The sequence below is a fragment of the Desulfobacterales bacterium genome (genome assembly GCA_034520365.1).
Lineage (GTDB): Bacteria > Desulfobacterota > Desulfobacteria > Desulfobacterales > Desulfosalsimonadaceae > M55B175.
On the sequence record JAXHNP010000006.1, the window covers coordinates 1,357,501 to 1,415,171 of the forward strand.

Sequence of the window (57,671 nt, forward strand, 5' to 3'; positions counted from 1 at the left end):
TTACTACAGCTTGACATTGGATCTTGGAACAGCATGTGTAGGATAGGTGGGAGGCTATGAAGTTCCGACGCCAGTCGGGATGGAGCTGCCCTTGAAATACCACCTTTGTTGTCCTAGGGTTCTAATTCCGACCCGTGAAACCGGGCGGAAGACATTGTCTGGTGGGTAGTTTGACTGGGGCGGTCGCCTCCCAAAGAGTAACGGAGGCGCGCGAAGGTTCCCTCAGGCTGATTGGAAACCAGCCGTAGAGTGTAAAGGCATAAGGGAGCTTGACTGCGAGGGAGACGTTCCGAGCAGGTAGGAAACTAGGTCTTAGTGATCCGGCGGTCCCGCATGGAAGGGCCGTCGCTCAACGGATAAAAGGTACGCCGGGGATAACAGGCTTATCGCCCCCAAGAGTTCACATCGACGGGGCGGTTTGGCACCTCGATGTCGGCTCATCACATCCTGGGGCTGGAGCAGGTCCCAAGGGTTCGGCTGTTCGCCGATTAAAGTGGTACGTGAGCTGGGTTTAAAACGTCGTGAGACAGTTTGGTCCCTATCTTTCGCGGGCGCAGGATATTTGAGGGGAGCTGTTCCTAGTACGAGAGGACCGGAATGGACGAACCAATGGTGATCCAGTTGTCGCGCCAGCGGCATAGCTGGGTAGCTACGTTCGGTCGGGATAACCGCTGAAAGCATCTAAGCGGGAAGCCCCCCCCGAGATGAGATATCCCTTCCGGTGGAGACACCGGAACTGAAGGCCCCTTGAAGAAGACGAGGTAGATAGGCCGGGTGTGTAAGTGTGGCAACACATTGAGCTAACCGGTACTAATCGGCCGTGCGGCTTAGCCACAATCTTTTTCGGTCTGAACGTTTTGATGAGGCTACATTGCAAGGATTTATTTCGGTGGCGATGGCAAAGGGGACACACCCGTCACCATCCCGAACACGGAAGTTAAGCCCTTTAGCGCCGATGGTACTGCACGGGTAGCTGTGTGGGAGAGTAGGTCGCCGCCGAAATATTCTTTATATAAAAAGCCCCCGGGGAGTTATCCCCGGGGGCTTTTTTTTTCGTTTTCAATCAATTGTTCCTAACGTGTTCGTACGCGTACTCGTAATCGGTTTTGGATTTTTTCGAGTACGATTACGAGCACGAGTACCGTCCCGCTTACGCGGGACTGAGCACGAGCCTGAAACCTGAAACCTGAAACCCTTTTCCCTCAGTGCCTCAGGACCTCAGTGCCTTAAGCCCTCTTCATTTGTAAAAAGTTATTGCCAGTTGTATAAGAATGGTCTAAGGTAATTGATATTACATTTGTTTCTGAATGGTTATCTGAACAACAGCCAATAATATTATAGGTTTTTACAGCTTGCCGTGATCTTTCGGGGTTTAAAAGCGCAGTTAACCGTTAATCTCGCCTTTTTTCTGTTATTTGCCGTTTTATTGACCGATTTTGTTGTCATCCGGATCATCGAGGAAAAATTGCTCCAGGAGCGGATTCAGCAGTCGCGTGAATTTTTAAAGGAGATCGGCGGCGGGATTTTCGAAAAACATTCATCCGGCAAGATACCGGCCGGCGCCGTAAAGAATCCTTTGAATGCCGCCCATCCATGGATTGTTTTTGGCCTTTTTTTCACTGAACCCGGCGGAGAGATTCGGTTCGGCCGCATCCCGCCGGAAACGCTTCAGGATGTTGAGCAGGCCAATAAAGCAGCGTTTGCTTCCAGCGAAAACCAGCGGTTTTTTCTGGGCCATACCTGGGGGGTCTTCTGGAAGCAGGCTAAATACCTGGTAATCTCCGAGTCTTTTTCAGGATCTCAGTCCATAGGTGCGGCCACCCTTGTCGTGCGTCTGGATGATATTTATGCCCATCTGAGGCAATCCCAAAAGATCATATTCTATTACTGCCTGGCCAATCTTTTTATTCTGCTTTTTATCGGTATGCTGCGGATGAATCGAATTGTCATCAGACCCATCCGCCGGTTTATCCGGTTAACCGATGATTTGCGATCCACCGATCAATTTCCGGCCTATCCCGGAAAACGCAGTTCGGAATTCGGTCAGCTCTCCAATGCCATCCATCGCATGGCCCGGCGGATCGAAGAGGACAAGGAAAGAATTGAAAGTTCTTTGCATTCGCTGGAAAAGGTGCATGCGGATCTAAAGAATACACAGCAGGAGATGATCCGCGCGGAGAAGCTGGCCTCCATCGGGCGGCTGTCTGCAGGAATTGCCCACGAAATCGGCAATCCTGTCGGGGTTGTGCTCGGTTATCTCGGCCTGCTCAAACGTCAGCCGGCATTTAAGGAAAATCCCGCCGGTCAGGAATATATCGAGCGGGCGGAATCCGAGATCAACCGGATTAATACCATTATCCGCCAGCTTCTTGATTTTTCGCGAACCTCTGCCTCGGAAAGGCAGGTTGTTTTTGTGCATGCCCTGCTGAAGGATGTCCGTCAGATGTTCTCCCATCAGCCCTTGATGGGCAAAATCTCGCTTAAAACGGACCTATCAGCCGAAAATGATAAGGTCTATGCGGACTATCAGCAGTTGAGACAGGTGCTGATCAATTTACTTATCAATGCCGCGGATTCCATCTCCGTTTCAAGCAATTCGGATAACGGCGAAATATGGCTTCAGACCCGGGATATCCCGAAAACAGACGAGAATGCGGTGAATCAGTCGCCGAGCCTCGATCTTACGGTTTCCGATAATGGCACCGGCATCGCCCGGGAGGAGATCGATAATATTTTTGACCCGTTCTATACCACCAAGGAGCCGGGCAAAGGCACCGGCCTGGGGCTTTCGGTCAGCTATATGATTATTGAGCAGTTCGGCGGTGCCATCCGGGTTAACAGCATAGTGAATCAAGGCACCGCTTTGTCTATTTATTTGCCGGCGGCCACCACCTGATCTGTGCTAAAACAGGAACAACACACACAGCGCCTATGACAGAAGATAAAAACTATCAAATTCTTGTGGTGGATGACGAGGTCAACATGCGGCATATGCTGGAGGCCCTTTTGACCGAATCCGGTTACGCCGTGGATACCGCCTCAAATGGCGCCGATGCCTTGAACCGGGTCTCCGGCAAGGGCTATCAGTTTATTTTCTGCGACGTCCGGATGCCGGAGATGGACGGCATGACTTTCTTGCAGTCCGCCCAGAACATGCTTGAAAATACCAACGTGATCATGATGTCGGCTTATGGCACCATTGATACCGCAATTGAGGCGATGAAGCTGGGTGCCTATGATTATATCTCTAAACCGTTTAAAACCGATGAGATCCTGCTGGCTTTGAAAAAGGCGGAAGAGCGGGAGCGGTTAAAGTCCGAGAACACCCGGCTTAGGCAGCAGCTCAAGGCGGCTGAGGATAGCCTTAATTTCGGAGAAATGATCGGAAAAAGCAAGGCCATGCAGGAAGTGTTCAAACTCTCCGCCAAGGTCGCCCATTATGAAACCACGGTTTTGATAACCGGCGAGAGTGGCACCGGCAAAGAATTGGTGGCCCGGGGTATCCATTTTCATGGAAAAAGAAGTAAATATGATTTAATTCCGGTAAATTGTGGTGGAATACCTGAAGCGTTACTTGAAAGTGAGCTGTTCGGCTACAAAAAGGGGGCGTTTACCGGTGCGGACAAGGACACCAAGGGGCTTTTTGAGGCGGCTTCCGGCGGGACCATTTTTTTGGACGAGGTGGGCGATTTGCCCTTGTCGCTGCAGGTCAAACTGCTGCGGGTATTGCAGGATAATCAGATTCGGCCGGTGGGGGATACCAAGTCCAAAGAGATTGACGTCCGGGTGATAGCCGCCACATCCAGGAATCTGGCTGAAGAGGTTGCGGCCGGCAAGTTTCGCGAGGATTTGTTCTACCGGTTGAATGTCATGCCGATTCGGCTGCCGCCGCTGGTTGAGCGCTCAGAAGAAATTCCGCTGCTGTGCCGGCACTTCATCGACCGATACAATCGAAAATTCGGCAAATCCGTTGAGCACCTGTCATCCGCTGCCATGAATCTGTTTTTAGAGCACCGATGGCCGGGCAATGTAAGGGAGTTGGAAAATATTATTGAGCGGGCGGTGGTGCTTGCTGAAGGCTCGGTGATCGAGCCGGATCTGCTGCCGCCTGAGATCACCGGCAAGGCTAAAAGCTCAAGCATTGATGATATCTTTCAGGGCTATTCCTTAAAGGCGGGAAAGGTGATTCTTGAAAAAAATATGATTCAGCGGGCACTTGAAGCAACCGGCGGCAATCGCACTCAAGCGGCTAAACTGCTTGAAATCAGCCATCCGTCGCTGCTGCAGAAAATAAAAGCCTATGAGCTCTCTTCTTAATCGCAGCCGAAGCTCTTAGAACCTCTGCCGGCATCACCGGCAGGGCATATAAAAGCGGCGAATATTTCTTCGCCGCTTTCATTTTTACAGAGGAAACGGGTTAATTTTTTTGTCCCTGATTAATGGCTTCCCGCAATTTGCCGGAGCACTTAAAAGTGACGACATTGCGGGCATCCAGCAGCAGATCCTCCCCTGTCGCGGGGTTTCGGCCGCGGCGGGTGGATTTTTGCTTCACACAGAATTTGCCGAATCCGGAAACCAGCACATCTTCTTCGGATTCAAGGCTTCGCTTGATAATTTCAAGGAGATTTTCAACAATATCCACTGATTTTTTCTTTGTAAAGCCTAAGTCGTTTACCCGTTCCACAATATTATTCTTTGTCAGTGCCATTATGCCTCCTGGTCAGAGCTGGGTATCTTTGTTTGTTGATTCTCTTCTTTGCTCGCATCAGAATCATCTGCTTCCGTGCGCTCATTTGGTTCCGGATAATACTGTTTGACGACCCTCACAATTTTATCAATTCTGGATGCGATATTCTCTATTTCCGTTTTCAGTTGTGCTTCATCGGGCAGTCCCATTAAATTTATAACTTCCTGAAATAGCTTTTAATTATAATGAAAAAAACGAATATTATTAATATTATTAAAAATACCTGTAAGGCTCGGGGGTGTCAAGTCATTTTTTCAATTTATCAAAAGGGTTGGAACGTTTCCGCGCATCAAAACAGAGTTTCCGTTAACGGAAAATTTTTGACCTAAAAAAATATAGAAATTCACATTTTAAAAATTTGAAACGCTCAATTTAGGTTTGAATAAGGGTTGAGAAGTTTTTCCGGTTCAACTAAAAAGGGGGAGCCTTAAAACAGGCTCCCCTTTTAGCCGGCTTTTATGGAGCCGACGAGCGGACTTGAACCGCTGGCCTGCTGATTACGAATCAGCTGCTCTACCAACTGAGCTACGTCGGCCGAAATATCGGTTTTCAATTAACACGCTATTGACAGACCGTCAAGCGATTTTAAAATAACAGGCAACAGCGAAATTTCAGCAAATATCATGTTTAAGCCAATGTCTAACGCATATTTAAACCCTCTGAGTAAAAACATTCAAGCCGGCAGCCGACTGGCCTGCACCAATGCGTCCGGTACAGAGCGGGCCTTTATTACGGCGGAAATCGCCCGAACCATCTCCAGGCCGATTTGTATGGTCCTGCCGACGCGCAAAGCCTGCGATCGGATGGCCGCGGATATTCAGTTTTTTTTGGGCGCAGATAGCCGGGAAGTCTTTGTCTTTCCGCCATATAATATCCTGCCGTTCAAGCAAATCGCCTATCATAATGAAACCGCGGCCAAGCGCATTCATTTGCTGTACCGACTGGCTTCCGGTAACGCGGCATCGATGATTATCCTGCTGCCGGCTGAAACCCTGCTGCAGCGGCTGATTCCCAAATCCATACTAAATGACTATGCGGAACTGTTGATGGCCGGAGAAGAGATCGATCGGGACAGCCTGATTACGCATCTGCACGCCGGCGGCTACAATCATACTGCCCTGGTTGAGGAACCCGGGGAATATGCCGTCCGGGGCGGGATCATTGATATTTTTTCCCCTATGTATGCCGAGCCCCTGCGCATGGAATTGTTTGGCGATGTGGTTGATGACCTGCGGTTTTTTTCACCAGGCACCCAGCGAAAAACCGGAACCGCCGAGGAAGCTGTGATCCTGCCGGCCAGAGAGGCGGTGCTAAAGAAGCAATGGCTTGATGAAATGATTCAGCGGGTCCGGGACCATGGCCCGGATCTTGGGCTTTCCGGGGAACAGGTTAACCGGTTTATCAGCCGCATTCGCGCAGAAGGGGTGTTTAACGGACTGGAAAGTCTCTTGCCGCTCCTGTATTCAAGGCTTGATACGCTTTTTGCGTATGTACCGGAAAATGCCTTATGGATTCAAAGTGATGCCGGGGAGATTGAAAAAGCAGCCACTAATGCGGAAAATGTGGCTGCCAGAAACTATCTGCAGGCAAAAGAGGAAAATCGTCTGTGTGTGGACCCTGACCATCTTTATGACAGCTGGACCAAGGTGGCATCAAACCTGATCAATCGGGTTTGTCTGGATTATCAGGCCTTGCCCGCTGCTTCAACCGATTCGCCGGAAGCCGGCGTTTTTCCGGTAAATGCGTCGGATAATACCGATCTCACCGCCCGGCTGGCCAGTGGTCAAAAAGACGGGCATATGCTTCAACCCCTTACGGAATGGATTGAAACCCATCGTTCGGCCGGGTATCTGACGCTTTTGGTCTGCACTACAGAATCCCAGGCCAAAAGGCTCCAGGAACTGCTCGCCCCCTATGGGCTGTCGCCCCGGATTTCAGAAGCCGCCGACCTGTCGAGCCTGCAAAAAGGCCATGCCTATATTTATCCGGGCCAGTTGGGCGCCGGTTTTGTCTGGCCGGCGGCAGGGCTTGCCATTATTACGGAATCCGAAATATTCGGCGAGCGAATGGGGCGCCGTCGACGGAGAAAAGGCCGGGAAAAAGTCCAGACCGGACTTCTTGATTTTGGTGAGTTAAATATCGATGACCTGGTGGTCCATATTGAGCATGGCATCGGCCAATATAAAGGCTTAATCAAACTCTCGGTCGAGCGGATCACCAGCGATTTTCTGCAGATCCGCTACAAAGGCGGGGATAAGCTCTATCTGCCGGTGGATCGCATGGACATGGTCCAGAAGTATATGGGGGTTGAAGGCATTGAACCGGCCATTGACAAGCTGGGCGGCAAATCCTGGCAAAAGTCCAGGGCCAAGGCCAAGGAATCCGTTGAAAAAATCGCCAATGAACTTTTAGAACTCTATGCCGCCCGCCGGGCCAGAAATGGCTATGCATTCAGCCCGCCGGACACCTATTACAAGGATTTTGAGGCGGGTTTTCCCTATGAGGAGACCTCGGATCAGTTGAAAGCCATTGATGATGTGATAGCAGACATGGAGCATTCCAGGCCCATGGATCGGCTGATCTGCGGGGATGTCGGCTACGGAAAAACCGAAGTCGCCCTGCGGGCCGCCTTTAAAGCAGTCAATGAGGGAAAGCAGGTGGCCTTGCTGGTTCCCACCACTTTGCTGGCGGAGCAGCATTACGTGACCTTTTCCGAGCGCTTTGCCCGGTATCCGGTCAACATTGAGTGCCTGAGCCGATTCCGGTCCCGGAAAAAGCAGGCAGAGATTGTCAACCACCTGAAAAAGGGAACGGCGGATATCGTTATCGGCACCCACAGGCTCCTGCAGAAGGATATCGAGCTAAAGGATCTGGGCCTGATGGTAATTGATGAGGAGCAGCGTTTCGGGGTCACGCACAAGGAGAAGCTTAAAAAAATAAGAAGTACGGTGGATGTATTATCCATGACCGCCACCCCCATTCCCCGCACTTTGCACATGTCCTTGATGGGGGTTCGCGATATCAGCGTCATCCAGACGCCGCCCGAACTCCGGCGGCCGATCATCTCATATATATCCGAATTTGATCCCATGATCATCACCGAGGGCATCCGCAAGGAGCTAGAACGGGGCGGCCAGATTTTCTTTGTCCACAACAACATCAATACCATCTGGAACATGGCCAAATATCTCCAGGATCTGGTGCCGGAGGCGCGTTTGGGTGTGGCGCATGGGCGACTTGAGGAGGATGCGCTGGAGCGGGTGATGTATCAGTTTATGAGCAAGGAAATCGATATGCTGGTCTGTACCACGATTGTGGAGTCCGGCCTGGATATCCCAAACGCCAATACCATGCTTATCAACCGGGCCGACCGGTTCGGGCTGGCCCAGATCTATCAGCTGCGCGGCCGTGTGGGCCGCTCCAATGAGCAGGCCTATGCGTATATGTTTGTGCCCAAAGAAGCTGCACTGACCCGGGATGCGCAGAAACGGCTCAAGGTTTTAATGGAGCACAGCGATCTGGGCGCGGGATTTCAGATTGCCATGAATGATTTGAAAATCCGCGGCGGCGGCGCGGCGCTGGGGGTTGAGCAGTCCGGCCATATTGCCGCGGTCGGCTATGACATGTTCCTGCGTCTGCTGGAGGAATCCGTGAGCCGGCTGAAAGGCGAAGCCGTGGTGGAAAAGCTTGAGCCTGAGATCAATGTGCCCATGTCGGTCTATATTCCGGAAGCCTATGTGCCGGATATCGACCAGCGGATGTCAATCTATCGGCGGCTGGCCAAAATGAGCGAGTTAAAGGAGATCTCTGATATCAAGGCAGAGCTTGTGGATCGATACGGGCCGCTGCCGGAGCCGGCGCAGAATCTGCTTTTAAAAATTATGCTCCGGATTCTTGCCATTAAGGCCGGGGTGAAAAAACTGGATATAGCGGACAGCCTCATGGTGCTGGCCTTTTCTGAGACTCACCAGCAGCATCCGTTCGGCATACTGGAGATGATTGATAAATCCCCGGATCAATATGTGTTTACGCCGGAGCAGACGCTTAAAGTGCAGATGACCGCGGCGAATTCATCCCAGCTGATGGCCCGGGCCAAAAACACCTTGATGGAAATCGCAAGGCATGTTAATTACTAGTAATTTTAACCTAATTGAACCAGATCAGTTAAAGAGAGTATCTATGCAGACACCATCCCCCGTAAGACTCCTTTTTATCATCAGTTTCATTTTGCTTACGATGAATTTCGCCGCGTCCGCCACGGTTTCGGCCGCTGAAACCGTGGACCGCATTGTCGCCATCGTCAATGAGGACATTATCCGGCTTAAGGAACTCAACTCGGCTTTTGAGCCTCTGGCAGAGCAGATTTACGCCAAGGATTACGCGGAGTCCAAAGAACAGGAAATCCTGTATGAAAAGCGCATGGAGGTGTTAAACCAGCTGATCGATGAGGCTCTGGCGGATCAGGTGATCCAGCAGAAAGGCATCACCGTGTCATCCCAGGAAATCGATAGCGCCATTGAGCAGATCAAATCAATGAACTATTATACGGATGAGCAACTGCGGCAGTATTTGGATATGAACGGCATGGATATGGCGGATTACCGGGAAAAGATTCGCCAGCAGATCCTTCGGAGCAAGCTGGTCGACCGTGAGGTCAAGTCCAGCATCGTGATTACGGAATCCGACATCCGCGAATACTATGAGAACCATCCGGAAAAGTATCGGGGAAAATCGGAGTATCATCTGAAAAACATATTTATTCCGTATGAAGGGGATAAGAGCGGGAGTGCCCCGACTCCGGGCAGAGAGAAAATTTCCGACGCCATGGCTGCAATAAATGGGGGCCAGGCATTTGAAGAAGTGGCAAAGACATACTCCGAAGCCAGCAATGCCTCGGACGGTGGGGATCTGGGAAATTTTGCCCTGAGCGATTTGCAGGAAAGCCTGCAGCCGGTCATTAAAGACTTGGAACCCGGCCAGGCCTCGCCGGTTGTGGAAACCGAACGCGGATTCCAGATTTTTTATCTGGCGGATATCGTTCACCCGGAGGATAAGCCTCTCGAAGAGGTTGCCGGTGAGATTCGCAATCTTCTCTATGAGCAGGCCGTAGACAGGAAATTCAACGAATGGCTGGATTCGTTGCGGGCTGAGGCAAACATTAAAATTATCCGTTAACACCTTTTGGAATTGCGTTTTGCCGGGATATGGCATATGGTGGGGCTACTTTAAGCAACAAATTTCTATGATTTAGGGGCCAATATTGAATGAAAACCGCTTCAAATCTTGCTTGAGGCCGGTTTCCTTCGGCCGGTATATAAGGGCGATCCGGATCCGGAAAGGGATCAAGCTGCAGACGGTTGCCGATGATATCGGAATCAGTCTGCATCAGCTGTATTTAATTGAAACCGAGGATCATGATGAGCTTCCGAATGCGGATTTCGTCAAAGAGGTGCTCAGGTCCTATGCGAACTACATAGAGATTGACGCGGATGACCTGATTGATCGTTACGAAATCAACCGATCCGCTACTTTGCCGTCGCGCCGGTCCGGGAAAAGAAAAGAGCGCACCGGGGTGATGAGCATGCTTCCCCGGCTGTTTCTGGCGCTGGTTGTAGTCCTTGCAATGGGGGGGCTTTTGTCCGCATCTGTCTATTACGGCTGGCAGTCCCTGTTTGACCGGAATAATCAATCTGAAGCCACATCACCGCGTGAGGCATCTGCCGCGCCAAACCGGGGAGCCCATGTGTCGGACAGTCTCGTGCTGACCATTGATGCCACCGAAAAAACCTGGATCAAGATTAATATTGATGGCGAGGAGCCATTGGAATATCTCCTGCGGCCCAAGGATCATGTGGAGCTCGAAGCCGGCAGCCACTACCATATGCTTATCGGCAATGCCGGGGGGCTTGAGATGAAATTAAACGGAGAGCCCGTCAGGATCAACGGAAAGAGCGGTGAAGTGGTGACTCTGGAGCTGCCCCGTCCAAAAACGAATCGCATCAAAAATAATGCTGAGTGAACGCAACAAAATACTGATCGAGACCATTAAGCGGCTGCTGCGGCGCGGCTCCGAAGCCCGGCTGAAAAAAATTATCAGTAAGATCCATGCGGCGGATCTTTCCGCTGTTTTCCCCTCGCTTTCCGCCTATAACCAGCGAAACCTCTTTAAATTAATCGATGACCAGGAAAAGCGCGGCGTTATCCTGAGCGAACTCGACGAGGATATCATCCTCACGCTGATCGATGATCTAAGCGTTGATGAATTGGTCAAAATCCTCGAATACATGCCTTCTGATGACGGCGGCGCCCTGATTCGTCTGCTGTCCGCGGATAAGGCGGATGCGGTTATTGAACGGATGAAAAAAGAGGGTGCAGAGGACGTTGAAGGCCTTCTGCAGTATGAGGATGATACGGCCGGGGCCATAATGATCCCGGATTTCATCGCATTAAATGAGGAGATGACCGCCGGGGAAGTTATAGAACTGCTTCAGACGAAAGAATACAAAGATATTGAGATGCCCTTCTATATCTATGTGGTGGATGAGGGCAATCAGCTGGTGGGGGTCTGTTCGCTGCGGCAGCTGGTGGTTGTGCCGGCGGAGACGCCGCTTAAGCAATTTATGTCCACAGACGTGATTTCTGTGCGAACGGACATGGATCAGGAAGAGGTGGCAAAGATTGTGGCCCGTTACAATTTTCTGGCTGTGCCGGTCGTGAATGAAGATCAGCAGATGGTGGGGATTGTAACGGTTGATGACGTAATCGACGTATTCCGGGAAGAGGCCACAGAGGACATACTGAAAATGGCCGGTGTCGGCGAGGAGTTTGTAGAGACCAAATCCGTCCTCCGCAGCACGCGGATCCGGCTGCCCTGGTTGTTTGCAAGTTTTGTGGGCGGGATTATCGCGGTATTTATTATCGATCATTTTGAGCAAAGTTTAAAGGAAGTCGCCTACTTGGCCGCGTTTATACCGGTTATCATGGGCATGGGCGGAAATATCGGGATTCAATCCTCTACTATTGTCGTTCGCGGTATTGCCACCGGCCGCATTAATATCCGACATTTGTGGCAGGTGGTATCCAAGGAACTCATGGTGGGGCTGATTCTCGGGGGCGTGTATGGTCTGCTCCTGGCCACCCTGGCCCATCTTCATTACAACGCCGGGTGGGTTGCCATTTCCGTCGGTGCCGGAGTTGCCTCGTCAATGGCCCTTGCCGCGCTGGTGGGCTCGCTTTTGCCCATGATCTTCGCCCGGTTCGACGTTGATCCGGCGGTAGCCACCGGTCCGTTTGTCACCACATCCATTGATATTATAAGCGTTTTCTTCTATTTCCAGCTTGCCACGTTTTTTCTCGGTCTTTAGTTCATGTCAACCATATCCACTTCCGGTATTCTGCTCCGCCGAATTGAATACGGGGAGCATGACCTGATTGTCACCCTGCTGACCTTTGATTACGGCAAGGTCACCATGATGGCCAAATATGCCCGGAAAAGCAAAAAACGCTTCTCCGGGACGCTGGAGCTTTTCTCTGAGATGACACTTGTCGCTGCGCTGCCCCGAAAAGGAGGGCTTCCGGTGATCAAGGAGGCCGCGCTACAGCAGCCGTTTGCCAGCATCCGGGGACACCCTTTGAACACCGCGTATGCCAGTTACTGGACCGAATTGGTATTTGCCTGGCTGGAAGAGGGAAAGCCGCAGCAGAAGATCTATCAGCTGCTCAGATACAGCTTGACGGCCCTGGATACGGGCGAAAATCCCGGGGTCACCAGCATTGTGTTTCAACTCTATTTTTTGAGCTTCTCCGGCCTCTCCCCGGATTTAAGGCAGTGCAGCCGCTGCCGGAAGGATTTGGAAAAACTCCGGGGCGATCGGTTTGGTTTTGATCTTGCTAAGGGCGGGCTGGTATGTCAAGGATGTTTGTCGGATCAACCGATACGGCACCAGCTTTCCCGGGGAACTGTCAAGCAGCTCCTCTGGATTCAGGCAAGCCGTCCGGGAAATGCCGGCCGCCTTAAATTCACGGATTTGGCGGTTAAAGAGGGCTTGCCGTTTTTGGAGGCCTTTGTCCCCTATCATCTGGGCCGGGAGCCCAAGAGCCTGAAGTTTTTGAATCAAATGCGGACCTTTAAATTCTGAACCGGTAATGGCTGCATCCATTCAAGACATACTCGAAAATGAATCCATCCAGGCCTCCGCCCCCTGTCGGGTGGATATGGGGGGGACGCTTGATATCAGCAGTTTTTATTATCCTTTGGCCTATCTTGGCCCCTGCACGGTCAATATCGCGGTCAATCTGCAAACCGCCGTGCGGCTGAGCCCGCATCAGGAAGGGTATGTCCGGATTTCCTCCCGGGGGTTTGAAAGTGCTGAATACAGGCTGGATGAGCTGCCGTTTGCCCATCCCATGGGGCTGATGTTTGCCGTTGCCGCCTATTATCGCATAGACGGCATTCATATCCAAATTGATTCCGCATCTCCGCCCCAAAGCGCGCTGGGCGGTTCCTCGGTGGCGGCGGTGGCCATGATCGGTGCTTATCAGAAACTGTTTGCGAAGATGGGAAAGCAGGCCCTGCCAAAGGATCAAATAGCGCTTCTGGCGCATGCCATTGAACAGAGCATTGCCGGGGTCCCATGCGGGCTTCAGGACCAGCTGGCTGCGGTATACGGCGGTGTGCATGCCTGGTCCTGGGAAAGCCGGGCAGGGCGCCCGGTTTATGAGCAAAAACCGCTGGTCCCGGCGGCAACGCATTCATTGCTTGACAAATCCCTTCTGCTGGCCTATTGCGGAATACCTCACGTTTCAAAAGATATTAACAGCCGATGGGTTAACGGGTTTCTTGCCGGCCATACCCGCAGGGAATGGGTGGAAATTGCCGGGTGCACGAGAGAATTCGCCGGGGCCATTGAAAATTTGGATTATGATGCGGCTGTTTACTGGATGAATCGGGAGACAGATATTCGGTGTCAGCTCACCCCGGATGTGCTGGATGAGACCGGCGCCCGCCTGGTTGCTGCCGCACGGGAGACCGGGTGCGGGGCCAGATTCTGCGGCGCCGGGGGCGGCGGCTGCCTCTGGGCGATAGGGACTCCGGATAATATTCAGGCGCTGCGCGGCAAATGGTCTGATATTTTGGATGCTGTGCCGGATGGCCGGCTTTTGGACGCATCAATAGATGCGGACGGGTTGATGTAAAAGACTGCTTAACCGCATAATTATAAAATACAGGTGGTATCCATAGATGAAGTTTCAGGACGTGATCCTTTCTTTACAGAATTTCTGGGCGCAGAAAGGCTGTATTATTGAACAGCCTTATGATCTGGAAGTGGGGGCCGGTACCTTTCATCCGGCAACACTTTTAAAGGCCCTGGGGCCGGAACCCTGGAAAGTGGCTTATGTACAGCCGTCCCGGCGGCCCACGGACGGCAGGTACGGTGAAAACCCCTATCGGCTCCAGCATTATTATCAGTTCCAGGTGATTCTTAAACCTTCCCCGCTGGATGTGCAGACCCAGTTTCTGCAAAGTCTCAAAAAACTGGGCATCGATGCGCTGGAACACGATATCCGGTTTATTGAGGATGACTGGGAATCCCCGACCCTGGGTGCCGCCGGCCTGGGCTGGGAGGTTTGGCTGGACGGGATGGAGATCACCCAGTTCACCTATTTTCAGATGACCGGAAGCATTGAGGTGCATCCGGTGTCTGTGGAAATCACCTATGGCCTGGAGCGGATCTGCATGTACCTGCAGGGTGTGGACAATGTGTTTGACCTGAAATGGAATGATCGTTTGAATTACGGGGATATTCATCATCGGGAGGAGGTGGAGCAGTCCACGTATAATTTTGAAGCTGCGGATGTTGAGATGCTGTTTGACTTTTTCAGTAAATTTGAAGCCGAGTCCACCCGCATCATTGCGGATGATCTGGTGGTGCCGGCGTATGAATACTGCCTTAAATGTTCGCATGTCTTTAATCTTCTCGATGCCCGCGGCGCCATCAGCGTGACCGAGCGAACCGGCTATATCGCCCGAATTCGGCAGCTGGCCCGGAAGTGTTCCGAGGCATACATTCGTCAGCGCGAAGCCTTGGGGCATCCGTTGATGGGTTAGGTATTGGGTGTTGAATATTAGGTATTGGGTATTAGGTGTTAGGTGTTAGGGACAGACAATTTATACCTAAATTTAGGTTACATTAACATGAGGAAATAATGGCTCAGCTACTGGTTGAAATCGGAACCGAAGAACTCCCGGCCGGCTATATCGGGCCGGCCTTGAAAGCATTTTCTGGTAGTTTGCTTCAGTATCTGGATCAGCACCGGATTTCCCACGGAGAGGCTCGCGTGTTCGGCACCCCGCGGCGGCTTGCGGTCATGATCGATGATGTGGCGGACCGGCAGACGCCCCAGACCCAGGAACTCATGGGGCCGCCGGCAAAAGTGGCATTTGATGAAAGCGGCACGCCGACAGTAGCGGCGAAAAAGTTTGCCGAAAAAAACGGCGTCCCGCTCGACCGGCTCTTGGTCAGGGAGACGGAGAAGGGGCGATACGTGGTGGCACGAAAAACCGATCCGGCCCGGGCCACAAAAACGATGCTGAAAAACTCACTGGCCGGCCTTGTCCTGGCCATTCCGTTTCCAAAGACCATGCGGTGGTCGAATTTGAATATCTTATTCGCCCGACCCATTCACTCTTTGCTGGCTCTTCTTGGCGATCAGGTCATATCGTTTACAGTGGGCGAGATCAAAAGCAATCGCTATACCTTCGGGCACCGGTTTCTGTATCCCAAAAAAATCAAGCTCTCCGATGCCGCAGCGTATCTGCCGGCATTAAAAGATGCGTGGGTAATTACCGATATTAAAGCGCGCCGGGTCCAAATGGAACAGCAGATGGCGGAGGCGGTCAAACCGGTGGGCGGCTCCGTGCTGCCGGATGCGGAGCTGGTGGATATTGTCACGAACCTGATCGAATATCCGGCCACGGTTTTGGGCGCCTTTGATGAACGGTTTCTGGAGATTCCGCGTGAAGTCCTGATCACCGCCATGCGCGAGCACCAGCGCTATTTTGCGGTGGTGGATAAAGAGAATCGGGTCATGCCCTGTTTTCTGGCTGTCAACAATACCCTGGCCAAAGACATGGACCTGATCAAGCGCGGGCATGAACGGGTGCTTAAGGCCCGATTGGAGGATGCCCGGTTCTTTTTCAAAACGGACTTAAATGTCTCCCCTGACGACATGACCGAAAAGTTAAAGCACGTGCTGTTTCAGGCGGATCTGGGCTCTGTGTTTGACAAGGTGAGCCGGGTCAGAAGCGTTGCCGAAAAGATAGCCGGTCACCTGGCCCTGGCGCCGGAGACCGCAAAGCAGCTGGACCGGGCGGCCTGGTTATCCAAGGCCGACCTGGTCTCCCAGATGGTAAACGAATTTCCCAAACTCCAGGGGGTGATGGGCCGCATTTATGCCCGGGCCGCCGGTGAAGAAAAACTTTGCGCCCAGGCCATAGAAGAGCACTACCGGCCCGTATATTCCGGCGGCCAGCTTCCGGAAACCGTTCCCGGCAGTGTTTTAAGCATTTCTGAAAAGATTGATACCATCTGCGGATGTTTTTTGATCGGGCTGATCCCATCGGGCGCGTCTGACCCCTATGCGCTCAGGCGGCAGGGTATCGGGCTCTTGCAGATTATCCTGGCAAATGGTTTTGCCCTGTCTTTAAATGAGCTGATCGCGATGAGCCTTGCCACGTTTAAGGACATAAAGCCCCATACGTCTTTTGAGGAAGCTGCCGGGCAGGCAGAATCATTTTTGATGAACCGCCTGGCGCATATATTGGAATCCGAAGGGATTGCCAGGGATGCCGTGGCAGCCGTCCTTTCGGTCTCTCAATCCGATGAGCTGCCGGTTATTGCCGAGAAGGCCCGCTCGCTTCAGCAGCTTAAAAACGAGCCGGAATTTGATACCCTGGCGACCGGCTTTAAGCGCGTGGTGAACATCATCCGAAAGGCGGACCCCGCGGACACGGCAAATGAAACAGTGGAGCCCTCGCTTTTTGAGTATCCGGCGGAAAACGCCCTGTTTGATAAGTTTACGGCCATTCGGGAAGAGGTCAGACAAATGCTGGCAGAGAGGCGGATTGACCAGGCATTTACTGCGGTCGCCGCGCTGCGCAGTCCGGTGGACCAATTTTTTGACGATGTGCTGGTAATGAGTGATAATGCCGGGCTGCGGCAGAACCGCCTGGCGTTGTTAAGCCGGATATCCCGGCTATTTGCGTTACTGGCGGATTTTTCGAAAATTTCAACATAGATGGAGGAATTATGGCCGGCTATGATCCGGAAAAGGACAAATGTATCAAGCAATGGAAAAACGAGGAAACCGGTCTTCGGATATCCATCAACCAATACGGGGAAAGCGAGCCCAAGCTGCAAATCGGCCCCCGGATTTTAATGAAAAAAGACGGCACCGAAGGCCGACCGGCTAAAGCGGGCCGCCTGTCAATAGAGGATGTGATGTGGCTCTATGACGTAATTGATGAAGTAAAGGATGAACTGGCCGGCCTGGTGGATCCGAATAAATAGCCGGCTGCCCGCCGCCATTTTTTAAGGCCGTCAATGCATGGAAAAAACAGATGGGCTCATAAAGCCGCTTCGCCCCCCTGCCGGACTGGAACCAGGCTTTTCGGTGCTGATGGTCAGCCATCCCGCCGACATTGCAGCCATCCCAAAATCCCTGAATCTTAAAGCAGAAGCCAGCCATCGGGTCCTGATGAGCCGGCTCTATATACTGGGCGATCTCACGGTGATCGGCCCTTTCATGGGCGCCCCCTATGCGGTGGCGCTGCTTGAAAATCTGATCGCCTGGGGGGCCGGAGAAATCATATATTATGGATGGGCCGGCGCCCTGTCGTCTGTGCTTGGCATCGGCGATGTGATTATCCCCACCCGCGCCCTGGTTGATGAAGGTACGACAAGGTGTTATTTTAATGATAACACAGCGGCTTCATTTCCAAACACCGGGCTTCAGGAAAAGCTGCAGTCCCGCTTGGATGTGAGCCCGGCAGCGATCCACGGTGGCGCCATATGGACCACTGATGGGCTTTTTAATGAAACGCCCGAAAAAATAGCGCATTATCAGGCCCAGGAGGCACTTGCTGTTGAAATGGAAGCCTCCGCATTGTTTTCCGTCTCCGGATACCGTTCGATTCCTATCGGCTGCTTACTTGTGATATCTGATGACCTGTCCCACGGGGATTGGCAGCCGGGTTTCTCAGAAAAACGGTTTAAACGCACCCGGCATCGGGTTTGTTCTTTGCTGCCAGAAATTTTTATGACGAAAGGGGACCTGTAATGGCCGGCGGTGTTGATCCAGAAACCGAAGAGCGGGCGGCATATTTGCAGAAAGAGCTGCACCGGCACAATTACCGGTATTTTGTTCTGGATGATCCGGAAATCTCGGATGCCGAATATGACCGGATGATGCAGGAACTTATTTCGCTTGAAAATACCTGTCCCGAACTCGCCCGGCCGGATTCCCCTACCGCACGCGTGGGCTCTGAGCCGCTGGACAAGTTCGAGACGGTGGCGCATTCGATTCCCATGCTCAGCCTGGATAAAGGCTTTAGTGAGAATGAGCTGATTGCATTCGATCAGCGGGTGAAGCGCTTTCTTGATACGGCGGAAGAGATCCTTTATACCGCCGAGCCCAAGCTGGACGGCGTGGCCGTGGAACTGGTATATGAAAACGGCCGGCTGACCATGGCCTCCACCCGGGGCGACGGCCAAGTCGGGGAGGTCATAACCCCCAACATCAAAACCATTTCTTCAGTCCCGTTGGTGATCACGCCCGCCGGAAGCCAAAAAGTACCTGAAACGCTTGAAGTCCGGGGCGAAGTAATCATTACAAAGGATAATTTCGAAGCCCTTAACAAGCGCCGGCTGGCTGAGAATCAATCCCTTTTTGCCAACCCCAGAAACGCCGCGGCCGGATCGCTCCGCCAGCTGGACTCGCGGATCACCGCCCGGCGGCCGCTTGAAATCTATGTCTACGGCGTGGGCGTGGCCCCGGAATTAACTGCCGCGGATTCCCACGCAGAGGTGCTTCGCCGGCTTGAGAATCTGGGGTTTCGCATTAATCCGCTGATCCGCTACCAAATCGATATTTCAAAAGCCCTGGCCTATTACCGGGAGTTAAATGAAAAACGCCTGTCACTTGGCTATGAGATTGACGGGATGGTGGTCAAGGTGGACCGCTTCTCCTTTCAGCAAGAGCTTGTTGCTAACTCAAAACGCTCGCGTCGGGCGAGTCCTCCATGGGCGATTGCCATTAAATTTGCAGCGCTTCAGGAGCGGACCAAAGTGGTCGACATCCGGGTTCAGGTGGGAAGAACCGGGGCGCTCACGCCGGTGGCGCGGTTGGAGCCGGTTAATGTCGGCGGCGTGATGGTCAGCCGGGCCTCGCTTCATAATGAGGATGAGGTCAGGAAAAAAGATGTCCGGATCGGGGATGAGGTATTCGTGCAGCGGGCCGGAGACGTGATTCCTGAGGTGGTGAAGGTGATCACCGCTTCGCGGGACGGCTCTGAATTGCCGTTTGAGATGCCCAAAACATGTCCGGTCTGCGGCGCCCGGGCGGTTCGGGATGAGGAGGCGATTACCCGCTGCATCAACGTCAACTGCCCGGCCCAGCTAAAGGCCAATATCAAGCACCTGGCGTCCAAGGCGGCGTTTGATATTGACGGGCTGGGGGATAAGCTGATTGACCAGCTGGTGGAGAAAAATTACGTGGCCTCGTATGCGGATATTTTCAAGCTTTCCCGGGATCAGCTGAGAGAGCTTGAGCGCATGGGGGATAAATCCGCCGAGAATCTTGTCAATGCCATTTCAGAGAGCAAAAAAATTTCTTTGGCGCGATTTCTGTATGCCATCGGTATCCGGCATGTGGGCCAGCATACCGCCAGTATCCTTGCAGAGCGCTACACGGATTTGGATGCGTTATCCCGGGCATCCACCGAAGAGCTGGAAGCCATAGACGGCATCGGGCCGGTGGTGGCATCAAGCATTTACGAGTTTTTCAGCCGGCCGGAAAACTGGAAAACCATCCAGGCGATGCTGGATAGCGGGGTTGAGATCCAGACGCCGGCTGAAAGACCGCAGAGCAATCAACTGGCCGGCCGCACCTTTGTGCTGACCGGTAAGCTTGAAACCATGACCCGGGATGAGGCCAGGCAGGAGATTGAATCGGCCGGCGGCAAAGTGGCCGGCTCGGTCAGCAGCAAAACCGATTATGTGGTTGCCGGCGAATCCCCGGGCTCAAAGATGGAGAAAGCCAGAGCGCTCGGGATTGCCGTTTTAAGCGAAGCTGATTTCAAGGCGCTTGTTTCCTGAACTTTTTCTCTGCTTTGCGTTGACGCGGACAAATGTTTAGTGATTAGAATTGGAGGTGATAGCTATGGCAGACAAAAAACGCGTACGGGCAATCATCGAGGGACGCGTCCAGGGCGTTAATTTTCGAATGGAAACCATGCGGGCGGCTGAACAGATCGGGGTTAACGGCTGGGTCCGCAATAAATCCGACGGAAATGTTGAGGCCCTGATAGAGGGAGATGCGGAAAAAGTCGATCAGATGCTGGAATGGTGCCGAAAGGGGCCGCCCGTTGCCAATGTAACGGATATTGATATAACAGAAGAAACTTATAAGGGCGATATGCAGGGGTTTGATGTTCGGTATACCATGTAAGCAAAGAATTCCGGCCTAAAGGCCAGCCAGCTTGAAAAGCAAATAAAAAAAGAGGCAGTAACTTCCGCAGGGAAATTACTGCCTCTTAATCATTCAAATGCATTTTTGCAGCTTAAACCGATTCCCTTAACATCTTGCCGGGCTTGAATTTTACAACGTTGCGGGCTTTGATCTTGATGGGATCCCCGGTCTGGGGATTGCGGCCGGTTCTGGCTTTGCGGCGGACTTTCGCGAATGTGCCGAATCCTACCAGCGTCACTTTGCCATCTTTTTTCTTGAGTGCTTTGGTAACGCCGTCCATGAAGGAGTTCAACGCGGCGCTTGCAGCAACCTTTGAAATCCCGGCATCTTTGGCCATTTTTTCGACGATTTCTGCTTTAGTCATACTTCCCTCCCTTTTTTTGATTTAAAGGTTAAAAAAGCCCTGATTAATTGGAACCTTATAGGAGGCATTACCCCATGTCAATACATAAAATGCGATTTTTTCAATTTTTTTTAAAATAATATTCTGTTAAGCACCTTATCCATTGCGTTTTGAACCGTCAAAGCATCAAGATGCTGTATTAGTATGAAATGATACCCCCATTATCATGGCGTCTGGCGATGTATGGCGGTTAATTTAATGCGAAGAGGCTAAACCCTGATATGGCCATGGAGAAGGGGGGTAGAAAGACCGCATTCGGAAAGGAATTTTTTTAAATTTTGCAAATCAGGCTGCCGCCGCTTCCTTATCAATTCTATGTTTCCGCAGCCTAAAACAGCGCATCAATGAACATCTGCGGATCGAACGGCTGGAGGTCGGAAATTTTTTCGCCAATGCCGATATAGCGTATCGGTATGTTAAGGACATGGCTGATGCCGATGACAATGCCGCCTTTGGCTGTGCCATCCAGTTTGGTCAGCGCAATACCCGTAATCCCCATGTCCTGATGAAACATTTTTGCCTGGGAGATGGCATTCTGGCCGGTGGTGGCGTCAACGACCAGCAGGATTTCATGGGGGGCATCCGGGATCTGCCGGGAAACCGTGCGCTTTATTTTTTTGAGCTGCTCCATCAGATTGACCTTGGTGTGCAGCCGGCCGGCGGTGTCTATGATCACGATGTCTGAATTTCGCGCCTGTCCAGCCTGCACCGCGTCATAGGCCACGGCCGCCGGGTCGGCTTTGTCCCGGTGCTTGACGATATCGGCCCCGGCCCGCTCGCCCCAGATTTCAAGCTGTTCCACCGCCGCGGCCCGGAATGTGTCCGCAGCCCCCAGAACCACACTTTTGCCCTCGGATCGATACTTGGCGGCAAGTTTGCCGATGGTCGTGGTTTTGCCTACCCCGTTGACGCCCACAACCATGATAACATACGGCTTGGTAAGGCATGGCGGCGGCTCACCGTAATCGATGAACGACTGCATTTCTGTTTTCAAAAGATTTTTGAATGCTGTCATATCATTTACGGATGTTTTCGCCCGGGAAATCCGGTCGATCAGCTCCATGCTTGTGTCAACACCGACATCTGCGGTAATCAGGGCCTCCTCGATCTGCTCAAGCGCCTCCTCGTCAATGCCGCCGCCTGAAAAAGCAGATTCGATTTGCCTGGAAAATGACTGCCGGGTTTTGGATAACCCGTTTTTAAGGCGTCCGAAAAAACCGACCGCTTCCGCTTCCTCTTTCTCTTCCGCTTCGATCTCAGGTGCCGGCGGTTCGGCTTCCGGCATTTCCGGCTCAGTTTCTGCTTCGGCCGCCGTAATTTCAGCTGTTTTTCCAGTATCCCAGGGAGCCGGCCTTTCCGCTGCCGGCTCCTCTATCGCCGACGTCTCCGTTTCACCCGGCTTGATGCCCGCGATTTTTTTCAGCTTTCGCCGCCGCCGGATCCGCCGGATCATAAGTATCAGGAAAATAATCAGAAGAAATCCAAGGGTCTCCGGCAGAAACCCGGAGATGCGGGTTATTGTCCAGTCCAGGCCGAACTCGAGAAGGGCTATCAGATCAAGCGCAAATTCAATCATTGGAGCTTCCTTACAGGTTGCGAACTTTCGTTGTCAGTCGTTGTTTCATCCAGGATCCGTTCGACATCCACAGATACGATTTTTGAAACCCCGCTCTCGCCCATGGTAATGCCATAGAGCACATCAGCGAATTCCATGGAGTTTTTATTGTGGGTGACCATAATAATCTGGGATTTTTCACCGATGATCCGCAGCAGCTCGTTGAACCGGTGAATATTGACTTCATCGAGCGGTGCATCGATTTCATCCAGAAGACAGTAGGAGGCGGGGTTTATTAAAAAGATGGAAAAAATAAACGCAATGGCGGAAAGCGCTTTTTCCCCGCCGGAGAGAAGGCTCAGGCGGCTTAGCTTTTTGCCGGGCGGATGGATCATCAGTTCCACCCCGGTCTCCAGCGGATCATTCGGCTGGGTGAGCTCGAGCCATGCTTTGCCGCCTTCAAAGAGCTTTGGGAAGAGCTCGCGGAATTTTTCATTAATGGCTTCAAACGTATCCACAAAGAGTTTCTGCGTGATTTTGTTGATCCGCTGGATGACATTATGCAGGTCATTTAATGCGCTCACCAGGTCGTCGCGGTGTTCCACAAAAAAATCATACCTTGCCTTCTGCTCTTCATAGGCGGTAATGGCGGCTAAGTTCACCTCACCCAGGGATTCGATCTCTCTTTTTATTTCCGTGCGGTTTGCTTCTTCGCGCTCAATGGAAAAATCAGCGCTTTCCACCACCGGCCGGTATTCGTTTACATACCGGGTAAAGGAGTCGGCATATTGTTCCAGGAACCGGTTGGTCACATTATCCTGATTGATTTTGTACCGGGAGAGGTCGAGTTCCAGCTGATGCCGCTTTTCCTGGGCTTTGCTGAGGTGTTGTTTGGTTTTGGCGATGGTGCTCTCAATCGATTTGATCTGCTGACTCAGCGATTGATAGTCTTCTTCGGCTGCTTTAAGCGCGCTATTCATCTCCGCCATCGCGGTCTGCTCTTCAGCGATCCGTGTATTAAGGCTTTGGATGGATTCTTCCGCCTTATGCTGCCGCTCGGTTTTAATTTCAATGTCTGAGCGGATGTTTTCGATCTGATTGCCGCTGTCCTCGCTGAACTTGCGGAGCCGGCGAAGGGTTGAGCGGGAGGAATCGAGCTCTGCCTGGAGCTTTGTCATATCCATTTTTAAATTGACCTCGTGCTGGTCATGGGATTTGACGGTTTCAGAGAGCGTTTCGATGGTCTGCTTGGTTTCATTCACCGCGGCATCGGCTTCCGCGATATCCTGTTTAATGGCTTCCAGGGCGGTATCATGCTCTGCAATCTCGGTTTCGATGTCCTCCTTTTCCCCTTCCAGGCGCTCCTTTTCCAGGCAGATGATCTCATGTTGCCGCCGGGCATGTTTCAGCCGCTCGGCGGTTTTGTATAAATCCTTTTCTATCTGGGCCCGCTCCGTTTCGATGGTTTGCTTCTGCTCATTGATTTCGTAGAGCGTGGTCTCAAGCTGGCGGATATCCGCCTCAAGCGCGGACTGCTTGCTTTCTTCAGTGGTGATGCGTTCGCTCAAATCGGAAATGTTTTGATTCAATTCCCGGATTTCGTGCTTTTTCTCATAAATACCGGTCAGCTTGCCGGCGCTGCCGCCAACCATGACGCCGGTTGATGAGATGAAATCCCCGGATTTCGTTACCACGGGCGTGTCCGGCGTGGTTTTTTTGATCCGGAGCGCACTGTCAAAATCCTCCGCCACCCGTGTCCAGCCCACCAGGTGCCGGATGGTTGCCTCAAATCCGTTTTCGATACGTAAATGATTGATCAGAAAGTCGGTTCCGTTTTGATCCGGCGCGGGCAGGGGGGATTCATCTTCTAATGAATGCAGGGGCATGAATCCGCATCGGCCGGCATCTTTTTCCCTAAGGTAGTTAATCGCATCCGCGCCGGTCTGCCGGTCTGAAACCAGAATAAACTGGAGGGCCTCGCCAAGGCAGGCTTCAAGGGCCAATTCATAGCTGCCGGCCGGAGTGACGGCGTCTGCGATGGTTCCCAGAATCGCCTGGTCCGGCGATTTATTGCCGCCGGTCACCGCTTCCGGGTGCTTCATGATGTGCTTGACCCCGTCTTTATACCATTCGTAGTTTTCCTCCATTCTTTTAAGCGCGGAGTAGCGGGACCGCAGTTTGCTGCGCTCATTGATCAGGGTATTGACGGTTTTTACCTGTTTGCCGAGCGCCTCGTTTTTCTCTGAGAGCACCGACCGGGTGTCGTCAATCTGCGTCTTCAGGTCATCGAGTTCATGGCCCAGGCTTTCATGCCGTTCATTGGCATCGGCTTCCGCCTCGGAGAGCTCCTCAACCGTCTGCAATGCTTCGGCCTCATCGGTGATCAGCCGCTTGAGCCGTTTTTTCAGATTGTCCTTGTTGGCCTGGGCATTCTGGTAGATATTCTGATACTTGGCTTTATAGGCGGATAACTCCATTACCCGGCTTTGCTGGGTCTCCAGTTTTTCATTGGCGCTTTTTAATTGCTCGCGGATTTTCTTTGATTTGGCGCTTTCCTGTTCAATCGTGGTTTTAATTTCCTGGATATCCGCGGCAAGCCGTTTTTCATTTTCTGCTTCTTCGGCAATTTCCGCATCCAGCTGTTCATTTTTTTCAATCAGGTTTTGGTGGGAAGTCCGTAATTCATTGATTTCATCTGCCAGTCGGTCTTTTTCCTGCTGCCGATAGGCGAGTTCCGATTCCAGCTTATCAAGCTGCCGCTGTTTTTCGCTGGTTTTGGTTCGTTTGTCAGAAATGGCGGCCTCTTTTTCCGAGGTTTCCGATTGAAGCTGCTGAAGCCGGGAGTTTAAATCCGCCAGCGCATCCGACTGGTCGGCATCTTTTTGGGAAAGCGCCGCTAATTCAGCCTCGGCTTTTTCGATCTGCCTGGCATAGGTGAGGTAATAGTGCACGGCGACCCGGGTATCCGTTTCTTTGAGCCGGGCCTTGAGGTCTTTGTAATGTTTGGCGGTCTCGGCCTGCTTGAAGAGGCCGGAGAGCTGCTGTTCAATTTCCTCGATGATATCGTTTAAGCGGTCTAAATTCTGGCGGGTGGTCTGTACCTTTTGGAGTGCCTCCTTTTTTCGGGTTTTATACCGCATCACGCCCGCAGCTTCCTCGACAAAACTGCGCCGCTCTTCCGGCGAGGCTTCGGTAATGGCGCCGATATTGCCTTGCTGCACAATCGCGCAGGATCTGGAGCCCATGCCGGAACCAAGAAAAATATTGTGAATATCCTTTAACCGGCATGGCTGCTTATTCAGCAGATATACGCTTTCCCCGGAACGGTAGAGCCGGCGGGTGATCATGATTTCGGCGTACTGGTCCACCCCGTCCGGCAGATGGCCGCCGTCATTTGCGAGAATCAGGGAAACTTCGGCCAGGTTTAGAGCCGCCCGCTTGTCAGTGCCGGCAAAAATGACATCTCCACTAGACTTGCCCCGCAGCTGCTTGATGCTCTGCTCGCCCATCACCCACTTGATGGCATCAAAAATATTGCTTTTCCCGCAGCCGTTGGGGCCCACTACCGCGGAAATCCCCGGCGGAAAATCAATGGCGCATTTATCCGGAAACGATTTAAACCCTGAAATTTCAAGTCGTTTTAATCGCATTTAGAAAACTCAGACAGATCCTGCCGGCTTATGAGCCACAGGCCGGATCATTTGGCAAAAAATTAAATTGTTTCTGGGAGAAAGTGTCCAAAACCGGCGAATTCTATGTGGATGTTTGTTTAAAGAATTGGTATATGCAAATTTTATATTCTTAACCTGATTCTGCCAAACTCTGCAATAAAAAATTATGCCTGAAGGATGTGATGAACCTGTTGAATTTGATAAAAAAGTACTGGTTTCTGGCGGGACTTGTCCTGGTTTTTGCCATTACCCTGGCGGACGTGACCAATCTGACGGTTGAGGCCGGGCGATGGTGTAAACAGCATTACGGACCGAATCTGGTCATATTTTTGGTATTCCTCTTTTCCGGGATGATTTTGGATCCGCGCCGGATTCGGGCGGGGCTGGCGGATTTAAAAGGCACGGTCCACGCATTGATCTTGATTTTTATCATTTCCCCGGTGCTTGCGGCGTGTCTCCAGTTTTTGCCCATTAATGCCGGGATTAAAATCGGGCTGTTCCTGGTGGCCGTCATGCCGACCACCCTGAGCTCCGGGGTGGTGATGACCGGCGCGGCCGGCGGGCGAATGGCCCATTCACTGGTGATCACCGTGATCGCCAATATGCTGGCCGTTGCCACCATACCGATTTCCTTGTCCCTGCTTTTGGAATTGACCGGCAATGAGACCGCCATTGTGATTGACAAGGCTTCGGTTATGATAAAAATCGGATTGTTCGTGGTGCTGCCTTTACTGATCGGTCTTTTTGCCAGATCCATTCTGTATCGCTGGATACAGGGCCACACCAGCCGGTTTCAGATAATCAATCAACTGCTTATCCTGGGGATCGTCTGGATGGGCATCGCCCAGTCCAAACCGGTGGTACTTTCCTCCCAGGGCCAATTGTTAATTATCGTCCTGCTGGTGTTTGCCTTTCATCTGACCCTTCTGGGTGCGGCCTGGCTGAGCATCCGGTTTTTTCAGATTCCCCCCGGCCGGCGGGAAGGCATCCTCTTTATGGGGATACAGAAAACCCTTCCCCTTTCGGTTATCCTTCAGGTCTCCCTGTTTCCGGAATACGGTGAAGCCCTGCTGGTGTGCGTGGGCCATCATTTCATCAGCCTCATGATTGACGGGTTTCTGGTGGGGCGCCTGCGGCCTGCGGCAAAGCCGTCCTCGTCTAAGTAACTTTACGGGTATTAGGTTTTGGGTGTTAGGTATTAGGTTGATAAAATCAAGAATTTATGGTCGGCACGGTGGCCGACCCTATCGATGAATCGGGTTTTTCCCCATTCGTAGGGCGGGCCACCGTGCCCGCCTGAAAAATAGATAGAACAAATTTACCGTGCCTCAGTGCCTTTAAAGCTATTTATAGGCTCGGTCCTGGGCGGCGGCCCCGGGGGGGTGCTTCTAAGTAACTTAATCGTACTCAAGTCCCGCGTGAGCGGGACGGTACTCGTACTCCTCCGAAAAAATTTAAACGAATTAATTAATCAGGTACCCGGACGCCAACTGCCGATACTGATGAACCTGGTTGGCTGTCCAGGCCTCGTCTTTTTTCAGTTCATGGGCCATAAGTTCGGCGACTTTGGGCGCCATCTCCATGCTGGCCCGGGCATCCAGCAGCAGCGCGCGGGTCCGGCGGGAGAGGAAATCCTCAACCGTGCGGGCCATCTCCCGGCGCACCGCATAGATGACTTCCGCCGCCACCGTGGTGAAATTCCCGTGAAGTTTTTCCTTATAGTCGCCATTTTCATTCATCAGATCGATAATGGACTGCGCATCGGATCCGTAGATGGCAAGTTCGCCGAATTTTTCGCTGTTTCTATGAAATCCGTGAATATGAAGATCTGCGGACACAGACGATGAATCCGGCAGTTGAGCCACGGTGGCGGCCTGATCAATGGTATCCTCCGCCATCTTCCGGCAGGTGGTCCATTTCCCGCCGGTAATCGTCACTAGGCCGGATCGGGAGATATGAATGGTGTGATCCCGGGAGATGGCCGCGGTGTTGCCGCCTGAGCCTTCGCTGACCAGGGGCCGTAGGCCAGCGAATATGCTTAAAACATCACTCGGCGAGGGGTCTTTGGTGAGATAATGGGCGGCATGGGTCAGCAGAAATTCGATTTCTTCTTCCATAGCCCGCGGCTCCAGGGAGATGTCCTTTATCAGCGTGTCTGTGGTGCCCACAACGACCTTGTCATGCCAGGGCGTGGCAAAAAGCACCCGGCCGTCCGCGGTATGCGGCACCATAATGGCGCTGTCTCCCGGCAGAAATGACTTGTCCAGCACGATGTGAATGCCCTGGCTGGGCATAATCATACCTTCCGTATCGGGCTCATCCATTTTTAAAATGCTGTCCGTGAATACGCCGGTGGCGTTAATCACCCCTTTGGCCGGGATGTCGTATTCCGTTCCGGTCTCCATGTCCTTGGCCTTAACCCCGGAGACGATGTCGTTCTGCTTTTGCAACCGGGTGACCTTCATATAATTGATCATAGTGGCCGACTGCTCGGCCGCGGTTTGGGCCATATTCACCGCCAGGCGCGCATCATCGAACTGGCCGTCATAATAAATGACGCCTCCGCGAAGCCCCTTGGTTTCGATGGTCGGCAAATATTCCAGGGTTTTTTCCTTGGACAGGAACTTGGAGTGGCCGAACCCGTGTTTTCCGGCCAGCATATCGTAGACCTTGAGACCGATGCCGTAGAACGGACCCTCCCACCAATCGTAGTTGGGCACCACAAATCGCAGGTTATGAACTAAATGCGGGGCGTTTTTTCGAAGCAGCCCCCGCTCTTTCAGGGCTTCCAGAACCAGGGTGATGTTACCCTGCTGCAGATACCGCACGCCCCCATGGATCAGCTTGGTGCTCCGGCTGGAAGTGCCTTTGGAAAAGTCGTCCTGCTCCAGCAGGATAGTCTGATAACCGCGGGATGCGGCCTCAATCGCGCAGGCCAGCCCGGTGGCCCCGCCGCCGATGATGACAAAGTCCCAGGGTTGATTGGCATGTTGAATTCTGGACAGCATTTCATCGCGGTTCATGGACACCTCCGTCGAGATCGGATTGATTCGGTTCTTTTTTTTGCATGATATGTGGATTCAGAAAGTCGACAATGGTTTCGCGAAAAGCCAGGGGAAAATCATTATGCCCGCAGTCATAGGATACCATTTGTCCGTTTGGCGAAGCCTCGTAAAGACGCCTGCCATGCTCCCACGGGATGACTTCATCCTGCCGGCCATGGATGATTAAAACAGGTGACTGATATTCGGATACGGCTTCCAGGTTATCAAACGGATCCCGGGTGAGGCTGGCCGGCGCCAGATAGCGCTTTACAAAAAACCGGGTGTCCGTGAAGGTGCACATCAGAATCATGGCCGCGGACGGGCGGTGCCGCGACAGGTCACAGACCGCGCCGCCGCCCAGCGAGCGGCCGAACAAAACCACCTTTGAAGCGTCCACTTCCGGGCGCCGGGTGATAAGGTCATAGGCGTTTGTAAAGGTCTCTGAAATGCTTCCCATGGACGGCCGCCCCGGGGACCGGCCGTAACCGGGATATTCCACCAGCAGGACCCCGATCCCCCGGGCGGCCATATAAAGCCCGTCTGCCAGGTTATCATCAATCAGTTCCCCGTTTCCATGGGCAACGATCATTATGGGGTAGGGCGGGACGCCGGTTTGCGGCTTTAGATACCAGGCTTCTACTTGTCCAAATTCGGTGGGCACCCAAACCACTTCACCGGATTTATTTGAGAGATCCGGCCGGGCCGGGGTCTGAATAATTTGCCGCGGAAACATCACCGGCCGCTGGGCCAGAAATATCAGGCCGCAGTAGGCGGCGTACAGAACAAAGGCGCCGGCTGCAATTTTAAACATTATGGGTATCAATGAATTGATTTTTTAGTTCAGCCATTCGGTTAACGGAGGCAAGTCCTTCCGCATAAAAGCCGGCATCCTCGCGCATGGACTGCAAGATTTCATCCCGCGCGGCTTCAATGTTCGGGCCGGGATGGCAGATCAGGGCGATATCCACATTTGCATTCATCACCCGCCGAATAATGGTTTTAATGTCATAATGCTTGGCAATCGCCCCCATGTCAAGATCATCTGTGATAACAAGGCCGTTATAGCCGAGCTTTTGCCGCAGCAGCTCATTTGCGATTCTTGCCGACAGACTGGCGGGCCAGTCCGGGTCAAGGCCGGTGTATCGAATGTGAGAGAGCATGATGCCGGCTGCCTGATTTTCGACCGCGGCCCTGAAAGGAATCAGGTCATAGGCTTCCATGTCCGCGAGGGGACTGTCCAAAGTCGGGAGTTCATAGTGGGAGTCTAAAACCGTCCGGCCGATGCCGGGAAAATGTTTGGCCACAGCCATGAGCCCGTTTGTTTGAAAATGCCGGATTACTGTGCTGCCCATCTGCGCCACATATTGCGGGTCATGGCCGAATATGCGTTTGGCATTCACGGAGTCAAAGCTTTCAGGGGCGACATCTACGACCGGGGCCATGTTCATGTTAAAGCCCGCCTCGGTAAGCTCTTTGGCGGTTGTTTCCGCAAATTCGATCGCATCTGCCGGTCCGCTCATGGCGGGGTTTCCGGGAAACTCCGTAAAGGGGGCTTTAAGCCGGGCTACCACGCCGCCTTCCTGGTCCACGGCAATAAATAAGGGCGGCTGGCCGCAGGATCTGGCATAATCCTGGATGGAAAAGCACAGGCGGCGGACTTGCGCCGGGTCTTGGATGTTTCTGGCAAAGAGAATCACCCCGCCCGCTTTAATCGTATCAATCTGAAGTTTTAACTCATCGGTCAGCTCGGTGCCGTCAAATCCGACCATCAGCCGCTGGCCGGCAAGCTGCTCGATTGAAAGATCATTTGCCTGCATGCTCCCTAAACTCCGCTGTATCAGTTTCAGGTTTCAGTGTTCAGGTTTTCGCAGGTGCCATCTAGCTGCTCGTTTTTGAGCGGGGCTGATAGCTGCATAGGGGTTCTTCCGCCAGATAGTCGCCGGTGGCTTCATAGGCCCGGGCGCGGCATCCGCCGCAGACGGACTTGAACTCGCAGGCCCCGCATTTGCCCTTGAGGTTGTCAAAGTTCCGCAGCTGGTTAAAGATCCCGGAATGCCACCAGATTTCTGAAAACGGGGTTTGGGTCACATCGCCGCAGTTTAGATCCAGGAAACCGCAGGGCTGCACAATACCGGTGTGCGAGATAAAGCAGAAGGATGTGCCGCCCAGGCAGCCCCGGGTGACTGCATCCAGGCCATGGGTGTCATAGGTCACCGAGAGGCCCTCCTGGCGCGCCCGCTGCCTGAGAATCCGGTAATAATGCGGGGCACACGTGGCCTTTAGCTGAAGATTGGTTTTCTGTTTCTGATCATAAAACCAGTTCAGCGTGTATTCGTATTCCTCTGCGGTGATGGCCTGGTCCACGATATATTTCCCGCGTCCGGTGGGCACCAGCAGGAAAATGTGCAGCGCCACAGCGCCCAGGTTTTCCGCCAGTTTGAGGATCTCGGGAATCTGATCATAGTTGTATTTGCTGATGGTGGTGTTGATCTGAAATTCAATACCCTGGGATTTGGCCGCCTCAATGCCCCTAAGCGCCCCTTCAAACGCGCCGTCAACGCCGCGAAAGCCGTCGTGCCGCTCTTTGGTGGCCCCGTCCAGGCTGACGCTGATGCGCTGAATGCCGGAGGCCGCCATTTTTTGGGCCACCGCTTCGGTAATCAATGTGCCGTTGGGCGCCATCACCATCCGGAGCCCCTTGGCGGTGCCGTATTCCGCCAGCTCGAAAATATCCGGCCGCATGAGCGGCTCGCCGCCGGTTAGAATGACGATCGGCTGGCCGACTTCGGCGATCCGGTCAAGCAGCCGAAGCGCCGCCGGGGTATCCAGCTCTCCGGCATAATCCTGGTTGGTGGCGGCAGCCCGGCAATGGGCGCAGTTTAGGTTGCAGTTCCGGGTCACCTCCCAGGCTACCAGCCGAAGGTTGGCATTTTTGGGGGTGGATGCCTGGTTTCCGGGATGGGATTCGGGCTTTTCAGCACTCAATGGGGCTTTTCTCCAAAAATTATCCGGCTGCGTTTAATGCGGCGGCGGCATCCATGGCAAAGTAGGTGAGGATCATGTCCGCACCGGCCCGCTTGATGCCGGTTAAGGTCTCCATCATAACTTCGGTGCCGTTTAGCCAGCCCATCTGTTCGGCAGCCTTGATCATGGCATACTCGCCCGAGACGTTATAAGCGGCCACGGGCAGATCGATTTCTTCGCGCACCCGGTAGATAACATCCAGGTAGGGCAGGGCGGGTTTTATCATGATAATATCCGCGCCTTCCTCCACATCCATGGTGACCTCGCGGATGGCCTCCTGGGCATTGGCCGGGTCCATCTGATAGGTCCGCCGGTCGCCGAACTGCGGGGCCGACTCTGCGGCTGCCCGGAACGGCCCGTAGTAGGCGGAGCAGTATTTGGCCGCATAGCTCATAATGGGCACCTGGCTTAGGCCATTGTCATCCAGGCCCTCGCGGATGGCGTTTATCCGGCCGTCCATCATGTCCGACGGCGCGACCATATCCGCACCCGCCTGGGCATGGGAGATGGCCGTTCGGGCCAGGAGATCCAGGGTAGCGTCATTGTCGATGATCCCCTTTTCCACTACGCCGCAGTGGCCATGATCCGTATACTGGCACAGGCAGACATCGGTAAGGACCATCAGCTCCGGCAGCTTTTTCTTGATCTCCTTGATCGCTTTCTGGACAATGCCGTCTTTGGCATAGGCCCGGGTGGCCAGCTCATCCTTTTTTTCAGGGATGCCAAACAGCATGATGGCCGGGATCCCCTGTTCATAGGCCTGGCCGGCAGCTTTGACGATATGATCTATGGATAGCTGATAATGACCGGGCATGGATGGAATCGGGTTTTTCACGTCCTTTCCGCCAATGGCAAACATGGGCAGAATCAGATCATCCACGGAAAGCGCAGTCTCCCGGATCATCCGCCGAAAGCCGGCAGATTGGCGCATGCGTCTGGCACGATAGTCCGGAAATAGCATGTTGATTACCCCTTTATTTCATTGCTGCTGATTTCTTCATCCGTCAGGTAGCAGGCCGGATCCGGCGCCCACAGGTCACCGGTCACGGCTTCAGCGCGAACCCGGAAATTGCCCCCGCAAATGTCTAACCACTGGCATTTGGCGCATCGGCCGGTCACATAGGCTTTTTTGTTTTTAAGCTTTTTCATCAGGGGGTCGGAAAGATCGGTCCAGATTTCCGAAAACGGCCGGTTTCGCACATTGCCGAAGCTCTTGTGTCGCCAGAACTGATCAGCGTAAACTTCGCCGTCCCAGCTGATACAGCCGATGCCGCGGCCGGAATTATTGCCCTCGTTCATTTTAAGCAGCTCAAGCACTTCCGCGGCCCGCTCCCTGTCTTCCTTTAACAGGCGCAGATACAGATACGGTCCGTCCGCGTGGTTATCCACGGTCAGCACTTCCTTGGGTTTGCCCTTGTCGTGGAGATCTTTTGTCCGGTCAATAATCAGATCAACGGTTCTTCGGGTTTCCTCATGGGAGAGATCATCGTTTACCAAAGAGGAACCGCGGCCGGAATACACCAGATGATAAAAACAGATCCGCGGGATATCGCGCTCCTCCAGAAGGTCAAAGAGAAACGGCACATGCTCGGCGTTGAATTTGTTGATAGTAAACCGAAGCCCCACTTTAATGCCTTCGGCCTGGCAGTTTTCAATACCCTTCATGGCCATGTCAAATGCGCCGTCCACCCCGCGGAACTTATCGTTTATGGCCTTGTTGCCGTCCACGCTGATGCCCACATAGGAAAGGCCGATATCCTTAAACACCCTGGCTGTCTCTCTGCCAATCAGTGTGCCGTTGGTGGAGATCACGGCCCGCATTCCCTTTTCAATGGCATAGGCGGCCAGTTCGGGCAGATCCTTTCGCATCAGGGGTTCCCCGCCGGAAAAAAGGAGCACCGGTGCACCCATCGCCGATAAATCATCGATTAAGCGTTTGCCCTCTTCAGTTGAGAGCTCATTATCTTGCAGCCCGGCCTTGGCATGGGCGTAGCAGTGAATGCATTTCAGGTTGCATTGCTGCGTGATATTCCAGACCACAACGGGTTTTTTATCTTCTGAAAACTGCAGCAGATGGGAGGGCAGATCCCTGGAACTGCGGCTGTAGCGCAGGGCATCCGACGGCTCAACGGTTCCGCAATAAAGTTTTGATATTCCGATCATGGCAATTTTGTTTGTTTTTATAGATTGTCATTTATAACAATTACGGCGTACACCGGGTACGCCGTAATTATTGCCTAAGGTCTTATAAAATTAATCAAGCTGTGTAAATGGTTTTTATGTGGTTGAAGAATCCCGGTCATTCATATTCAGATTCACTTCGCTCATGTCCGCATTGACCTTGTTAAATTCGGTTTTAATCAGCTGATTGAGAAAGGTCTCCGGATTTTCAAGGGCATAGCGGGAAATAAAGAACCGGTTGCGGCCGGTTTTTTCCCGGATCAGCTTCAGCCCGTATTCGAAATCCGAGGACAGTTTCTGATTGATCGTATGGATGCCGGCAGACCGGTCAATCAGCTTTTCAAGCATAAAATCAACCGCATCCTCTTCAAGTACGATATTTACCTCATGCCGGCTGTAAAATTCGATCTCAATGCGCTTAATCTGATCGTAATAGGATTTGATCGCTTTTATTGCATGACCGATCTCCGACACATGATTGCAGTAATGCTCGGCAATCCGGTCAATCCGATAGGATGAAAGCGGCAAGCCGTACTGACTGGCCAGAGTATTGCGGTTTCCTTTGAGATAGGACTTAATAAATCCTTTATACTCGTTTGTTATCTGATCAAAATCCGACAGCCGTTTATCGCTGTCCAATCCGTCCAGCCAACGGCTGAGCACCTCTCCCGGATTTCTGATAACTTCCATGGTGACCGGAAAATGTTTAATATTTGTTGAAGGCAGATGGGTCTCAAACGGAATCAGTGCCTGCTCAATCACGCTCACTAGCCCCCGGGCGCCGGTATTCTCATGCTGCGCCTGCTCAGCCAGGTAGGTCAGCGCATCATCTGAGAACTTGATGTCAATTCCATAGGTGGCAAAATCCATCCGCTTGTTAAGTGTCACCGGATTATTGGGATTTCTCAGGATATCGAGCAGATCCTGATGCCCGAGTTCCTCGAAAACCGCTTTTACCGGAAGCCGGCCGACGAATTCGGATTCAAAGCCGTATTCAATGATGTCTTCGGCTTTGGTCTGCTGCAGGATATTAGACGCCTTTTCCCGATTCCGCATTTTGGCGCCGAATCCCATGTTCTGATTAGTCGTGCGCTTTTTGATGATTTCGGTCAAATCGCCAAACGCGCCGCTCATGATAAACAGAATGTTTTTGGTGTTGACTGATTTTCTCTCGCGCTTGCCGGTTTTTTTGAACTGCTCGACTTCCTGGATCATGGAGATCGGATCATGCGGCACCTTGAGCTCCACTTCCGTCTCTTCCATTGGCTTTAGAAGCGCGCGCTGCACGCCGCTTCGGGATACATCCGCCCCCGCCCAGTTCTGACTGGAAGCGATTTTATCGATTTCATCGATGTAGATGATGCCGTATTGCGCCAGATCGATGTCATTGTCGCTCTCACGGACCAGGTCGCGCACCAGATCCTCCACGTCGCCGCCCACATAACCGGTTTCACTGAATTTTGTGGCATCGCCTTTGACAAACGGAACGCCAAGCTTCTGGGCGATCAGCTTGATCATATAGGTTTTGCCCACGCCGGTCGGACCCATCATCAGGACGTTGTTTTTAATCCCGCCGGTGATTTCCGCTCCGCTGCCATGGCCTCCTTTCTGATAGCGGATCCGGTTGAAGTGGGTGCAGATTTTGGTGGACAGGATCTGTTTGGCCGCTTCCTGGCGAATAATATACTGATCCAGATACTTGATCAGTTCTTCGGGTTTAAGATCAAAATCAATGTCATGCCGGTATTTCCCGCTGTCATCGCCTTCACCGGATTCTTCTTCCTGGGGCATGACGATCGGGGATACGATTTTTACCTGATCCCCGTACTTACGACTCAGAAAGTCGCTGATCTCTTTTTCGATTTCTCTTGGATTGGGTATTTTCTGCTGTTTTTCTCTCATAGTGGTTTCAATATAATCACAGGCATGTTGAGATTCAAGACCGGTGACCCGGAAATTATCACCGGTGTGCGCATCCCGGATTGTTGCCCCATGAATTGTTTGCAATTCATTCACCGCCTGTTATACTAATATAAAAACAGGGTTCATTTTAGTAAACTTGGGTTAAAGGGCTGTGGTTTCCCCAACAGCTTCCCTTTCTTGGTCGGGCAGGCATAAGCCCGGTCAACTCTAAAACCGTTTAAACAAAGGAGGCGACTATGAGTGGCAGTGTTTACAAATTTATCGAAATGGTCGGCACAAGCCCCACATCCTGGGAGGATGCAGCCAAAAATGCCGTGGATACGGCAGCGAAATCCTTGCGCGACCTCAGGGTTGCTGAAGTCAAGGATTTGGACATGAAACTTGAAAACGATAAGGTGGCGTTATACCGGGCGGTGGTTCGGCTCTCGTTTAAGTATCGCGGGGAATAAAGATGCCGTAAATCGCATATGGATTTTTTCGGCCCCCATTTGAACCGAATGGCGGGCCTCAATCCAAAATCCTGAAATAATTATCAAAAAGAGGGCGATCAAAAATGGTCAGCCCTCTTTTTTATTCGCTGTCTTCGATTAGGCGACTGTAATTTCCGGATCCAGATAAACGTCCTGAATCGTATTCAGGAGCTCAACCCCCTCCTTCATCGATTTCTGAAACGCCTTTCGGCCGGAGATCATACCCATGCCGCCGGCCCGCTTGTTTATCACCGCTGTCCTAACCGCCTGGGCCAGATCGTTTTTCCCGGAAGCCCCGCCGGAGTTGATCAGTCCGGCCCGGCCCATATAGCAGTTTATGACCTGGTAGCGGGTCAGATCAATCGGGTGATCGGTGCAGAGTTCGGAGTACATTTTTTCATGGGTCTTGCTGAATTGCAGAGCCGTAAATCCGCCGTTATTGACCGGCTGTTTCTGCTTGACGATATCTGCTTCAAGCGTGACCGCCAGATGATTGGCCTGGCCGGTGAGATCCGCTGCCTGGTGATAGTCCGTCCCCCCGGACTTAAAATGTTCGTTTCGGAGATACGCCCACAGGATAGTGGCCAGCCCGAGTTCATGGGCATAGCGGAAGGCTTCGGCAATTTCCTGGATCTGGCGGTCGCTTTCCGGGGATCCAAAATAAATCGTTGCGCCGACCGCAACAGCGCCCATGTCATAGGCCTGGTCGACAGTTCCGAACAGAATCTGGTCATGGGTATTGGGATAGGAGAGCAGTTCGTTGTGATTGAATTTGACAACAAACGGAATTTTGTGTGCGTATTTGCGTGCCACTGAGCCCAATACCCCGATGGTTGAAGCCACCGCATTGCAGCCGCCCGCCACGCCAAGCCGGACAATGTTTTCCGGATCGAAAAACAGCGGGTTCGGGGCAAACGATGCGCCGGCCGTATGCTCCACGCCCTGATCAACCGGCAGAATGGAAATATATCCGGTGCCGCCCAGCCGGCCATGGTCAAAAATGGCCTGCAGGTTGCGCATCACCCGGATGGACCGGTCAGATTGCGCGACGATCCGATCCACAAAATCCGGCCCCGGCAGATGCAGGTGTTCGGCCGAAACGGTTCGGCACTGGTAGGACAGTAGGTCGTCAGCTTCCTTGTCTAAAAGTTCAATAATCTTCTGGTTCATCATATTCTCCCTTCGATGATGGATTTTGGGACTCTGAGGAATTTTGCATAACGGTTAAACAAAAATTATCGGCCTGTTCTTTCAGTGGGTGTTCCTTATGTTCTATTATAAATATGGACATCGGGACGAGTTGTGCAAATAAAAAGGCAGCCAGGTTATGGGTTTTGAGCCGCAAAATTTGTTTCCGTAATTTCATTTTTTTAGAAGAATTTTTAAAAGATGCCAGTTAACTCATATTTTTTTCTGTATCCTACCCTGAGGACAAAAAGGTTGTAAAATCAGCAATTGATTTTACGATGCTAACGAAAAATCTTGGAGGCGGGGCCGACTAAATGATTTGACACACAGAAGACTTGAAGTTATTGGTTTTCTGTTTACAAAGTTTCACATTTGATTGAATAAGGATCGCTATGAATAACCATGCAAAAATTTATCATCGGGCAGCCATACTGCTGCTTTGTTTTTGCATGGTTTTTATATGCATTGCCGATGTTTTCGCCGTCTGTCTAAGTGACGCACACCCCGGCGGCGCCGCCATCCATTATGTGACGCATCAGGGGACATCAGACAGGCAGGAGCGTCACGGCCCGGGTTGCGACGCGGATCAATTCAGCGACGAAAATCGCTGTGTCGATATAGAACTGTCGAACCTGGGTAAAACCCTTCGGCCCGCCTGTCAGTGCCAACCCGTGGCCGTCATTGACTCCGGTGCTTTGTTCGATGTTGGTGTAATGGCGGATTTTTTTCACCGTCGCCCCGCACCGGATACATCCTTACCGGCATTCTCGCCGCCCATTTTTCTCCAAATACAATCGTTTCTGAATTAAACCGCCTCTCTTTTTCATTTTTTCTGACATCATTTGCATCTAAAGCTTTGTGACAGGCAAACGTGCGCTTTAACTAGTGTGCGCGGGCCTGTTTACAGATAAAAAATCGAGAGGTGTGTCAATGGCTTATCGTTTAACCATATTTATGTTGGCAGCGATGCTGGTCGGCTTATCCGGCTGGACGGCAACAGCGTTCGCCGAGCCCCCCGCAGGCAATCTTTCACTAGACCGGGCACTGGAAAAAGCCCTTTCTGCCAATCCCGACATTATTGCTTTTGAAGGCGAAACCGCCCGGGCCAAAGCCGGCAAAAGGCAGGCCGGCCTGTATCCGAACCCGAAACTGGCCTTCGAATTGGAGGGCTTTGGCGGAAGCGGTCCGTTTTCCGGCATGAATAATGCCGAGCGAACCTTTTTCCTGGAGCAGGAGATTCTCCTGGGGGGAAAAATCAAAAACCGCCGCCGGGTAGCAGCCGAAGAACTCGAAAACATCCGGTGGGAAATGCGCGTGCTTAAGCAGGACATCAGCAATGCCGTAAAGCAGACCTATATCGAGGTTGCGGGCGCTCAGCGGGCAGTCAGGCTTCAGCGGGAAGTCGTGGAACTATCCGGTCGGGTGTATGAAGCAGTCCGAAAAAAGGCCGATGCCGGCAAGGTGTCCCCGGTCGAGTCAGTAAAAGCGGAAATCGAATTAAAGAACAACCGCCAGGCCCTTCAAAGCCTGAAGCGGGGCCTGGAGCGGAAGCGGAAGGCTTTGGCATCCCTTTGGGGCAGCGCCGAGCCCGATTTTAATAGGGTTAGTGAAAATTTGGAAACATTGCCCATGCTGCCGCCTTTTAACGCACTGGAATCCGCGCTTGAAGAAAATCCGGATATTGGCAGATTCAAAGCGGAGCGCCGATACCGTCAAGCCCGTTACGATCTGGCCCAGGCGCATCGTATCCCGGACCTTTCGCTTTCCGGCGGCTACCGCCAGATACCGGAAAGCGATGACACCGCCTTTATTGCTGAAGTCGCCATCCCGTTAAAGATTTTTGACCGCAACCAGGGCAATATCGAAGCCGCCCGCCAGGCAGTAAAACAGGTGCAAGACCGCCGCTCGGCGGTTATCAACGATCGGCGCCGGCAGCTCATTGCGGCATTTCAGGATGGCCTGACCGCCCGGGACGAGATTCTTGCCCTTGAGCAGGAAATCATTCCGGCCACCCGGCAGGTTTTTGCCGCCAAAAAAGAAGGCTATTTGAACGGCAAATTTCCTTTTCTGGAATTGCTCGATGCCCAGCGGGTATTGTTTGACAGCCAAGAGCGGTACAACGACGCACTGGTTGCGTATCACCTGGCCGCCGCTGAAATCGAGCGGCTTACCGGCCGATCAATAGAAAAAGCACCGGCAGAAGACCAGAATATTATGAAATCCGTTCCGAAACAAGGAGACAAAGAATAATGAGAATCCATGGACATCATTATCCAGCCTTATTGATTATACTGATTGCCGCTTTTTCCCTGCTCTCCGTGGCCCCGACCCCGGTGCTGCCCGTTGGCCATGCCCTGGCGCAAGCGCAAAATCATCATGAACATGGGCAAGAGGTCCACGCCGAACACGAACCTCACGGATCGATTGAACACAAAGCCCATGAAAGCGGGGAGGCTTCCGAACAAGCCCACAACGACAAAGAAGAAGATGCCGAAGCGGTTCACATGACCGCCGCGCAAATCAAAGAATTCGGTATTCAAACCGCCGGTGCCGGCCCGGGAGAGATCCATGTCCAGACTGAGCTGCCCGGCGAGATCGTCCCCGCCCCGGACCGGGTGGCCCATGTGGTGCCCCGGGTATCAGGATTTACCCGGCAGGTTCTGAAAAAAACAGGCGACAATGTGGCCAAAGGAGAGGTGCTGGCCGTAATCGACAGCCGGGAATTGGCGGATGTGAAATCCGAATACCTGACGGCGCGCAAACGACTGGAGTTGGCGCAGACTGACTTTAAGCGGGAAAAACGGCTCTGGAATCAAAAAATCACCTCCGAGCAGGAATTTCTGGATGCAAAGACCGCCATGGCCGAAGCCGATATCCAACTCTACAGCGCAAAGCAGAAGCTTTTGGCCCTGGGATTTGACGTGCAATATTTGGCCGGCCTGTCGGATCAGCAGCAGGAAAGCCTGACCCGATACAATATCACTGCGCCCACCGGCGGTATTGTAACGCAAAGAAGCCTTGCCGTGGGCGAAGTCGTTGACCCGCAATCCGACATCTTTGTAGTGGCCGATCTGGATACGGTATGGGTGAACCTGACCGTTTACCAGAAGGATTTGGGCGATGTTGCCAAAGGGCAGTCGGTGACGATCGTTGCCGACAAGATCAACGCCCGGGCCGAAGGCAGAATCGATTACGTCAGTCCGGTGGTGGATGCGGCCACCCGCACGGCCACCGCCCGGGTGATACTGGACAATTCAGACGGCCGCTGGCGGCCCGGGCTTTTTGTCACCGGCAAAGTCGATACGGAATCGATTCCGGGCGATATTGTTGTGCCCGGGTCGGCCATCCAGTCCATTGATGAAGAGCCGGTCGTATTTGTCAGAACGGACAATGGGTTTGCCCCCGCGCATGTAGAGATCGGAAAGCGCAATACCACGCATGTGGAAATTGCTGCCGGGATTGCACCGAATACCGAAATTGCCGTGACCCATACGTTCATGCTCAAGTCAGAGCTGAAAAAAGAATCCATCGGCGGACATAATCATTAAGAGGAAAAATCATGATTCGAAATATTATCCATACCGCCCTGGCCAACAAGCTGCTGGTGGTCATCTCCATGGTGCTGGTTTTCGGCTTTGGCGTATACGCCTACCGGGGGCTGCCGGTGGATGCCTTTCCGGATGTATCGCCCAGTCTTGTCCAGGTCTTTACGGTTACTGAAGGACTGGCCCCCGAGGAGGTCGAAAAATACGTCACCTATCCCATCGAGGCCAAGATGACCGGTTTGCCTAAGGTGCGCGCAATCCGGTCCGTTTCGAATTTCGGATTGTCGGTGGTCAATATCTATTTCGAGGACGGCACCGACATTTATTTCGCCCGGCAGGTGGTGGGCGAAAAGCTCGGCGAGGCCCGGGAACAAATCCCCGAAGGCTTTGGTGATCCCCAAATGGGGCCCATTGCCACCGGCCAGGGCCAGATCCTGTATTATTATCTGAAAGATACCACCGGACAGTACTCCCTGACCGAACTGAGAACCTTCCAGGACTGGATCGTCAAGTTCAACCTGCAGACCGTTCCCGGTGTGACGGAGGTCCTCGGCATCGGCGGCCACGAAAAGCAGTTTCAGGTGGTCGTGGACCCGGATGCCCTGCTGCGCTACGACCTGTCGTTGCAGGAAATCATTGAAAGAATCGAAAATAACAACCGCAACGTTGGCGCCCAGTTTCTGGAACAAAACGGTGAGCAGCTCATTGTCCGCTCCGAGGGCCTGGCCGAAGGCATCTCCGATCTGGAAAACATTGTGGTCAAAAGCGCAGACGGCCGGCCGGTTTATCTTGCCGACGTGGCGGACATAAAGATCGGCGGCGCCATCCGCCGGGGGCTTCAGACCCGAAACGGCCAGGAGGAAATCGTGGCGGGCATGGTCATCAAGCTTCTCGGCACCAATTCATCGACCGTTATTGCGCAGGTCCAGGAAAAACTGGCGGAAATCCAGAACAGTCTGCCGGAAGGCGTCGAAATCGTGCCGTTTTACGAGCAGAAAACCATTGTGGACGCTTCGGTCAACACGGTCACCAGCGCCCTGGTCCAGGGCATCGGGCTGGTGCTGGTGGTGGTGTTCGTGTTCATGGGCGGCATCCGGCCCAGCCTGATCGTGTCCCTGGCCATACCCTTTTCCGTATTGTTTACTTTCATCGTCATGCGCGTCACCGGCATGTCAGCCAACCTGATGACCCTGGGCGGGGTGGCCATTGCCATCGGGATGATGGTCGACGGCACCATCGTGATGGTGGAAAACGCCGATCGCATGCTGCGCCGCTCCGACCCGGACGAATCCGTATCCCATGTGGTCGCCCGGGCCTGCCGGGAAGTGGCGCGGCCGATCCTGTTTGCCATCAGCATTATTATCATCGTGTTTCTGCCGCTGTTTACCCTGGAAGGGGTGGAGGGCAAGACCTTCCGGCCGCTGGCCTACACCGTATCCATTGCCATGCTGGGGGCGATGATCTACAGCATTTTTCAGACCCCTGCACTGAGCGCGCTGCTGCTCAAACGTCCCGGCGGCAAATCTCCGGGGCCAACAGCGCCAGCGCCGAAAGAACCCCTGGTGGTGCGGGGGCTGCTCAAACCCTATAAGCCGCTGGTCGGATTTTTCGTCCGGTTCCGCTGGCTCGCCGTCAGTCTTTCCCTGGTGCTGCTAATCATCGGGGGCCTCGTCTACCCGCGTCTCGGCCAGGAATTTACCCCGCGGCTCCTGGAAGGCGATATCATGGTAAACCTCACGTTTGCGCCCTCGGCATCCATTTCTGAAAGCAAGCGCAACGTGATGCTTCTGGAAAAGCGCTTTCTTACGATACCGGAGGTATCCGAAGTGGTCAGCCGCATCGGGCGCGGCGAAGTCGGGGCGCATTCGGCGCCGGTGAATGTCAGCCACATGAATGTTTTGTTAAAACCCGAATCCGAGTGGACGGATGCGAAAACCCAGCCGGATATCGAGGCCAAAATCCGGGAGAAACTCAAAGGTTTTCCCGGCGTTCAGACCAATATCACCCAGCCGATCCAATTAAGTGTCGATGAACTCATCGGCGGCGTGAAAGCGGAGCTGGCCGTGAAACTGTTTGGCAACCGCATCGACACCCTCAAGGAGAAAGGCGATGCCATCGGCGCCGTGCTGCGCGATGTGGCCGGCGCAGCAGACGTTCAGGTGCAGCAGATGACCGGTGCGCCGCAGCTCATCATCCGGCCGGACCGAAAGGCCGCAGCCCGGTACGGCATAAACATCGCCGATATCCAGGACGTGATCCGAGCCGCAGTGGGCGGGGTTGAAGCCGGACAAGTATTTGAAGGCATTCGCCGGTTTGACATTTACGTCCGATATGAAGCCTCCGCCCGAAGCACCCCCGAGGCCATCGAAAATATTATCGTACAGACCCCGGACGGGGTTCGCCTGCCGCTTTCCGAGCTGGCAACCGTGAAAACCGTGGTGGGCCCCCGACAGATCCTGCGGGAAAACAACCAGCGCTATATTGCCGTTCAATGCAACGTGGTGGGCCGGGATATCGGCAGCTTCGTAGAAGCCGCCCAAAAACGGATTGCAGCCGACATCGACCTGCCGGCCGGCTATTTTATCAACTGGGGCGGGCAGTTTGAACTACAGCAGCAGGCCAACCAGCGCCTGGCCATCGTGATTCCGGTCACGCTGGCGCTCATTGCGATAATGCTCTACATGAGCTTTAAGACCTTTTCCAGCACCCTGCTCATACTGCTCAACATCCCCCTGGCCTTAGTCGGCGGGGTGGTGGCGCTTTGGATCGGCGGCCAGAACCTCTCGGTTCCCGCGTCAGTGGGATTTATCGCATTATTCGGAATTGCCCTGGAAAACGGGATGGTGCTGGTCACCTATATCAACCAACTCGTCCGGGAAGGTGTGCCGGTCAGTGCCGCATCGATCCAGGGGGCCTGCATGCGGCTGCGGCCGGTGCTCATGACGGCCGCGACCACGGCCCTGGGGCTGATTCCGCTGCTCTTGTCGTCGGGCACGGGCAGCGAGGTGCAGAAACCATTGGCGATTGTGGTCATCGGCGGCCTGGTTTCGTCGACCCTCTTGACCTTGCTGGTACTGCCGAGCCTTTATAAGTGGTTTGTTCCCCGAATAGATGTCGAAACAAACGGGACCTGAGGAGTAAAGCAGTATCGTTTTTATTTGCAGCCCAAAGGCAAATATTGGTTGGACTGGACTTCCTTGATCAGATCCGTCTGGTTTTGCATCAGCTGAGCAATATTTATTTTGTCGAGCCGTTCAAACAGGGCCTTGCTTGCCTCAATCCAAACCCATTGGGACAGGCATTCCCCCGCCCGATTGCAGACGCCGCAGGTTTTGTCCTGGTTTTCGGCGCAATTGGTGAGCGCCGTGCAGTTTTCCAGCAGCCGGACGATATCACCGACCGTTATATTTTCCGGCCGCTTAGCCAGGGTATGGCCGCCGTGGGCACCGCGCTGACTGTTGACCAGCCCGCCGGCCCGCAGCCGCCGGATCAGTTTTTCGAGGTATTTTATGGAAATGCTCTGCCGATGGGCGATATCGCTTAAAGGCACCGGCCCTTCCTTGGCGTTGATCGCCAGATCAAGCACCATACGCAGTCCGTACCGACTTTTGGTTGTCAATCGCATTTTTGTTTATTGATAAAAATTCAGAACTAATGATTTTTAAAGATTGCCGATGAATTCACGGTTTCAGATTATACGTCAGCAGCCAATCAGCTCAAGGATTTTTTCGAAAGGTGCGCTCAGTTAGAGCCGTCCAGCAGCGGTCTCGCGATTGAAGACTCGGCGGTGCGAAACCGGGGCATACTGATTTTTACCTGCGTGCCCTTGCCGTATTCGGATGTGACGTCTATTCGGCCGCCGTGCTGCCGAATAATATGGTTTGAAATAAAGAGCCCGAGACCGGTGCCCTTTGAGCCTTTTGAGGAAAAAAACAGGGTGAACATTTTCTGGCGGGTCTCTTCATCCATGCCGATGCCGTTGTCAGCGATCTCAAAGACGATCATCTCTTCGCCCTCGGGGTAGACCCGGAAATCGATGCGGTGGCTGTTTTTCTCCGTATCATCCGTGCAAGCATCCACCGCGTTTTCGAGAAAGTTCACAATCGACTGTTGAATCCAGTTGGTGTCCGCCTCGAAGCTCCCCGCATCGGATGCAATATCAACCGCCAGCGCGTGGCCGTTATTGTCGGCCATGGGCTTAACCGCATCGGCAATTGCTTCTGCCAGTTCTGCCGCATCCGTGGTTTCATGCTGCATGCCCCGGGATTTGGCATAAAAGAGGATCTCCAGCACCATTTTGCGGATTCGCGCATTGCTTTGCTGAATCCGGTGAAAACCGAGTTCAATGCGGTCATGGTCTTTTTTGCGGATACCGGTTTCCAGCTGATAAATGCCGCCGTCCAGGGCCGTTAACATTCCTTTGACCCCGTGGGACATGGAGCCGAGCATCAGGCCGAGGGATGTTAAATGGTCCTGGAGGCGTCTGACTTCGGTGATATTGGTGGCCATTTCCATGACCTGGGTGATTTCATCGTCGTCGTTTCTGAGGGGGGCTGTCCATGTCAAAACGTTATACTGTTTCCCATGTTTGGAAGTGACCACCTCCTCGGTCTGATGGCGGCGCCCGTCTTCAAAGGTTTTGGCCACCGGGCATTTCGGACAGGGCGTATCGCGGTGTTTGTATATTCTATAACAGAATGCCCCCGCTTCATTGCCAAAATCCCGTTTAAAAAGCCGGTTCATGGCAGTTAAGCGAAAATTTCGATCCTGTACGGAGATATAACAGGGCACCTCGTCGAATAGCTGCTGGTAAACGTTCTGGGCGTAATGCAGATCCTCGAGTTTTTGGGTATAGGAGTCTATCTTGCGGTTTAAGGCAAGCCGCTGACGGGCATGCTGCAGCGCGATATCCAGGGCGAGGGTCTTGATCGGTTTATTGAGGTATTCGACCACCGCCGCCTTGAAAACGGTCATTGCGGTTTCCGTATTTTCCGGCGCTGTTACGATGATAAGCGGCTTCGTGGGGTTGTCTGCTTTAAATCGCTTAAGCAGCAAATGGCCGTCTCCGCCGGGGGTATACGGATCAGCAATGACAATATCTGTATGGTTGCCATTGAGGTGGGGTTCAGCCGTTTTGAAGTTGCAGGCTGTCTGGACCCTGAATTGCTGGCCGGCGAGGTAATTGGAAAGCTCTGCGGCCATGTTTTCATCTTCTTCAATGCAAAGCACCCTCTCGTCCATAACGGGCCCCTTTTTTTGGCGGTCGTCGGTCAGCCAATCAATTAAATAATATTTTCAGCTACGATCTGCAGGAGTTCATCGCTGTTAAAGGGCTTGGAAAGCGTGGCCACCGCCTTATTGATGGCGTATTTATGGCCGGACAAACCGCTGATGACGACAACGGGGGTATTTTTCAACGTATGGTCTTCGGACATCTTTCGGTAAAACCGCGGTCCCCATTCCCCCGGCATTTCAAGATCCAGTGTAATCAGATCCGGCTTCTCGCGCTTGGCAACCTCTAGTCCTTCGAACGCATCCTTGGCCGAGTAGGTGGTATACCCGTTATCTTCGAAGATTGTCGTTAGATATTCCAACACAGCCGGATCATCATCAATGACCAAAATTTTTTTGTTCATCATCCAACCTCTTTATTAAGAATTAAATGGCTGCCGTCTGTCCTTTACAGGATTTCAAGGACATCTATGTGTAAAAGGTTTATTTTACCGCCCGGTTAACGCTTAAAACCGGACAGTTTGCCCGGACTACCACCTGTTCCATGTTGCTGCCGATACGCGTGTCCTCGCCTTCGCGCCGTTTGGCATGATGGGCCATCACGATAAGATCCGCCTGTTTCTCCCGGGCGTATTTGACGATTTCGAGATACGGCAGGCCCTCCCATACATCAATGGTATAGTTTTTCAGGTCCTCAAACTTGGCGGCATACCGAAACCGCATATGTTTCCGGGCACTGCGCAGCTTCTCTTCAATGTCATCCTGGGGGAGAATCCGTCCTGTTGGCACCCCGCTGACATCTACAGCATGAAACAGGCATAGTTCGCAATCCAGGGCCCGGGCGACGCTTAGCGCATAATCAAAAGCCACATCAGATGCCCGCGAAAAATCGGTGCCGAATACGATCCGGGAAAAGCCGCCCCAAAACGACCCCGCCGGCCGGGTAATAACAAGCACCGGGCAGTGGGCCGCCCGGGCTACCCGCTGGAAGGTGCTTCCGGCGGCTGTTGCGGCATAGACTGAGTCTTCCACGTGCTTGGTGTGCCCCCCCATGACAATGAGGTCCGGTTCGGTCTCGCGGGCCTGCCGCAGGATTTCCCGATGAGGGACGCCGACGCTGACATTGATTGAAAAATTATCATTCAGTTTTGCTAACAGTTCTTCATAGTAGCCCCGGATCTCTTCCTTTACCCATTCCCTATATTCATCATCGACCTCCACGCGTTCGCGGGTTTTGACATCGATGGCAACCTGGCTGTAACCACGGGTCGGAAGGCCTAACACATGAAAGATGTCCAGGTTTGCGCTGTAGCGGCCGGCCATGTTAAAAGCAACACGGGCGGCATGGTCGCAGGCTTCTGTGGCAGATGTGGCTAAAAGGATTTTATTGAACATGGGGCACCTCGTACATTGGGTGATGATGCCATTGCAGCGGCAAAAATTACTCCTTGGGCTTCATTTCCTCCGGCACAATGACCATATCGATGAGCAATGGCTTTAAAAAGGACCATTTAATGCCGATTTTATATTCTTCCTCAAGGTCCCGGATCGCGTCCCAGCAGTTATGGCAGGGAGCGATCACCAATTCGGCACCGGAATTAAGGATCTGGTCACGCTTGGTAATCAGCGCCTTGTTCCGCTGGGGCCTGAACAGTCCGATCCCGTTAAAACCCCCGCCGCCCCCGCAGCAGTAGTTATGCTCCCGGTTAGGGGCCATATCGATAAAATATCCCGGCTCAACCATGTAGCTCATGATCTCGCGCGTAACCTCCTTTAGTCCATGATTGCGGATATAATTGCAGGAATCCTGGATGGTGACCGGCTGCTTGATCCGTTTTGCCGGATCAATCTGAAGTTTTTCGGTCCGCAGGGCTTCTGCCACCCATTCCACATAGTGGATGGATTCGACCGGCGGCAATCCATCTTTTCGGCCCGCCCAGTAAGGGCCCTCCACAACTGTTGCCCGATGGGCATGGCCGCACTCGGTGCCGATCATCCGTTTGGGTTTCAGGCGTTCCATGGCCTCGTAAACACTTTCGACCTGCAGCCGGCAGGCTTCCCAGTCGCCGGCAAACATGGCCAGGCTGGTGAGTTCCCACCCCCGGCTGGGTATAGTCCAGTCTTCACCGGCAATGTTGAACAGAATGGCCGCCTCGGCCAGGTCTTCCGGGTAGTGCTTGACTTCCCGGGCGTTGACCGTATACATGATGTCCGCGCCCTCTTTGTCAACGGGTACGTTCAGGCCGATATAGTCCTCCTCGTATTCCTCGATCATCCACTCAAAGGTATCGACAAAATCTTCGGGCGTCACATCCATCTGGGCCCGGTACACCCGGTGCATGCCGGCACCGATTTTCATCTCCCACGGGACAAATCCCTGCTGGTAGAGAAGGCCACGCAGGTAGCTGATCATGACGCCCATGTCGATGCCGTGCGGACAATACATGGCGCATCGGTTGCAGCAGGTGCATTTCGCCCAGGCGGTTTCCATGGCCATATGCATGAATTCATTGTCCACCCGGCCCTTTTTATGGATGATCTCGCCCAGGGTGGAATGCACCTTGTAGGCCGGCACTTGTTTTGGGTCGCAGTCGTTGATGCGGTACAGAAAACAGCTGTCCGCGCACATGCCACAGCGCGCGCAGATCTTTAGCCATGTTTTCATTCGTGATTTCATGGTCTTGCGGATGGTGTCCCAGAGTTTCTGCTGGTCAATATCCAGCCGCTTCATTTCGTCGTAATAAGTTTCGCCGCCCTTGTCCCCAAGCAGGGCTTTCAACTGTTCTTCTGTTTCAATGGGGGCCTTGTTGCAAAGCGTACCTTCCGGCATCGTTTGCTCTCCTGTTAAAAAATCGTGGGCTGTTTGATTGAATTACCACGCCATTTCTTTCCCCTTTAATCCGCCGCGCTTAATGCCGAAGTCCATTCCGATCTGGGCCCGGGACATGAAATAGAGCGCGATGTGCGAGAGTTTGGTAAACGGCGCAAGAATCAGCAGCAATTCACCGGAAATGATATGAACAATTAGCCAGTTCGAATACGTATCAGCGGCTGCGTACTGGCAGATCAGACCGGTAAGGAAGGGGGCCACGGAAAGCGCCAGGATAAAGTAATCATGGGCCGTTGACATGTTCCGGACCTCGGGCAGGGCGATGCGGCGCAGCAGAAGCAGGACTGCGCCCACAAGTACCCCCCATGTCAGGATGTCTGCTAATGCCGGGTTCAGGGTAAAAAAGGAAACCCCGAATTTCTCAGCCAGCACCATGTTGTGGGCCATCAGGAAAAGGGGCACCGCAACCGCGCCGACATGAAAGACGAAAAATACTACGGTCATGAACGGCTGTACCCGCCAGCTGCGGGTGCCGAACGGAAGCAGCCAGAAAATAATCGATCGGACCGCCCCCTTGAATCCGGCTTTGGGGTGCGCCCGGTAGGCCACCCGGTCGAGCTTCCAGTCCAGCCCCTTGATATAGAGGACCACCCGGACCAGAAGGCCGATGACAAAGACGGCAATTGAGATGTAAAACATTGGCCCGGTTAAGAATTCATACATGTTCGCCTCCTTTTATGCATGCCGACGGGGCCTGTCAGAAAGTGCGCTTTTTTTCATCCCGCGCGTTCAGAAACCGCCAGAAAAGCGGCAGTCCGATCAGTGCGGCCGCCATCAGAAGATAGGCGACGGCCTTGGTATGGACCATGAAATTCTGCAGGGTATAAAACGCGTGTTCCATTTTTTGATTCCTTTACTCGTGCTGATATTCCGGATGCGCATAAAGAATCGGCATCCGGGTGGCAATAAATCGATAGGCCACCACGCCGAGCGTGACAATGAAGATGGTGGTCCCGATCTCCATCCAGCTGGGAAAGTAGCGCTGGTCGGCGGGCAGCTGCCAGTTAAAGGCAACCAGTGAGACATTCAACCGGTTTAACACGATGCCAAGAACCGTCCAGACGGCGGTCCAGCGGATCAGGCGGAGCCTTTTTTCGCGCACCGCAATGGCGTAAACAAACGCCGGCAGGGCCACAAATCCGAGGAGTTCCACGAGGTACCAGGCCCCCCAGCCGGTGGCCAGGTGGCCCCAGTCATGATCAAGTGCTACGCCGATCAGCTGGATAAATACATAGCCCATCATGATAAAAGAGGCCGCCTTGGCAAATCCCAAGGCAATACCTTCGCCCTGATCCAGATGTTCCTGGTCCATTTTGTAATGCAGAAACCGGTGGGAGAGGGTGCTTTCAAAGATCACCATTGAGAGGCCCGCAAACATACTGGATACGAAGAAGAAGACGGCCAGATAGGTCGAATACCACAAGGGGTGGAGCTTTGACGGCGCGATGAGGTATAGCGCCCCAAGGGACGATTGATGCATGGTGGATAAAATCACGCCGAAGATGGTCAGCGCCAGCACCAGGCGGGCCACCAGGTTTCTGGCCCGTCGCAGGCCCAGCCATTCAAGGGCAGCGGGTACGATTTCGATGAACAAGACAGTCAGGTAGAGCATCACGCAGAGCGCCACTTCAAACAAGAGAGAAGAGGTGCCCTGGGAGAAAAATATGGGATATGGCAGCCGCCAGGGCCGGCCGACATCATAGGTCAGGGCGAGAACGACCAGGGCGTAGCCCAGAAAGGCCGTGAGGATGGCCGGTCGAACCGCGGAATGATAGCGTTTTAAACCGAAAAGGTAACAGGCGGCCGAAGTGACATATCCTCCGGCGGCCAGCGCAACGCCGCAGAGCAGGTCAAAGCCGATCCAAATGCCCCACGGATTATTGTGATCCAGATTTGTTACCGCGCCCAGTCCACCGGTAAAGCGGATCACGGTTAATACGAGCCCCATCAGCAGGATGGCCCCTGTCACAATATTAAAAGGGGTCCATATGCTCCGCTGTTCCATGCCGACTGGTTGCTGATCATGCATTGCCATGTTCCTCCTTGGCGCTTGCCGAATCGTCTGTTGCTTCGGATTCAGTCGGTTTGGCCGCCTCTGCGACCGCCCTTTCAACCTCGCGCTTAACAGCTGCCTCCTTTTCCTTTTCCGCGGCCTTTTTCTGTTCGGCAAGTTTCTGCTGCATCAATTCTTCAAGTTCCGATCGGGTTTGGTTGACCGCCTCAAGCCGTTCCTCCTCGGCAATTTTTTCCTTGCGTTTGGTTATGGCGTATAAGCCGGTCAGGAATAATACGCCAACACCCACAATAAGGGGTACCACGGCAAGCGCGCCCGAAGTCAGCGCGGGTGCGGGGCCCATACCCAGGTCCGTTCGCATGCTAAGGGCGGAAAAAGGATTTCCGGCCAGATACAGCCAGCTGGTGCCCCCCATTTCCTGTTCTCCATATATATGATGGATATATCGGCCGGGATGTTTATAAATGCGCTGTCTGGCGATTTTAATGAGCTCTTCGCGAGATCCGAAAGTCAGGGCCTCCTTGGGGCAAATGGCAACGCAGCCGGGCAGTTCCCCTTTTTTTATGAGAGGGTGGCACATTGTACATTTCATGATGCGGGGGGTAAGAGGCTCATTATACTCATAGGCCGGCACGCTGAACGGGCAGGCAATCATGCAGTATCGGCAGCCCACGCACAATGATTCGTCATAGGTCACTGCGCCGGTTTCCTCTTTTTTAATCGCCTTGACAAAGCAGGCCGATGCACAGGCGGGTTCCAGGCAGTGGTTGCACTGGGTTTTGACATAAACCGGCGATTCCTGGCCGGCCGGCTGGAACCGGTTGACCACCGTGTAACGCGCTTCCGACAATTGCTGCGGCTGTTTGAGGACGTCCAGGTCATCAAAGGGCTTGGCCGGGGCGGGCAGGTCGTTGACCTCGTTGCATGCGGCCTCGCATTTCCGGCACCCGATGCAGCGGGTAATGTCGTGGAGGACCCCGGCGCTGTCCGGAAAACCTGCAAAATGGGTCTTGACCGCGGTTTTCCCCTCGCCGGGGAAAACCGCGGTCCCGGCGGCACCGGCGGCCATCCAGCCTAAAAGTTGTCTGCGGGTGATGCCCATGTCTTCACCTTGTCTTGAATTATCCGGAATTGGCTTTTAGGGTTTTATCGCTTTTTTTGTGGCATTCCGTACAATCGGTTGCCGCGGGCTTCTCAATTTCCATCTGCTGATGGCAGCCGATGCACTGGCCATGGTAGGCCCCTTTAAGCCCGGGGCGGCTGTCGGCAGCCCCCTCCTTATTAAGATTATGGCAGCTAACGCAGCGCGGCGGCGTCAAACTGGCAGGGCTGTTGTGATGGCATCCCATGCAAAGCGTCTCAGGGCGGCCGCTGTGAAATGCTGCCGCCAGCTTGCTCTTTTTCGTTTTTTTGGCCAAAGCCTTTACAATTTTTCGGTGCGGGAAGGTGGCGCCCTGGTATTCATCTGCCATGATGTCAACGGTGACCTTTTCGGGAATCTCGGCCTCGGAAACACCCTCCGGGGCATCGGGCCTGGCACTGATTTGGGCTGCGGCGATTTTTGCGCGCGCCTCATCATTCGCCGGCAGAGGGTCGAGTCGATCTTTCCCGACCGCATGGCATTGCCCGCAATCCCGGTCGGCAAACACCTGACCGGTCATCTGGGCATGGCATCCGGCGCAGTTTTTGTGCTGCTTGGCCTCGTCGTGGCATCCCACGCAGCTCTTGATTGAATCCGAATTGTGCATGGCAGGGCCGAGGGCCACATTATCGCCATCCGCAGATCCAGGAAGTGTATGGCATTTGCGGCACGGCTCAAGGGATGCATGGTGGCATGCGCGGCAGGTTTGGGAGGCTGCTTCATGTGTGACATGGTCAAAGGCGACGGGCTGCATCCACTGCTTGGGGAGCTCTTCGCTTTCGACGGCTTCTTTAAGCCAATCCGCCATCAGGACGGCATCCGGTTGGCCGCGTTTCATTCGGGGCACATCCGAGAGTTTTTTTATTTTCTTCTGGCCTTTTCGGCTGTGGCAGCCGGCACAATCAAACGGTCCGGCATCTTTTTCGGCTTCCGCGAGGCGCTTGTGGCAGTTGACACAGTCCGTATGCGCAGCATAACGATAGGAGCGGGTATCTTCAACTTTTTGGTCCTTGTGGCAGTAACGGCAGGAGCCTTCTTCGCCCTTTTTATAAACCGTTTTTTCCAGTTTCTTATCGTATTCGTGATGGCAGGCCCCGCAGTTGTTCTCGTAAGTCTGCGGCTTGAATTTGATTTTCTCTGTTTTCGTGTGCCGGAAATGAAGGGATTTGGAAAACGGAATCCGCTGCCAGGCGGATGAAATTTCGGGCTTACGCTGATGACAGGCACGGCATTCGCCGGTCAATGGGCCTGAGTTCTCGCCGCTTTTCTGCATTTCCTGGTGGCAGCCGGCGCACTCCGCGTGGTATTTCTCCATGGCCGCTTTTGAGTCGAGATCCCTGGTATTTTTAAACTCAAAATTGAATTTTTCCGGCTGCCCCGCATCCGACATCTTATCATGGCATGTCTGGCAGCCTTTGTCCGTCAGCGCCTTTGTGTGCTTGTCATGGAGAAAAACGACCGCCGGCATTTTGCCGGCCGCCTCGGTAGATGGCAATTTAAGGGTCACCATGTCCACCCGGCTGTTTTCCTGTCGGGCAGCACTATGATCCGAGCTTAAAATGCTTGCCACTGAGAGCGAGATCAAAAGAAAAGCGGTTAAAATATAATGATTGCGCCGCCGGGAAAGGAATCTTTTTGTCATGCCAATACCCTGTCTTAAAATTCATCCGACCATAATCTTTTTGCGCTGTCGTTATAAACAGTGTTCGAAGCTAATTCCTACCATTACCGTATGAAATGTCAATCAAATTCCTACTAATTTCGTGTGAATTTTTAAAATTTATTTTGAAACGCTCAATTAAGGATCGACAAAATTGTCGAACAAAACCATGAATTGTCGACCAAATGCCTTGCTGGTTTTGAAATAAGCTTTTGAAATTATATTAAAATAAATGTTGGCACGGAAAGTGTATCCTATAGGGTAAATGTCGACATTGCATAAAATTTTATCTTTAATTCTAAGGAGGCAGTATTCATGAAAAGACAAATTCGGCTTGTTATTCTGGCGGCTTCACTGGTTGTTGCTCTCAGCGCCGGGCTGGGCTGGGCGATGTCGCCGGTTAACCAAATCCTGGCGGATTCGCCGGTGATTGCGGCCAATGGGCACGGGCCCGGCGATGGGAGCGGTAACGGGGGCGATGGACCCAGGGACGGCACGGGTCACGGTCCGGGTGATTGTTCCCTTAATCAAATGAAGAGTCATTCGGCGAAAGATTTTCTCGCCGGTCACGGCAAAGGTCATGGCAAGGGCAACGGTCGCGGTCATGGTCCGGGTGACGGTTCCGGCGCAAGCTACCACGGCCAGGGGTTTGCTGAGCGAAACTGCTATGATAGTGAAAATACCGGCGGCGCTGGGCGCACAGGCACCTTCCGGATGATTGAGACCGGCGAACCGATGGAGCTTTCCGGCACGATTGTTGAAGTCTGCACGGAAGGGCAGGGCATTAAAATCGATACCGGGGTTGCGGTTGTTACGGTTTACGGCATCGGGCCGATCCGGTACTGGGCGGATGAAGGCGTGGCAAGGCCGACAGTGGGAGAGGATGTCACTGTCAATGCGGTTGAGGTAATCTTCAGCGACGGCAGCACCAAACTGATTGCTACGGATATGACCGTCAGCGGCGAAACCATTGACCTGCGTGATGACGCCGGGTTCCCTCTGTGGCGGGGCGGCAACAGCCAGCGCGTTCAAAAACGCGACTGCCTGGAATAATCCTTGTAATTTTTCACCGGGTTAAATTATCCTGAGCGTTATGGAGGCGTTAACAACCGAAGCGGTTTCCGGAAAACTCAAAAGATTGACCCCGGTTCTTCTGCTGATGACCGGTTTATGCTTGCTTTGATACATACCAACAAACAGTGATCGAATGCGACGTTTCCCGAAAATTCTAATATTTGCCTTGAGCCTTTTTGTTCTGACAGCACAAGGCGCCCGGGCCATGGATGCCTTGCTGGGCGAGGTTATCTCCATTAACGCCGAGAACCGCCAAATGGTCGTATCCGTGGATCAAAGCGGTGAGGCTGACGGCGCGCGGCGGGTTTTGATCTCCTACAACCGGCAGAGTCTGCCGGGCTTTGTGCAGCCCGGTGCGGTTGTGCGGGTATGGGGTGAATATGTGGATGAAAATCATAGTGAATTAAGGCTTCAAAGCGTTCGAAACGGCGAAGGCATTCATCGCGGCCATGATTCCACGGGTGTGCGCTCCCGGCTGAAGCATGGCCATGGCGGGCGTGGCATGGGCATGGGAAGAAATCACGGCGGCGGGCGGCATTAAGCGGATGGGAATCCAATCGAAACCCGAAACATTTCTGGCAGCGGAACCCCAGCAGCCGGATCGGCGGCGGTTCCTGCGTTTTGCCCCGATGTGGCAGGCCAATCTGCTCGTGTTCGGCTGCCTCATCGGTATTGTGCTGGCCATGGTTTACTGGCAAATCCGGTCTTCGGAAAATACCTTTGTCAGCCATGTCCGGGATCATGCCCGGCTGCTTGCCAGCGTGATCAGGCTGCAGGCGGATACGGCGGTCATGTCCAAAAACGCCATTGAAGCCATCATGCAGACGTTTCTGGGGAATACGGCCCGGTTTGTGGATTACCTGGATACGATCGCGCCTTTCACACCGGATGAGCTGACGGCATTTGCCAATGAAAGCGGCCTGGCCGGCATTGCTATCGCGACGGCTGACAATCAGGTTACCCAGGGCCCCGGCGGATGGATGCCGGATCAAATCAAAGCCGAGCAGCCGGAACCGAATATGCTTTCCTACAAACCGGAAAGCGCGCTTTATTATCTCACGTTGCCCCGCCCGGAAGGCGGGCGGATTCTGGTTGGCTTTCAATCCGACCGGATCAAACGCCTGAGGCGGGAGCTGAGCCTGGATACGCTGCTTGAAACCCTTTCTGCCATGCCGGAAATCGAATATGTGCGCTTGGCGGCGGCAGATAAGGCGGCTGTGGACACAGGCCAACCGGTTATCAATTTTACGCATAATAAAGATCGCCAGATTGCCGAGGCCCGCATGCCGTTTGAGGGTAAATATTTATTGCTTGGCCTGGATGCGAACTTCTATTTTAACCGGGTCAATCAGCTCTGGACCCAGTTCTTTGTTATCGCCGGCATCCTGGCGCTGATCGGAATCGGGCTGTCATGGGGGCTTTACCGGTATCAGGCGGCTTATCTCAGACAGATCCGGAGTTTTGAACGAAAGCTGGCAAAAGAACAGGAGGATGCGGCCCTGGGGCGGGCGACCGCGGCCATTGCCCATGAATTGAGAAATCCCTTAAACGCCATCAGCATGGGACTTCAGCGGTTAAGCAATGAGACCGCAGGCCTGACATCCGCCCAAAGCGAGCTGATCGACGCACTGATGGCGTCCGTCAATCGGAGCAATAAACTCATAGAAGACCTTAAGCAGTTTGCCGGCCCCATCACCCCGGACAGGCAGGCGATACATCCGGATGCGGTTATCTCATCGCAAATCACGCTCTATAAGGATGATGTTTACAAACGTGGCATATCAGTGGATTACAAGCCCGCATTTACCCGCACGTTGATGGCGGATGCCGATCTTTTCGCCATTGCGTTTGAGAATCTGCTTAAAAATGCCGTGGAGGCCCAGCCGAACGGGGGCTATATTAACATCCGCCTTGACCGGGAATCCGATGATGTCGTGGTGACCATGGAAAATGCCGGGCTGGCATTTGATAATGGCGAACTTGCAAATATGCTTGCCCCCTATGTCACCACCAAGACCCATGGATCCGGTCTCGGCCTTGCCATGGTGGATCGTATCGCCAGGGCTCATGGGGGATCGCTGGAGCTGAACTCACCGCGGCCGGGGGAGATCAAAATCCGGTTGATTTTTCCGCTGCAGGGAAGCATCTAATCTAATCCTTAA

General features: G+C 53.2%; 46 protein-coding genes, 1 tRNA gene and 2 rRNA genes (1 of these 49 running past the window's edge). 24 read left to right on the plus strand and 25 right to left on the minus strand.

The features are described 5' to 3' along the window. The 4 genes from U5L07_14110 to U5L07_14125 all read left to right on the plus strand — a co-directional run. Positions 1-835, plus strand: a 23S ribosomal RNA gene (locus tag U5L07_14110); it begins 2,140 nt to the left of the window's first position. Between the two features lie 50 nt (positions 836-885). Beyond that, a 5S ribosomal RNA gene (gene rrf / locus U5L07_14115) occupies positions 886-1,002 on the plus strand. 424 nt (positions 1,003-1,426) lie between these two features. Then, a complete protein-coding gene (locus U5L07_14120; GenBank protein ID MDZ7832880.1) occupies positions 1,427-2,896 on the plus strand; it encodes an ATP-binding protein in 1,470 nt (489 codons plus the stop codon). Between the two features lie 35 nt (positions 2,897-2,931). Next, a complete protein-coding gene (locus U5L07_14125; GenBank protein MDZ7832881.1) occupies positions 2,932-4,317 on the plus strand; it encodes a sigma-54 dependent transcriptional regulator in 1,386 nt (461 codons plus the stop codon). Between the two features lie 100 nt (positions 4,318-4,417). Here U5L07_14125 and U5L07_14130 read toward each other — a convergent pair whose 3' ends face one another. From U5L07_14130 to U5L07_14140, 3 genes are all read right to left on the minus strand, one after another. Beyond that, complete coding sequence (locus tag U5L07_14130) at positions 4,418-4,708, minus strand: integration host factor subunit alpha (protein MDZ7832882.1); 291 nt, start codon at positions 4,706-4,708, stop codon at positions 4,418-4,420. Continuing rightward, positions 4,708-4,896, minus strand: a complete 189-nt coding sequence (locus tag U5L07_14135; GenBank protein MDZ7832883.1) for a hypothetical protein — start codon at positions 4,894-4,896, stop codon at positions 4,708-4,710. The genes U5L07_14130 and U5L07_14135 overlap by 1 nt, the downstream gene beginning before the upstream one ends. A gap of 310 nt (positions 4,897-5,206) precedes the next feature. Then, a tRNA-Thr gene (locus tag U5L07_14140) sits at positions 5,207-5,282 on the minus strand. Positions 5,283-5,382: 100 nt separating this feature from the next. Between U5L07_14140 and mfd the strand changes: the two genes are divergently transcribed. The 12 genes from mfd to U5L07_14200 all read left to right on the plus strand — a co-directional run bounded on the left by mfd (position 5,383) and on the right by U5L07_14200 (position 20,473). Further along, positions 5,383-8,883 carry a transcription-repair coupling factor gene (gene mfd / locus U5L07_14145; GenBank protein MDZ7832884.1) on the plus strand — a complete coding sequence of 1,167 codons (3,501 nt, stop codon included), beginning with the start codon at positions 5,383-5,385 and terminating at the stop codon, positions 8,881-8,883. A 43-nt stretch (positions 8,884-8,926) separates the two neighbouring features. Then, on the plus strand, positions 8,927-9,922 hold the full coding sequence (locus U5L07_14150; GenBank protein MDZ7832885.1) for a SurA N-terminal domain-containing protein: 996 nt from the start codon (positions 8,927-8,929) through the stop codon (positions 9,920-9,922). An 85-nt stretch (positions 9,923-10,007) separates the two neighbouring features. Then, positions 10,008-10,766 carry a DUF4115 domain-containing protein gene (locus U5L07_14155; GenBank protein ID MDZ7832886.1) on the plus strand — a complete coding sequence of 253 codons (759 nt, stop codon included), beginning with the start codon at positions 10,008-10,010 and terminating at the stop codon, positions 10,764-10,766. Continuing rightward, a complete protein-coding gene (mgtE, locus tag U5L07_14160) occupies positions 10,756-12,111 on the plus strand; it encodes a magnesium transporter (protein ID MDZ7832887.1) in 1,356 nt (451 codons plus the stop codon). Before U5L07_14155 ends, mgtE begins: the two co-directional genes overlap by 11 nt. A 3-nt stretch (positions 12,112-12,114) precedes the next feature. Further along, positions 12,115-12,885, plus strand: coding sequence for a DNA repair protein RecO (gene recO / locus U5L07_14165; protein MDZ7832888.1), 771 nt, complete (start codon positions 12,115-12,117; stop codon positions 12,883-12,885). Positions 12,886-12,892: 7 nt separating this feature from the next. Further along, entirely contained in the window at positions 12,893-13,942 is a 1,050-nt protein-coding gene (locus tag U5L07_14170; GenBank protein ID MDZ7832889.1) for a galactokinase, read from the plus strand. Between the two features lie 46 nt (positions 13,943-13,988). Then, positions 13,989-14,855 (plus strand): glycine--tRNA ligase subunit alpha, encoded by an 867-nt coding sequence (locus U5L07_14175; protein MDZ7832890.1) that lies wholly within the window; start codon positions 13,989-13,991, stop codon positions 14,853-14,855. Positions 14,856-14,953: 98 nt separating this feature from the next. Continuing rightward, positions 14,954-17,044 (plus strand): glycine--tRNA ligase subunit beta, encoded by a 2,091-nt coding sequence (glyS, locus tag U5L07_14180; GenBank protein ID MDZ7832891.1) that lies wholly within the window; start codon positions 14,954-14,956, stop codon positions 17,042-17,044. A gap of 11 nt (positions 17,045-17,055) precedes the next feature. After that, complete coding sequence (locus U5L07_14185) at positions 17,056-17,316, plus strand: hypothetical protein (protein MDZ7832892.1); 261 nt, start codon at positions 17,056-17,058, stop codon at positions 17,314-17,316. A gap of 37 nt (positions 17,317-17,353) precedes the next feature. Beyond that, complete coding sequence (locus U5L07_14190; GenBank protein ID MDZ7832893.1) at positions 17,354-18,085, plus strand: nucleoside phosphorylase; 732 nt, start codon at positions 17,354-17,356, stop codon at positions 18,083-18,085. After that, positions 18,085-20,121, plus strand: a complete 2,037-nt coding sequence (gene ligA / locus U5L07_14195) for an NAD-dependent DNA ligase LigA (GenBank protein ID MDZ7832894.1) — start codon at positions 18,085-18,087, stop codon at positions 20,119-20,121. Before U5L07_14190 ends, ligA begins: the two co-directional genes overlap by 1 nt. A 64-nt stretch (positions 20,122-20,185) precedes the next feature. After that, on the plus strand, positions 20,186-20,473 hold the full coding sequence (locus U5L07_14200; protein ID MDZ7832895.1) for an acylphosphatase: 288 nt from the start codon (positions 20,186-20,188) through the stop codon (positions 20,471-20,473). 112 nt (positions 20,474-20,585) lie between these two features. Here the strand turns inward: U5L07_14200 and U5L07_14205 are convergent, their stop codons facing one another. The 3 genes from U5L07_14205 to smc all read right to left on the minus strand — a co-directional run bounded on the left by U5L07_14205 (position 20,586) and on the right by smc (position 26,102). Further along, positions 20,586-20,858: an HU family DNA-binding protein gene (locus tag U5L07_14205; GenBank protein ID MDZ7832896.1), complete on the minus strand. Its 273-nt coding sequence runs from the start codon at positions 20,856-20,858 to the stop codon at positions 20,586-20,588. Positions 20,859-21,225: 367 nt separating this feature from the next. Continuing rightward, positions 21,226-22,473 carry a signal recognition particle-docking protein FtsY gene (ftsY, locus tag U5L07_14210; protein ID MDZ7832897.1) on the minus strand — a complete coding sequence of 416 codons (1,248 nt, stop codon included), beginning with the start codon at positions 22,471-22,473 and terminating at the stop codon, positions 21,226-21,228. Next, positions 22,470-26,102 (minus strand): chromosome segregation protein SMC, encoded by a 3,633-nt coding sequence (gene smc / locus U5L07_14215; GenBank protein MDZ7832898.1) that lies wholly within the window; start codon positions 26,100-26,102, stop codon positions 22,470-22,472. The genes ftsY and smc overlap by 4 nt, the downstream gene beginning before the upstream one ends. 212 nt (positions 26,103-26,314) lie before the next feature. Between smc and U5L07_14220 the strand changes: the two genes are divergently transcribed. Beyond that, entirely contained in the window at positions 26,315-27,289 is a 975-nt protein-coding gene (locus U5L07_14220) for a bile acid:sodium symporter (GenBank protein ID MDZ7832899.1), read from the plus strand. A gap of 297 nt (positions 27,290-27,586) precedes the next feature. On the opposite strand, the gene U5L07_14225 is transcribed toward U5L07_14220, so the two are convergent. The 7 genes from U5L07_14225 to U5L07_14255 form a co-directional block, all read right to left on the minus strand. Next, the gene (locus tag U5L07_14225) at positions 27,587-29,146 is read right to left on the minus strand and encodes a glycerol-3-phosphate dehydrogenase/oxidase (protein MDZ7832900.1); all 1,560 of its coding nucleotides are present in this window, start codon (positions 29,144-29,146) and stop codon (positions 27,587-27,589) included. Then, on the minus strand, positions 29,133-29,978 hold the full coding sequence (locus U5L07_14230; GenBank protein ID MDZ7832901.1) for an alpha/beta hydrolase: 846 nt from the start codon (positions 29,976-29,978) through the stop codon (positions 29,133-29,135). Before U5L07_14230 ends, U5L07_14225 begins: the two co-directional genes overlap by 14 nt. Further along, the gene (locus U5L07_14235; GenBank protein MDZ7832902.1) at positions 29,971-30,984 is read right to left on the minus strand and encodes a glycoside hydrolase family 3 N-terminal domain-containing protein; all 1,014 of its coding nucleotides are present in this window, start codon (positions 30,982-30,984) and stop codon (positions 29,971-29,973) included. Before U5L07_14235 ends, U5L07_14230 begins: the two co-directional genes overlap by 8 nt. A gap of 61 nt (positions 30,985-31,045) precedes the next feature. Next, positions 31,046-32,152: a heme b synthase gene (gene ahbD / locus U5L07_14240; GenBank protein MDZ7832903.1), complete on the minus strand. Its 1,107-nt coding sequence runs from the start codon at positions 32,150-32,152 to the stop codon at positions 31,046-31,048. 19 nt (positions 32,153-32,171) lie between these two features. Beyond that, entirely contained in the window at positions 32,172-33,152 is a 981-nt protein-coding gene (hemB, locus tag U5L07_14245) for a porphobilinogen synthase (GenBank protein MDZ7832904.1), read from the minus strand. 5 nt (positions 33,153-33,157) lie between these two features. Further along, the gene (gene ahbC, locus U5L07_14250) at positions 33,158-34,354 is read right to left on the minus strand and encodes a 12,18-didecarboxysiroheme deacetylase (protein ID MDZ7832905.1); all 1,197 of its coding nucleotides are present in this window, start codon (positions 34,352-34,354) and stop codon (positions 33,158-33,160) included. A gap of 114 nt (positions 34,355-34,468) precedes the next feature. Then, positions 34,469-36,379: an AAA family ATPase gene (locus U5L07_14255; protein ID MDZ7832906.1), complete on the minus strand. Its 1,911-nt coding sequence runs from the start codon at positions 36,377-36,379 to the stop codon at positions 34,469-34,471. Positions 36,380-36,531: 152 nt separating this feature from the next. Between U5L07_14255 and U5L07_14260 the strand changes: the two genes are divergently transcribed. Further along, on the plus strand, positions 36,532-36,744 hold the full coding sequence (locus tag U5L07_14260) for a dodecin family protein (GenBank protein MDZ7832907.1): 213 nt from the start codon (positions 36,532-36,534) through the stop codon (positions 36,742-36,744). A 138-nt stretch (positions 36,745-36,882) separates the two neighbouring features. Here U5L07_14260 and U5L07_14265 read toward each other — a convergent pair whose 3' ends face one another. Continuing rightward, positions 36,883-37,935 (minus strand): class I fructose-bisphosphate aldolase, encoded by a 1,053-nt coding sequence (locus U5L07_14265; GenBank protein ID MDZ7832908.1) that lies wholly within the window; start codon positions 37,933-37,935, stop codon positions 36,883-36,885. 563 nt (positions 37,936-38,498) lie between these two features. Continuing rightward, positions 38,499-38,684 (minus strand): hypothetical protein, encoded by a 186-nt coding sequence (locus U5L07_14270; protein MDZ7832909.1) that lies wholly within the window; start codon positions 38,682-38,684, stop codon positions 38,499-38,501. Positions 38,685-38,883: 199 nt separating this feature from the next. On the opposite strand from U5L07_14270, the gene U5L07_14275 reads away from it, so the two are divergent. Genes U5L07_14275 through U5L07_14285 form a run of 3 tightly spaced genes read left to right on the plus strand, consistent with a single transcriptional unit; the run spans position 38,884 to position 44,632 of the window. Beyond that, positions 38,884-40,203: a TolC family protein gene (locus U5L07_14275; GenBank protein MDZ7832910.1), complete on the plus strand. Its 1,320-nt coding sequence runs from the start codon at positions 38,884-38,886 to the stop codon at positions 40,201-40,203. After that, the gene (locus tag U5L07_14280; protein ID MDZ7832911.1) at positions 40,203-41,501 is read left to right on the plus strand and encodes an efflux RND transporter periplasmic adaptor subunit; all 1,299 of its coding nucleotides are present in this window, start codon (positions 40,203-40,205) and stop codon (positions 41,499-41,501) included. The genes U5L07_14275 and U5L07_14280 overlap by 1 nt, the downstream gene beginning before the upstream one ends. An 11-nt stretch (positions 41,502-41,512) precedes the next feature. Then, on the plus strand, positions 41,513-44,632 hold the full coding sequence (locus tag U5L07_14285) for a CusA/CzcA family heavy metal efflux RND transporter (GenBank protein ID MDZ7832912.1): 3,120 nt from the start codon (positions 41,513-41,515) through the stop codon (positions 44,630-44,632). A gap of 20 nt (positions 44,633-44,652) precedes the next feature. On the opposite strand, the gene U5L07_14290 is transcribed toward U5L07_14285, so the two are convergent. The 10 genes from U5L07_14290 to U5L07_14335 all read right to left on the minus strand — a co-directional run bounded on the left by U5L07_14290 (position 44,653) and on the right by U5L07_14335 (position 54,417). Next, on the minus strand, positions 44,653-45,123 hold the full coding sequence (locus U5L07_14290; GenBank protein MDZ7832913.1) for an Rrf2 family transcriptional regulator: 471 nt from the start codon (positions 45,121-45,123) through the stop codon (positions 44,653-44,655). A 116-nt stretch (positions 45,124-45,239) separates the two neighbouring features. After that, positions 45,240-46,739 carry an ATP-binding protein gene (locus U5L07_14295; GenBank protein ID MDZ7832914.1) on the minus strand — a complete coding sequence of 500 codons (1,500 nt, stop codon included), beginning with the start codon at positions 46,737-46,739 and terminating at the stop codon, positions 45,240-45,242. Between the two features lie 41 nt (positions 46,740-46,780). Then, positions 46,781-47,134, minus strand: coding sequence for a response regulator (locus tag U5L07_14300; protein ID MDZ7832915.1), 354 nt, complete (start codon positions 47,132-47,134; stop codon positions 46,781-46,783). Between the two features lie 79 nt (positions 47,135-47,213). Then, positions 47,214-48,125, minus strand: a complete 912-nt coding sequence (locus U5L07_14305) for a universal stress protein (GenBank protein MDZ7832916.1) — start codon at positions 48,123-48,125, stop codon at positions 47,214-47,216. 46 nt (positions 48,126-48,171) lie between these two features. Further along, positions 48,172-49,560 carry a (Fe-S)-binding protein gene (locus U5L07_14310; GenBank protein ID MDZ7832917.1) on the minus strand — a complete coding sequence of 463 codons (1,389 nt, stop codon included), beginning with the start codon at positions 49,558-49,560 and terminating at the stop codon, positions 48,172-48,174. 42 nt (positions 49,561-49,602) lie between these two features. Further along, positions 49,603-50,283, minus strand: a complete 681-nt coding sequence (locus U5L07_14315) for a respiratory nitrate reductase subunit gamma (GenBank protein ID MDZ7832918.1) — start codon at positions 50,281-50,283, stop codon at positions 49,603-49,605. A gap of 34 nt (positions 50,284-50,317) precedes the next feature. Continuing rightward, positions 50,318-50,461: a hypothetical protein gene (locus U5L07_14320; protein ID MDZ7832919.1), complete on the minus strand. Its 144-nt coding sequence runs from the start codon at positions 50,459-50,461 to the stop codon at positions 50,318-50,320. Positions 50,462-50,473: 12 nt separating this feature from the next. Next, on the minus strand, positions 50,474-51,649 hold the full coding sequence (gene hybB / locus U5L07_14325; protein MDZ7832920.1) for a Ni/Fe-hydrogenase cytochrome b subunit: 1,176 nt from the start codon (positions 51,647-51,649) through the stop codon (positions 50,474-50,476). After that, positions 51,642-52,736, minus strand: coding sequence for a 4Fe-4S dicluster domain-containing protein (locus U5L07_14330; GenBank protein MDZ7832921.1), 1,095 nt, complete (start codon positions 52,734-52,736; stop codon positions 51,642-51,644). Before U5L07_14330 ends, hybB begins: the two co-directional genes overlap by 8 nt. 19 nt (positions 52,737-52,755) lie before the next feature. Beyond that, the gene (locus U5L07_14335; GenBank protein MDZ7832922.1) at positions 52,756-54,417 is read right to left on the minus strand and encodes a cytochrome c3 family protein; all 1,662 of its coding nucleotides are present in this window, start codon (positions 54,415-54,417) and stop codon (positions 52,756-52,758) included. 333 nt (positions 54,418-54,750) lie between these two features. Here U5L07_14335 and U5L07_14340 point away from each other — a divergent pair, with 333 nt between their 5' ends. From U5L07_14340 to U5L07_14350, 3 genes are all read left to right on the plus strand, one after another. Next, positions 54,751-55,488 carry a hypothetical protein gene (locus tag U5L07_14340; protein MDZ7832923.1) on the plus strand — a complete coding sequence of 246 codons (738 nt, stop codon included), beginning with the start codon at positions 54,751-54,753 and terminating at the stop codon, positions 55,486-55,488. Between the two features lie 154 nt (positions 55,489-55,642). Beyond that, positions 55,643-56,050 (plus strand): hypothetical protein, encoded by a 408-nt coding sequence (locus U5L07_14345; GenBank protein MDZ7832924.1) that lies wholly within the window; start codon positions 55,643-55,645, stop codon positions 56,048-56,050. Then, the gene (locus U5L07_14350; GenBank protein ID MDZ7832925.1) at positions 55,992-57,659 is read left to right on the plus strand and encodes an ATP-binding protein; all 1,668 of its coding nucleotides are present in this window, start codon (positions 55,992-55,994) and stop codon (positions 57,657-57,659) included. The genes U5L07_14345 and U5L07_14350 overlap by 59 nt, the downstream gene beginning before the upstream one ends. The last annotated feature ends 12 nt before the right edge of the window (positions 57,660-57,671 follow it).

Coding starts and splice junctions, on each gene's coding strand:
- U5L07_14275 (MDZ7832910.1), top strand. CDS start 38,884: ATGGCTTATCGTTTAACCATATTTATGTTGGCAGCGATGCTGGTCGGC.
- U5L07_14305 (MDZ7832916.1), bottom strand. CDS start 48,125: ATGTTCAATAAAATCCTTTTAGCCACATCTGCCACAGAAGCCTGCGAC.
- ahbC (MDZ7832905.1), bottom strand. CDS start 34,354: ATGATCGGAATATCAAAACTTTATTGCGGAACCGTTGAGCCGTCGGAT.
- U5L07_14345 (MDZ7832924.1), top strand. CDS start 55,643: ATGCGACGTTTCCCGAAAATTCTAATATTTGCCTTGAGCCTTTTTGTT.
- U5L07_14205 (MDZ7832896.1), bottom strand. CDS start 20,858: ATGACTAAAGCAGAAATCGTCGAAAAAATGGCCAAAGATGCCGGGATT.
- U5L07_14225 (MDZ7832900.1), bottom strand. CDS start 29,146: ATGAACCGCGATGAAATGCTGTCCAGAATTCAACATGCCAATCAACCC.
- mfd (MDZ7832884.1), top strand. CDS start 5,383: ATGTCTAACGCATATTTAAACCCTCTGAGTAAAAACATTCAAGCCGGC.
- ftsY (MDZ7832897.1), bottom strand. CDS start 22,473: ATGATTGAATTTGCGCTTGATCTGATAGCCCTTCTCGAGTTCGGCCTG.
- U5L07_14300 (MDZ7832915.1), bottom strand. CDS start 47,134: ATGAACAAAAAAATTTTGGTCATTGATGATGATCCGGCTGTGTTGGAA.
- U5L07_14185 (MDZ7832892.1), top strand. CDS start 17,056: ATGGCCGGCTATGATCCGGAAAAGGACAAATGTATCAAGCAATGGAAA.
- U5L07_14170 (MDZ7832889.1), top strand. CDS start 12,893: ATGGCTGCATCCATTCAAGACATACTCGAAAATGAATCCATCCAGGCC.
- U5L07_14265 (MDZ7832908.1), bottom strand. CDS start 37,935: ATGAACCAGAAGATTATTGAACTTTTAGACAAGGAAGCTGACGACCTA.
- U5L07_14330 (MDZ7832921.1), bottom strand. CDS start 52,736: ATGGGCATCACCCGCAGACAACTTTTAGGCTGGATGGCCGCCGGTGCC.
- U5L07_14320 (MDZ7832919.1), bottom strand. CDS start 50,461: ATGGAACACGCGTTTTATACCCTGCAGAATTTCATGGTCCATACCAAG.
- U5L07_14290 (MDZ7832913.1), bottom strand. CDS start 45,123: ATGCGATTGACAACCAAAAGTCGGTACGGACTGCGTATGGTGCTTGAT.
- ligA (MDZ7832894.1), top strand. CDS start 18,085: ATGGCCGGCGGTGTTGATCCAGAAACCGAAGAGCGGGCGGCATATTTG.
- U5L07_14340 (MDZ7832923.1), top strand. CDS start 54,751: ATGAAAAGACAAATTCGGCTTGTTATTCTGGCGGCTTCACTGGTTGTT.
- U5L07_14235 (MDZ7832902.1), bottom strand. CDS start 30,984: ATGCAGGCAAATGATCTTTCAATCGAGCAGCTTGCCGGCCAGCGGCTG.
- U5L07_14280 (MDZ7832911.1), top strand. CDS start 40,203: ATGAGAATCCATGGACATCATTATCCAGCCTTATTGATTATACTGATT.
- U5L07_14315 (MDZ7832918.1), bottom strand. CDS start 50,283: ATGTATGAATTCTTAACCGGGCCAATGTTTTACATCTCAATTGCCGTC.
- glyS (MDZ7832891.1), top strand. CDS start 14,954: ATGGCTCAGCTACTGGTTGAAATCGGAACCGAAGAACTCCCGGCCGGC.
- U5L07_14190 (MDZ7832893.1), top strand. CDS start 17,354: ATGGAAAAAACAGATGGGCTCATAAAGCCGCTTCGCCCCCCTGCCGGA.
- U5L07_14175 (MDZ7832890.1), top strand. CDS start 13,989: ATGAAGTTTCAGGACGTGATCCTTTCTTTACAGAATTTCTGGGCGCAG.
- U5L07_14125 (MDZ7832881.1), top strand. CDS start 2,932: ATGACAGAAGATAAAAACTATCAAATTCTTGTGGTGGATGACGAGGTC.
- mgtE (MDZ7832887.1), top strand. CDS start 10,756: ATGCTGAGTGAACGCAACAAAATACTGATCGAGACCATTAAGCGGCTG.
- hybB (MDZ7832920.1), bottom strand. CDS start 51,649: ATGCATGATCAGCAACCAGTCGGCATGGAACAGCGGAGCATATGGACC.
- hemB (MDZ7832904.1), bottom strand. CDS start 33,152: ATGCTATTTCCGGACTATCGTGCCAGACGCATGCGCCAATCTGCCGGC.
- U5L07_14230 (MDZ7832901.1), bottom strand. CDS start 29,978: ATGTTTAAAATTGCAGCCGGCGCCTTTGTTCTGTACGCCGCCTACTGC.
- U5L07_14295 (MDZ7832914.1), bottom strand. CDS start 46,739: ATGGACGAGAGGGTGCTTTGCATTGAAGAAGATGAAAACATGGCCGCA.
- smc (MDZ7832898.1), bottom strand. CDS start 26,102: ATGCGATTAAAACGACTTGAAATTTCAGGGTTTAAATCGTTTCCGGAT.
- U5L07_14200 (MDZ7832895.1), top strand. CDS start 20,186: ATGGCAGACAAAAAACGCGTACGGGCAATCATCGAGGGACGCGTCCAG.
- U5L07_14135 (MDZ7832883.1), bottom strand. CDS start 4,896: ATGGGACTGCCCGATGAAGCACAACTGAAAACGGAAATAGAGAATATC.
- U5L07_14335 (MDZ7832922.1), bottom strand. CDS start 54,417: ATGACAAAAAGATTCCTTTCCCGGCGGCGCAATCATTATATTTTAACC.
- U5L07_14260 (MDZ7832907.1), top strand. CDS start 36,532: ATGAGTGGCAGTGTTTACAAATTTATCGAAATGGTCGGCACAAGCCCC.
- U5L07_14285 (MDZ7832912.1), top strand. CDS start 41,513: ATGATTCGAAATATTATCCATACCGCCCTGGCCAACAAGCTGCTGGTG.
- U5L07_14150 (MDZ7832885.1), top strand. CDS start 8,927: ATGCAGACACCATCCCCCGTAAGACTCCTTTTTATCATCAGTTTCATT.
- U5L07_14350 (MDZ7832925.1), top strand. CDS start 55,992: ATGGCCATGGCGGGCGTGGCATGGGCATGGGAAGAAATCACGGCGGCG.
- recO (MDZ7832888.1), top strand. CDS start 12,115: ATGTCAACCATATCCACTTCCGGTATTCTGCTCCGCCGAATTGAATAC.
- U5L07_14310 (MDZ7832917.1), bottom strand. CDS start 49,560: ATGCCGGAAGGTACGCTTTGCAACAAGGCCCCCATTGAAACAGAAGAA.
- U5L07_14130 (MDZ7832882.1), bottom strand. CDS start 4,708: ATGGCACTGACAAAGAATAATATTGTGGAACGGGTAAACGACTTAGGC.